General features: G+C 62.2%; 36 protein-coding genes and 7 pseudogenes (1 of these 43 cut by a window edge). 18 read left to right on the forward strand and 25 right to left on the reverse strand.

Annotated elements, in window-relative coordinates; genetic code table 11:
* On the reverse strand, nucleotides 1–961 hold the 5' portion of the coding sequence (locus ACJJVR_RS02080) for an NAD(P)-binding domain-containing protein (RefSeq protein WP_405401846.1). Its footprint begins 383 nt before the window's first position; 961 of the gene's 1,344 nt are visible here — the first part of the coding sequence; it begins with the start codon at nucleotides 959–961; its stop codon lies off the left edge, out of view.
* Nucleotides 962–1,132: 171 nt separating this feature from the next.
* Between ACJJVR_RS02080 and ACJJVR_RS02085 the strand changes: the two genes are divergently transcribed.
* Complete coding sequence (locus ACJJVR_RS02085; RefSeq protein WP_405401847.1) at nucleotides 1,133–2,407, forward strand: ABC transporter substrate-binding protein; 1,275 nt, start codon at nucleotides 1,133–1,135, stop codon at nucleotides 2,405–2,407.
* On the opposite strand, the gene ACJJVR_RS02090 is transcribed toward ACJJVR_RS02085, so the two are convergent.
* From ACJJVR_RS02090 to ACJJVR_RS02125, 8 genes are all read right to left on the reverse strand, one after another.
* Complete coding sequence (locus ACJJVR_RS02090) at nucleotides 2,391–3,074, reverse strand: FadR/GntR family transcriptional regulator (protein WP_405401910.1); 684 nt, start codon at nucleotides 3,072–3,074, stop codon at nucleotides 2,391–2,393. The two genes, ACJJVR_RS02085 and ACJJVR_RS02090, sit on opposite strands and share 17 nt — an antisense overlap.
* A gap of 178 nt (nucleotides 3,075–3,252) precedes the next feature.
* Complete coding sequence (locus tag ACJJVR_RS02095; protein ID WP_405401849.1) at nucleotides 3,253–4,650, reverse strand: ammonium transporter; 1,398 nt, start codon at nucleotides 4,648–4,650, stop codon at nucleotides 3,253–3,255.
* Between the two features lie 280 nt (nucleotides 4,651–4,930).
* Nucleotides 4,931–5,815, reverse strand: coding sequence for a formyltetrahydrofolate deformylase (gene purU, locus ACJJVR_RS02100; RefSeq protein WP_405401851.1), 885 nt, complete (start codon nucleotides 5,813–5,815; stop codon nucleotides 4,931–4,933).
* Between the two features lie 48 nt (nucleotides 5,816–5,863).
* The gene (gene folD, locus ACJJVR_RS02105) at nucleotides 5,864–6,775 is read right to left on the reverse strand and encodes a bifunctional methylenetetrahydrofolate dehydrogenase/methenyltetrahydrofolate cyclohydrolase FolD (protein WP_405401853.1); all 912 of its coding nucleotides are present in this window, start codon (nucleotides 6,773–6,775) and stop codon (nucleotides 5,864–5,866) included.
* Nucleotides 6,772–7,338: a sarcosine oxidase subunit gamma gene (locus ACJJVR_RS02110; protein WP_405401854.1), complete on the reverse strand. Its 567-nt coding sequence runs from the start codon at nucleotides 7,336–7,338 to the stop codon at nucleotides 6,772–6,774. The genes folD and ACJJVR_RS02110 overlap by 4 nt, the downstream gene beginning before the upstream one ends.
* Nucleotides 7,331–10,261, reverse strand: a complete 2,931-nt coding sequence (locus ACJJVR_RS02115) for a sarcosine oxidase subunit alpha family protein (protein WP_405401856.1) — start codon at nucleotides 10,259–10,261, stop codon at nucleotides 7,331–7,333. The genes ACJJVR_RS02110 and ACJJVR_RS02115 overlap by 8 nt, the downstream gene beginning before the upstream one ends.
* Entirely contained in the window at nucleotides 10,258–10,548 is a 291-nt protein-coding gene (locus tag ACJJVR_RS02120; protein WP_405401857.1) for a sarcosine oxidase subunit delta, read from the reverse strand. The genes ACJJVR_RS02115 and ACJJVR_RS02120 overlap by 4 nt, the downstream gene beginning before the upstream one ends.
* Before the next feature lie 9 nt (nucleotides 10,549–10,557).
* Entirely contained in the window at nucleotides 10,558–11,808 is a 1,251-nt protein-coding gene (locus ACJJVR_RS02125; protein ID WP_405401859.1) for a sarcosine oxidase subunit beta family protein, read from the reverse strand.
* 126 nt (nucleotides 11,809–11,934) lie between these two features.
* Between ACJJVR_RS02125 and ACJJVR_RS02130 the strand changes: the two genes are divergently transcribed.
* On the forward strand, nucleotides 11,935–12,900 hold the full coding sequence (locus ACJJVR_RS02130) for a GlxA family transcriptional regulator (RefSeq protein WP_405401861.1): 966 nt from the start codon (nucleotides 11,935–11,937) through the stop codon (nucleotides 12,898–12,900).
* A 10-nt stretch (nucleotides 12,901–12,910) separates the two neighbouring features.
* Here ACJJVR_RS02130 and glnT read toward each other — a convergent pair whose 3' ends face one another.
* The 5 genes from glnT to ACJJVR_RS02155 form a co-directional block, all read right to left on the reverse strand.
* A complete protein-coding gene (gene glnT, locus ACJJVR_RS02135) occupies nucleotides 12,911–14,215 on the reverse strand; it encodes a type III glutamate--ammonia ligase (protein WP_405401862.1) in 1,305 nt (434 codons plus the stop codon).
* Between the two features lie 69 nt (nucleotides 14,216–14,284).
* Complete coding sequence (locus ACJJVR_RS02140; RefSeq protein ID WP_405401864.1) at nucleotides 14,285–15,610, reverse strand: FMN-binding glutamate synthase family protein; 1,326 nt, start codon at nucleotides 15,608–15,610, stop codon at nucleotides 14,285–14,287.
* A gap of 10 nt (nucleotides 15,611–15,620) precedes the next feature.
* Nucleotides 15,621–16,304 carry a protein GlxC gene (locus tag ACJJVR_RS02145; protein WP_405401866.1) on the reverse strand — a complete coding sequence of 228 codons (684 nt, stop codon included), beginning with the start codon at nucleotides 16,302–16,304 and terminating at the stop codon, nucleotides 15,621–15,623.
* A 1-nt stretch (nucleotide 16,305) separates the two neighbouring features.
* Nucleotides 16,306–17,193, reverse strand: a complete 888-nt coding sequence (locus tag ACJJVR_RS02150; RefSeq protein WP_405401867.1) for a glutamine amidotransferase family protein — start codon at nucleotides 17,191–17,193, stop codon at nucleotides 16,306–16,308.
* A gap of 129 nt (nucleotides 17,194–17,322) precedes the next feature.
* On the reverse strand, nucleotides 17,323–17,970 hold the full coding sequence (locus ACJJVR_RS02155) for a helix-turn-helix domain-containing protein (protein ID WP_405401868.1): 648 nt from the start codon (nucleotides 17,968–17,970) through the stop codon (nucleotides 17,323–17,325).
* Between ACJJVR_RS02155 and ACJJVR_RS02160 the strand changes: the two genes are divergently transcribed.
* Nucleotides 17,851–18,210: a hypothetical protein gene (locus tag ACJJVR_RS02160; protein WP_405401911.1), complete on the forward strand. Its 360-nt coding sequence runs from the start codon at nucleotides 17,851–17,853 to the stop codon at nucleotides 18,208–18,210. The two genes, ACJJVR_RS02155 and ACJJVR_RS02160, sit on opposite strands and share 120 nt — an antisense overlap.
* 480 nt (nucleotides 18,211–18,690) lie before the next feature.
* Here ACJJVR_RS02160 and ACJJVR_RS02165 read toward each other — a convergent pair whose 3' ends face one another.
* Nucleotides 18,691–19,938: a hypothetical protein gene (locus ACJJVR_RS02165; RefSeq protein ID WP_405401870.1), complete on the reverse strand. Its 1,248-nt coding sequence runs from the start codon at nucleotides 19,936–19,938 to the stop codon at nucleotides 18,691–18,693.
* 72 nt (nucleotides 19,939–20,010) lie between these two features.
* Nucleotides 20,011–20,409, reverse strand: a complete 399-nt coding sequence (locus tag ACJJVR_RS02170; RefSeq protein ID WP_405401872.1) for a hypothetical protein — start codon at nucleotides 20,407–20,409, stop codon at nucleotides 20,011–20,013.
* Nucleotides 20,410–21,258: 849 nt separating this feature from the next.
* On the opposite strand from ACJJVR_RS02170, the gene ACJJVR_RS02175 reads away from it, so the two are divergent.
* From ACJJVR_RS02175 to ACJJVR_RS02185, 3 genes are all read left to right on the forward strand, one after another.
* Nucleotides 21,259–21,711 carry an EamA family transporter gene (locus ACJJVR_RS02175; RefSeq protein ID WP_405401874.1) on the forward strand — a complete coding sequence of 151 codons (453 nt, stop codon included), beginning with the start codon at nucleotides 21,259–21,261 and terminating at the stop codon, nucleotides 21,709–21,711.
* A 496-nt stretch (nucleotides 21,712–22,207) separates the two neighbouring features.
* A complete protein-coding gene (locus ACJJVR_RS02180; protein ID WP_405401875.1) occupies nucleotides 22,208–22,471 on the forward strand; it encodes a hypothetical protein in 264 nt (87 codons plus the stop codon).
* A gap of 1,477 nt (nucleotides 22,472–23,948) precedes the next feature.
* Nucleotides 23,949–24,161, forward strand: a complete 213-nt coding sequence (locus ACJJVR_RS02185) for a hypothetical protein (RefSeq protein ID WP_405401877.1) — start codon at nucleotides 23,949–23,951, stop codon at nucleotides 24,159–24,161.
* A gap of 443 nt (nucleotides 24,162–24,604) precedes the next feature.
* Here the strand turns inward: ACJJVR_RS02185 and ACJJVR_RS02190 are convergent.
* Nucleotides 24,605–24,871: pseudogene (locus ACJJVR_RS02190) on the reverse strand (transposase); the annotation flags it as partial.
* Nucleotides 24,872–25,213: 342 nt separating this feature from the next.
* Here ACJJVR_RS02190 and ACJJVR_RS02195 point away from each other — a divergent pair.
* Genes ACJJVR_RS02195 through ACJJVR_RS02210 form a run of 4 tightly spaced genes read left to right on the forward strand, consistent with a single transcriptional unit; the run spans nucleotide 25,214 to nucleotide 28,506 of the window.
* Nucleotides 25,214–26,215, forward strand: coding sequence for a glycosyltransferase (locus tag ACJJVR_RS02195; RefSeq protein WP_405401879.1), 1,002 nt, complete (start codon nucleotides 25,214–25,216; stop codon nucleotides 26,213–26,215).
* Nucleotides 26,212–27,279 carry an acyl-CoA dehydrogenase family protein gene (locus tag ACJJVR_RS02200; protein WP_405401881.1) on the forward strand — a complete coding sequence of 356 codons (1,068 nt, stop codon included), beginning with the start codon at nucleotides 26,212–26,214 and terminating at the stop codon, nucleotides 27,277–27,279. Before ACJJVR_RS02195 ends, ACJJVR_RS02200 begins: the two co-directional genes overlap by 4 nt.
* The gene (locus ACJJVR_RS02205; protein WP_405401883.1) at nucleotides 27,276–27,965 is read left to right on the forward strand and encodes a PIG-L deacetylase family protein; all 690 of its coding nucleotides are present in this window, start codon (nucleotides 27,276–27,278) and stop codon (nucleotides 27,963–27,965) included. Before ACJJVR_RS02200 ends, ACJJVR_RS02205 begins: the two co-directional genes overlap by 4 nt.
* A 7-nt stretch (nucleotides 27,966–27,972) precedes the next feature.
* The gene (locus tag ACJJVR_RS02210; protein ID WP_405401885.1) at nucleotides 27,973–28,506 is read left to right on the forward strand and encodes an SAM-dependent methyltransferase; all 534 of its coding nucleotides are present in this window, start codon (nucleotides 27,973–27,975) and stop codon (nucleotides 28,504–28,506) included.
* Nucleotides 28,507–28,683: 177 nt separating this feature from the next.
* Here ACJJVR_RS02210 and ACJJVR_RS02215 read toward each other — a convergent pair whose 3' ends face one another.
* Nucleotides 28,684–28,968 (reverse strand): HU family DNA-binding protein, encoded by a 285-nt coding sequence (locus ACJJVR_RS02215; protein ID WP_405401886.1) that lies wholly within the window; start codon nucleotides 28,966–28,968, stop codon nucleotides 28,684–28,686.
* 452 nt (nucleotides 28,969–29,420) lie between these two features.
* Nucleotides 29,421–29,894 (reverse strand): DNA starvation/stationary phase protection protein Dps, encoded by a 474-nt coding sequence (gene dps, locus ACJJVR_RS02220; RefSeq protein WP_405401887.1) that lies wholly within the window; start codon nucleotides 29,892–29,894, stop codon nucleotides 29,421–29,423.
* A 273-nt stretch (nucleotides 29,895–30,167) separates the two neighbouring features.
* Here dps and ACJJVR_RS02225 point away from each other — a divergent pair.
* From ACJJVR_RS02225 to ligD, 3 genes and pseudogenes are all read left to right on the forward strand, one after another.
* Nucleotides 30,168–31,087 (forward strand): annotated as a pseudogene (locus tag ACJJVR_RS02225) (hypothetical protein); the annotation flags it as partial.
* Nucleotides 31,088–31,498: 411 nt separating this feature from the next.
* Nucleotides 31,499–32,359, forward strand: coding sequence for a Ku protein (locus ACJJVR_RS02230; protein ID WP_405401889.1), 861 nt, complete (start codon nucleotides 31,499–31,501; stop codon nucleotides 32,357–32,359).
* The gene (gene ligD / locus ACJJVR_RS02235; protein WP_405401891.1) at nucleotides 32,359–34,788 is read left to right on the forward strand and encodes a DNA ligase D; all 2,430 of its coding nucleotides are present in this window, start codon (nucleotides 32,359–32,361) and stop codon (nucleotides 34,786–34,788) included. Before ACJJVR_RS02230 ends, ligD begins: the two co-directional genes overlap by 1 nt.
* Nucleotides 34,789–34,981: 193 nt before the next feature.
* Here the strand turns inward: ligD and ACJJVR_RS02240 are convergent, their stop codons facing one another.
* The 3 genes from ACJJVR_RS02240 to ACJJVR_RS02250 all read right to left on the reverse strand — a co-directional run bounded on the left by ACJJVR_RS02240 (nucleotide 34,982) and on the right by ACJJVR_RS02250 (nucleotide 39,211).
* Nucleotides 34,982–36,109: a YihY/virulence factor BrkB family protein gene (locus ACJJVR_RS02240; RefSeq protein ID WP_405401893.1), complete on the reverse strand. Its 1,128-nt coding sequence runs from the start codon at nucleotides 36,107–36,109 to the stop codon at nucleotides 34,982–34,984.
* A gap of 550 nt (nucleotides 36,110–36,659) precedes the next feature.
* Entirely contained in the window at nucleotides 36,660–37,769 is a 1,110-nt protein-coding gene (locus ACJJVR_RS02245) for an HPP family protein (RefSeq protein ID WP_405401895.1), read from the reverse strand.
* A gap of 206 nt (nucleotides 37,770–37,975) precedes the next feature.
* A complete protein-coding gene (locus ACJJVR_RS02250) occupies nucleotides 37,976–39,211 on the reverse strand; it encodes an MFS transporter (RefSeq protein ID WP_405401896.1) in 1,236 nt (411 codons plus the stop codon).
* A gap of 86 nt (nucleotides 39,212–39,297) precedes the next feature.
* Between ACJJVR_RS02250 and ACJJVR_RS02255 the strand changes: the two genes are divergently transcribed.
* Nucleotides 39,298–40,188 (forward strand): LysR substrate-binding domain-containing protein, encoded by an 891-nt coding sequence (locus ACJJVR_RS02255; RefSeq protein ID WP_405401898.1) that lies wholly within the window; start codon nucleotides 39,298–39,300, stop codon nucleotides 40,186–40,188.
* Between the two features lie 105 nt (nucleotides 40,189–40,293).
* Nucleotides 40,294–40,784, forward strand: a pseudogene (locus ACJJVR_RS02260) (transposase); the annotation flags it as partial.
* Between the two features lie 54 nt (nucleotides 40,785–40,838).
* Here the strand turns inward: ACJJVR_RS02260 and ACJJVR_RS02265 are convergent.
* Nucleotides 40,839–41,468, reverse strand: a pseudogene (locus ACJJVR_RS02265) (IS5 family transposase); the annotation flags it as partial.
* A 63-nt stretch (nucleotides 41,469–41,531) separates the two neighbouring features.
* Between ACJJVR_RS02265 and ACJJVR_RS02270 the strand changes: the two are divergent.
* Nucleotides 41,532–41,747: pseudogene (locus ACJJVR_RS02270) on the forward strand (transposase); the annotation flags it as partial.
* 65 nt (nucleotides 41,748–41,812) lie between these two features.
* Nucleotides 41,813–41,953 (forward strand): annotated as a pseudogene (locus tag ACJJVR_RS02275) (IS3 family transposase); the annotation flags it as partial.
* 162 nt (nucleotides 41,954–42,115) lie between these two features.
* On the opposite strand, the gene ACJJVR_RS02280 reads toward ACJJVR_RS02275, so the two are convergent.
* Both ACJJVR_RS02280 and ACJJVR_RS02285 read right to left on the reverse strand, forming a co-directional pair.
* Nucleotides 42,116–42,994, reverse strand: coding sequence for a DUF2382 domain-containing protein (locus tag ACJJVR_RS02280; RefSeq protein WP_405401900.1), 879 nt, complete (start codon nucleotides 42,992–42,994; stop codon nucleotides 42,116–42,118).
* Nucleotides 42,984–43,418 (reverse strand): YsnF/AvaK domain-containing protein, encoded by a 435-nt coding sequence (locus tag ACJJVR_RS02285; protein WP_405401902.1) that lies wholly within the window; start codon nucleotides 43,416–43,418, stop codon nucleotides 42,984–42,986. The genes ACJJVR_RS02280 and ACJJVR_RS02285 overlap by 11 nt, the downstream gene beginning before the upstream one ends.
* Before the next feature lie 230 nt (nucleotides 43,419–43,648).
* Between ACJJVR_RS02285 and ACJJVR_RS02290 the strand changes: the two are divergent.
* A pseudogene (locus ACJJVR_RS02290) lies at nucleotides 43,649–44,095 on the forward strand (IS5 family transposase); the annotation flags it as partial.

Genomic DNA, 44,095 nt, shown 5'->3' on the forward strand with positions numbered 1-44,095 from the left:
TGAACCACTGGTCCTGCATGCCCAGATAGAACAGGCGCGGATTGTGGACCCAGACCACGCCCTTGTACAGATCCGCCGCCGCCAGCCGGTTGGCGGTCTTGAGCCGCAACGTGTCGGGCAGAAACGGGAAATAGTGCTTGTAGCCGGTGCATAGGATGATGGCATCGACACGCTTGCTGGTGCCGTCCTGAAAATAGGCCGTGTCCTCGGAGACATGCAAGACCAGCGGCACCTCCTGCCAGTTGTCCGGCCAGTTGAACCCCATCGGTGCGGTGCGATAGCTGACCGTCACCGACTTGCAGCCGTATTTCCAGCATTGCGAACCGATATCCTCGGCGGAATACGAGGTGCCGACGATCAGCACGTCCTTGTCGGTGAATTCGCAGGCGTCACGAAAATCATGGGCATGGACGATGCGCCCGTTGAAACGCCCGAACCCCTCGAACTCTGGCACGTTCGGGGTCGAGAAATGGCCCGTGGCCACCACGACCCAGTCAAAGGTTTCTGAATAGACGCGGTCGGCGGCCAGATCGTGCACGGTGACCGTAAAAGTTTCCGTCACGTCGTCATATTCGACATTGCGCACCACGGTCGAGAACCGGATCCAGTCGCGCACGCCGGCCTTGTTCACCCGCCCCTCGATATAGTCGAACATCACCGCACGCGGCGGGAATGACGCGATCTGCTTGCCGAAATGTTCCTCAAAGGAATAGTCGGCAAATTCCAGACCCTCTTTGGGACCATTGGTCCACAGATAGCGATACATCGAGCCGTGCACAGGCTCGCCATGCTCATCGACCCCGGTGCGCCAGGTATAGTTCCACAAGCCGCCCCAGTTGGCCTGCTTTTCGAAACAGACCACCTCGGGAATCTCGGCCCCGTCATTGTGCGCCGATTGAAAGGCCCGAAGTTGTGCAAGACCCGAAGGCCCGGCACCCAGCACCGCGACTCGTTTGGTCATGAGTATCTCCCATTTTGGTACAGACCATTTTGGAATGTCTATCTGCCTTGGTATGAACCAGTTGGGGCATCGCCCAATCATTCGGTCAAGAAGTTTTTCGGAAATCCCGTGCCAATCGCTGTGCTTCGGGACTAGTCTCGCCAAAGACGCCACATTCGGGGGCAGATACGGATGACGAATGCCTCTCTGGCAACCAGACTGGCCGTGACGGGGGCCATACCGCGGCGCCGCATGACCGAGGCCGGGGCGCGCATCGGAATTCTGGCACCGCTGAGCGGACCGATGGCCGCGTGGGGTGGGCCGGGTCTGAACGGCTGCGCAATCTGGGCAGAGCGGATCAACGGCCAGGGCGGGCTGACCGTCGGCGCGACGCGCCAGCGGGTCACGCTGATCGCGCGCGATGCCGCCGCATCCCCGGCGGCAATCCGATCGGCGGCACGCGACCTGGTCGACCACGAGGGCGTGCGCATCCTGTTGACCCTGGGCGGCGACAGCCTTGCCCCCGCGCTGCCGTGGCTGATGGCGCGCAGCGCGTTGGTTTCGACCCTGCTGCCGTTCGATCTGTCACCCGATACGCCCAGCCTGATCGCCCCGGCCGAGGTGCATCCGCTGTTCGTCGTCACCGCTGTCAGCTGGCTGGCCACCGCGCGACCCGATCTGCGGCGCGTGGCCCTGTGCAGCCAGACCGACATGATGGGGCGGCCGTCACTGGCGACGTATCGCGCGGCCTTTGCAGCCGAGGGGATCGGGATCGTGCATCAGGTGCAATACGATCCCGCCGCACCCGACGCCCCGGCCATCGTTGCCGCGATGCTGGCCCATGATCCACAGATCCTGTGCTGGTGCAGTTCTGACCCGCCCATGGTCGAGGCCCTGACCGAAGCGGCGTTTCTTGCGGGCTTTGGCGGGCCGATCATCAGTTGCACAGGCGACCGCTATCGCCGGCTGGTGGCACGGACAACGGCGGCCTTCATGGAGAACTTCATCTTCAACTTTCCCGATTTCGACGATCCCGCACTGCGCGAACGCGCGTTCTTTTCCATCGGGCCATCGGACTTTTACGACAGCTTTCAGCGGCGCTTTCCGGGGCAATGGTCGGCGGTCAGTTGGGAATACGCATCGGTGCTGGATCTGTGGCAATCGGCGGTCGAGATCGCCCGCACGACCGAACCGGCGCATGTCCTGCAGGTCATGAAGCGCGGCGCGCAAATGATGCAGCTGTTCGGCCCGGCCCGGTGGGGCGGCGAGGCGCTGTTCGGTGTCGACAATGCGCTGATCGGCAGCTGGCCCGTGGTGCGGGTCATCGGCGGCAAGGCAAGGATCGTCACGTTTGGGTCGGTGCTGGATTGGCTGGACCGGCACGAGGCCCTGCTGGTTGCCGAAATGGCGGGCATGGGCCTGCTGTGGCATCAGCGCGGCGGGCGGGCGATCATCCCTCCTGCGTAAGCAGGCGTTGTTCGTCCAACAGCAGATGGCGGCACAAATCGATCGCGGCATCCATGTCACGACTTGCCAGGGCCTCGACCAGATCGGCGTAGACATGGCGCTGCGCGGTCATCCGGTCGGGGGTCATGTGGCGCTGCAGCATCGCGTGGCGGTGGCGGTCGCTGCGCGCGCGCACGATCAGGTCATAGCACGCAATCAGCAGCGGATTTCCGGTCCCGCGCGCCAGCGTCAGCATAAAGTCATCCTCGTTCCGCGCCAGCGCCGCGGGGTCGGTGTCCTGGTACATCCGGTTGCGGATCGCGGCCAGCTCATCGATCTGGGCAGGGGGCATGTGGATCACGGCCAACCGCACCATCTCTGGTTCGATGATGCCGCGCATGACCTGCAGGTGCAGCGGTCCGGTGGCGGCGATGATGGGGGCGACACGCTCGGCCGCCGCGCCCTGCACGAAACTGCCGGCGCCGGGGCGGCGGCGGATCAGGCCCCGCGCCTCGACAAGGTCCAGCGCGGCGCGCAGCGTGCCGCGCGCGACACCATAATCCACAGCCAGCATTCGTTCGGATGGCATGCGCGTTCCGGGCGGATAGTGGCCTGCGGCAATCCCGGAGACGATCCTGTCGGCGACACTCTGCACGGCAGGGCCACAAGGTGAAATGGCCGGCGGCACCGGCGTCAGTTGCGGCAATGTGGTCAAGGCGGTTCCTCGGGCAGGTCTTCCTCGCACCATAGCCAAGCAGCCGCCGATGCCAATCCCGTTGAACCAATTGTGCCAGTTGCCGGGCAACACCCGCGCCCTGGCACAGTTGCAAAGACCCGGGCGACTGCCGCCCGGGTCCGTCCGTGGATCAGTCCGTCGATTGCGCCGCAGCCGACAGATGCGCCATGCCCGGCGCCGGCACGGTGCCATGGCCGGCGGGTGCATGCGAGGCATAGGACGCGTCGTCAAGACGATAGGCCGCCTCGCCATGCTGGGCGATGTCCAGCCCCTGTTGCTCGGTCTCGGTATCCGTGCGCAGGGGCACGATGGCGGCAGCGACCTTCAGGGCAATGAACGTCGACACGACCGACCATGCGATGCTGAACGCCATGATCGCGACCTGTACGCCCATCTGGGACGTCATCGTGCGCCCTTCGGCATAACCCAGTCCGCCCAGTGCGGGGGCTGCAAAAATGACCGTCAGGATACCGCCGACCACGGCGGCGACGCCATGAACACCGAACACGTCAAAGCTGTCATCATAACCAAAGCGGCGCTTGACCCCCTCGACCGCGACGACGCAGACCGGTGCCGTCAGAAAGCCGATCGCGATGGCGCCGGCAGGTCCGACAAAGCCACATGCGGGCGTCACGGCAACCAGGCCGGCAATTGCACCCGACAGCACGCCAAAGGTGCTGGCGCGGCCACGATGACGCCATTCCGCCGCCATCCAGCCCAATGCCCCGGCCGCTCCGCCAAGCATGGTGTTCAGCATGACCAGCATGGAAAAGCCGTTCGCGGCCAACGCGCAGCCGCCGCAGAACGCCAGCCAGCCGACCCACAGCATGGCCCCGCCGGAATAGGTCATGGTCATGTTGTGCGGCGCCATCATCACGCTGCCATACCCGGTCCTGGGGCCCACAACGATGGCACAGACCAGGGCTGCGATCCCGGCGTTCAGGTGGACGACGTTGCCGCCCGCGAAATCCTGAACACCGACGTTGAACACCCAGCCCCCGCCCCAGGCCATATGAGCCATGGGCACGTAGTTGATCAGCAGCCAGACCGACATGAAGATAAGGACGGCCATGAAGTTCATCCGTTCCGCAAACGCCCCCACGATGATCGCGGGCGTGATGGCGGCGAACATCATCATGAACATGACGTACAGATATTCCGGGATGGTCCCGATCATGCTGTCGACGGTGATCCCTGACAGAAAGACGCGGCCCAGACCGCCGATGACCGGGTTCAGCACGGTATCGGTATCAAAGGTCAGGCTGTAGCCGACCGCGATCCACAGCACCGACATCAGCGCGATGATGGCAAAGACCTGCGTCAGCACCGACAGGGCGTTCTTGCTGCGCGCCATGCCCGCATAGAACAGGCCCAGCCCGGGCAGCATCATCAGCATGACGATCAGTGCGCAGGTGGCGACAAAGGCCGTGTCCCCGGCACTCAACGCCGGCTCGACCGGCTGCGCAAAGGCGTGAACGGGAACGACGGCGGCAAGACATGCGATAGGGAGTCTGGATATGAGCGACATTCTGGGCTCCGGCTTTTGCAAGGAAGTCCTATCGTCGCATGTATTCAAAGTGAGTAAAATTTCCCGTTAATAAATAGCCGATATTTTTCCGGCACGCCGTTGATCCGCCGCCGATACGGGCAGGACGCCCAAAAAAGTTCCACCGTGAAATCTGACTGCCGCAGATGACCCCATTCAGGCGCGATCGGTGTCACGACGTTGCGATAGCCGGGAACCGGAATGCAAAATGGGTGCCCAAAATACGTTCTGGGCACCCATCCGGTTTTCGGTGATTGGGCGGTCAGCCCATGCGTTCGCTGGAATAGGAGCCGGGCGACGCGGGAAACACCACTGTCTTGTTGCCATTGATGAAAACGCGGTGGTTGGCGTGGGCGTGGATCGCGCGGGCCAGCACCTGGCTTTCGACATCGCGGCCCAGGCTGACATAATCCTCGGGGCTTTGGGCGTGGGTCACGCGGATCGTATCCTGCTCGATGATCGGACCCTCGTCCAGATCGCTGGTCACATAATGAGAGGTCGCGCCGATCAGCTTGACGCCCCGTTCATAGGCCTGCTTGTAGGGGTTGGCGCCCTTGAAGCTGGGCAGGAAGCTGTGGTGGATGTTGATGATCCGACCCGACATCGCCTGGCACATCCGGTCCGACAGAACCTGCATGTAACGCGCCAGAATGACCAGCTCGGCCCCCGATTCCTCGACGATGCGCAACTGCTGCGCCTCTGCGTCGGGTTTGTTGTCCTTTCGCACGCTGATGCAATGAAACGGAATATCGTGGTTCACGACGACCTTCTGATACTCCATGTGGTTTGAAATCACCGCCACGATGTCGATGGGCAGTGCCCCGATCCGCCATCGATACAGCAGATCGTTCAGGCAATGGCCAAAACGGCTGACCATGATGACGACCTTCATCTTCTGTCCCTCGTCGTGGAACTGATAGGTCATCGACAGGGTGCTGGCGGTTTCGGGAAAGGCCTCGCGCAACGCGGCCAGCGTCTTGCCCTGTTCCGAGGCAAAGCTGATGCGCATGAAGAACTTGCCGGTCTGCGGATCGTCATACTGCGAACTGGCGGTAATGTTGCAGCCATGGCTGGCCAGAAATCCGGAAATGGCCGCAACGATGCCACGTGCCGATTCGCAGGCGACGGTCAGACAGAACTTGTTCATCGAAATCTCCAGTCATGGCGTATGCCGGTCGCGGCAATGGAAAAGGGTTCAGGCAGTCAGCCCCTCGGGCTCTGGCAGGCCGGCAGACCGGCAGCAGGCCGTCAGCGTATTGGCCAGAAGACAGGCGATGGTCATCGGCCCCACGCCGCCGGGAACCGGAGTGATCGCGCCGGCGACCGTCACCGCACTGTCGAAATCGACATCGCCCACCAACCGGCTGCGCCCGTTCTCGGTGATGCGGTTGATGCCGACATCGATCACGGTGGCGCCGGGCTTGATCCAGTCACCCGGGATCATCCGTGGCCGTCCGGTCGCGGCAATCAGAATATCGGCGCGGCGACACAGATCGGCCAGATCGCGCGTGCGGCTGTGTGCGATGGTGACGGTGCAGTTTTCGCGCAGCAGCAGCTGCGCCATCGGTTTGCCGACGATATTGCTGCGCCCGACCACGACGGCATTCAACCCCGACATGTCGCCCAGCTGCGCGCGCAGCATCATGATGCAGCCCAGAGGCGTGCACGCGACCATCGCCTTCTGGCCCGTGGCCAGACGGCCCACGTTCAGGATGTGGAACCCGTCCACGTCCTTGGCGGGGTCGATGGCGGTGATGACGGCGTCGCTGTCCAGATGGGACGGCAGCGGCAGTTGCACCAGAATCCCGTGGACCGCAGGATCGGCATTCAGGCGCGCGATCAGCGCCATGAGCGCCCCTTGCGTGGTGTCTGCCGAGAGCGTGTGTTCGAACGAGGCCATCCCCGCCTCGCGGGTTTGCAGGCCCTTGTTGCGAACATAGACCTGGCTGGCGGGATCCTGTCCCACCAACACGACGGCAAGGCCCGGCGTTATGCCTCGGGCGCCAAGCGCGCTGACATGCGCGGCGATCCGGGCGCGGACCTCGGCCGAAAACCCCTTGCCGTCAATCAGGGTCCCCGTTGGGGATGGTGCCGTGGAAAGGGTCATGTCGCTGCAGCCTCTTGTTGGGTCGCGGCCAGTTCCAGCGCGTGCCACAGCGCCGCCGCAAAACTGCGCATTCCGATCACCGCGACACAGTCGGGCGAACGGCGGATGACGAAAACGCTGGTGTGATGCAGCCCGGTCCGTGTGGCACAGCCCGGGGCAAAACCATGCAGGTTCAGATTGACCAGCTTTTCCAACAGCCGGATCAGCGGCGCCGGGCCCGCCTCGGAGGCGATCTCGACGACGCTGAAGGCATCGGTCTGTTCGGTGATCGTGCAGCCCGGCGCCTGATCTGCCAGCAGGGCGGCGAAATCCTCGGCCGCGCGGCCCGGCGCCTCGATCATCCATTGATCGGGGCCGGTCCAGAAGGCCGAGACGCCGGGCGCCTGTGCCCATTGCCCCGGCCCCGGCAGCGCCAGGCCGAACGGCGCGGGATACGCCGCACCACGTCGCAGCGCCAGCGAGGCCAGCGCGATTTCGGGCCGTTCGGTCAGGCGGATCGCGCCAAAGCGCCGGTCGGCAGCGGCATCACCGCCAAGAGCCGTGAGAGGGATCAGGTCAGTCACGCAGACGGCCTCCTTCTGGATCGACGAAATGGGCCGACACGACCCGCAGTCGGATCTGCTGTCCGGCCAGGGGATTGGCGGCGGTGACGACTTCGCCCATGCGCGCGCCACCGTCCATCAGGAACCCCAATCCGATCTGCGACCCGACATGCGGCGAATAGCAGGCGGACGAGATCCAGCCCTGATCGGTCTCGGTCGACTGCGCCGCCCCATCCGCGAACAGGTGCGATCCGGCGACGACCGGCGCATCGGCATCGACGGGTTGCAGGCCGACCAGAACCCGCCGTTCCGCCACCATCCCCTCGCGTCGTGACATGACGGCGCCGATGGCGTCTTTCTTGGTCGAAACCATGCGGCCCAGCCCCAGCATCTGCGCGGTCGTCTGGCCGTTCAGCTCATTTCCGGCGGCATGGCCCTTTTCGATGCGCAACACGCCAAGCGCCTCTGTCCCATACGGTATGGCACCCAGATCAGCCCCCGCCTCCAGCAGCCGCGCCATCACCGCATGGCCATAGCGGGCCGGGACCGCGACCTCATAGGCCAACTCTCCCGAGAACGAGATGCGGAACAGCCGCGCACGCAGCCCGTCGCACAGGGTCAGGGTCGCGCAGGCCATGAAGGGAAAGGCCGCGTTCGACAGATCGAACCCGTCCACGACCCGCTGCAACAGCCGGCGCGTCTGAGGACCTGCCACGGCGATCTGCGCCCAGGCATCGGTGGTCGAGATCAGCTGCACGTCCAGGTCCGGCCAAAGGCACTGGCGGGCGAATTCCATGTGACGATAGACCGGACCGGCCTGCGCGGTGGTGGTCGTGACGACGAAATGATCCGCGGCCAGACGGGCGCAGGTGCCATCGTCCCACGCGCCGCCATCCTCGCGCAGCATCAGGCCATAGCGGACCATGCCCACCCTGAGACTGGCCATTGGATTGGCATAGAGGCGGTCCAGGAACTCTGCCGCATCGGCGCCTTGCACATCCACCTTGCCTAGCGTGGTGACATCGCAGATGCCGACGGCGCTGCGTACCGTGCGCACCTCGCGATCGACGGTCGCGCGCCAGTGCGTCTCGCCGGGGCGGGGAAAATATTGCGCCCGCATCCATGCACCGACCTCGGTAAAGACCGCGCCCTGCGCCTTGGCCCAGTGATGGGTCGGCGTCAGGCGGCAGGGGCGGAAATGCGGGCCCGTATCGCCGCCGCCCAGAACCGACAGCGACACACCCGTATAGGGCGGGCGGGCGATGGTCGTCCCGGTCTGGGCGATCGTTTTTCCGGTCAGTTCGGCCATGACCGCCAGCGCGGTGACATTGGCCGTCTTGCCCTGATCGGTTGCCATGCCAAGCGTGGTCCAGCGTTTCAGATGCTCGACCGGGCGCATGTTTTCCTGATGCGCCAGGGTGATATCCTTGACGGTCACATCGTTCTGGAAATCGACCCAAGCCCGGCGTTTGCCCGGGACCTGCCAAAAGGGCGTCAGGTTCAGCGGTTGATCCTCGGCGCGCGGTAGGTCCGGCGTCAATGCGGTGATGCCCAGATCGCCAAGCGCCGCCACGGCCGCCACGGCCCCCGAAACCAGCGCCGCGCCGGTCGATCCCCGCCCGGCTGCGGCACCCGCGACGGTCAGGCCCACGGGCCCACCCTTGCCCGGCAGGAATGCCTGCAGATCGTCGTTCCAGACAGGACGCCCGCGGTGATGCGAGGCGATCTGGATATTGGGGTTCCACCCCCCCGCAACGCCAAGCGCACCACAGTTCAGCCACTCGACCCCGGCGCTGCTGCGGACCTGAACGGCGGACAGGCCAAGCCTGCCCTTGCTGCCCGCGACCTCCGCCCCGGCGATGACACGATATCCCTCGGCCCGCGCGTCCATGCGGGTGTCGATGACGGCTGCGATGTCGACGCCCTTGGCCAGCAGATCGCGGGCGGTGCGGTGGCCGTCATCATTGTTGGTAAAGATCGCGACCTGCCGTGCCGGACTGACCGCCCATCGGTTCGCATAGGCGCGCATCGCGCCCGACAGCATGATGCCGGGGCGGTCGTTGTCGGCAAAGGGGATATGCCGCTCGGTCGCGCCCCCCGCCAGGATGGTCCGCGCGGCGGTGATGCGCCACAGCGTCTGGCGAACCGCGCCTCCGGGCACGGGCAGATGGTCCGAGACACGCTCGACCCCGCCATAGACGCCGTGATCAAAGGCTCCGAATATCGTCGTGCGGCGCAGGATGCGCATGTTGGGCAGGCTGTCCAGCTCGGCCTCGATGCGTGTCAGCCATTCGATGGCTGGCGCATCATCCAGCGGATGCGTCTCTGCCAGCAGGCGCCCGCCAAGGCGGGCATCCTCATCGGCCAGCACCACCTGCGCCCCGGCCCGCGCCGCCGTCAGTGCCGCCGCCAGACCCGCCGCACCGCCCCCGATGACCAGCAGATCGCAGTGCAGGAAACCCTTGTCATAGGCATCCGGGTCGGGCTGCATCGAAAGCCGCCCCAGTCCAGCCGCGTGACGGATCGCGGGTTCATAGACCTTCTCCCAAAAGGCGCGGGGCCACATGAACGTCTTGTAATAGAACCCGGCAGCGAAAAAGGGCGACAGCAGGTCGTTCACCGCCAGCAGGTCCCGGCGCAGCGAGCCGACGCGGTTCTGGCTGTTGGCGGTCAGGCCGTCATACAATTCGGCCATGGTGGCACGGGTGTTGGGCTCTTTGCGGGGGCCGTCGCGCAATTCGACCAGGGCATTGGGTTCCTCTGATCCGGCAGCAAAGACGCCGCGTGGACGGTGATACTTGAAGCTGCGACCCATCAACCGCACATCATTGGCCAAGAGCGCCGAGGCCAGCGTATCACCGGGATGGCCGGTGTAATGGCGCCCGTCAAAGGTAAAGCCAAATGTGCGGCTGCGGTCGATCAGGCCGCCGGACAGGCGTGTCATGCCGCATCCTCCGGTCTGCGCATCGCCACATCCCGCGCCAGTTCGGCGCCCAGGATTTCATGCGTGACGGTGTCGCGTGTCACGACCAGCCACGATCGGTCGCCCTGTTCATGATACCACAATTCGCGGTGCACCCCGGCAGGGTTGTCGCGCAGATAGACGTAATCGGCAAAGGCCGCGGCGGCCCCGGCGGCCATGCCATCGGGACGGTCCATGAGCCGCGCATCACCCAGATAGGTGAACTCTTGCGCGTCACGCAGCCCGAGAAGGGGGTGTGGGATCAGCATGGCAGGTCCTCAATGCAGGTTCGGCGTGGCACCCACGCCCTTTTCATCAATCACAAGGCCGCGTGCGAACCGGTCCAGCCGATAGGCCCGCGCAGTGACATGGGGTGCATCACGGGCCATCAGATGCGCAAAGGCATAGCCGCTGGCAGGTGTCGCCTTGAACCCGCCATAGCACCAGCCCGCATTCAGATAGAGCCCCTCGATCGGGGTGCGGTCGATGATCGGGCTGCCATCCATCGACATGTCCATGACCCCGCCCCACGCGCGCAACAGACGCGCCCGGCCGATCATGGGCATCAGGGACATGCCGCCTTCGGCCACATCCTCGATCACCGGCAGATTGCCGCGCTGCGCATAGGAGTTATAGCCGTCGATATCCCCGCCAAAGACCAGGCCACCCTTGTCGGACTGGCTGACGTAAAAATGCCCCGCCCCATAGGTGATGACGCCGGGAATGACCGGTTTCAGCCCCTCCGAGACAAACGCCTGCAGCACGTGGCTTTCGATGGGCAATCGCATTCCCGCCATGGACATGACCCGGCTGGACGATCCCGCGACCGCCACGCCCACCTTGCGCGCGCCGATCAGGCCCCGGCTGGTCTCTACGCCCGTGACGCGCCCGGCTTCGATGCGAAAACCGGTCACCTCGCAATTCTGGATCAGGTCGACGCCGCGCCGGTCTGCGCCGCGCGCATAGCCCCATGCCACGCCATCGTGGCGCGCCGTACCGGCCCGGCGCTGCAACAGCCCGCCCTTGATCGGAAAGCGGGCATTGTCGATATTGAGATAGGGCGCCATCGCCCGGACTTCTTCGCGGTCCAGCAGCTGGGCATCCGCCCCGGCCAGCAGCATCGCATTCCCGCGCCGGCGATAGGCATCGCGCTGCGCATCGGTATGACACAGGTTCAGGATGCCGCGCTGGCTGACCATGGCGTTGAAGTTGAATTCCTGCTCCAGCCCCTCCCACAACTTCATCGAGAATTCATAGAACGGCTCGTTCCCCGGCAGCAGGTAGTTCGAACGGATGATCGTCGTGTTCCTGCCGATATTGCCCTGCCCAAGCCAACCTTTTTCCAGAACCGCGATGCGCGATCCCTCGAATGCCGAGGCCAGATAATAGGCGGTGGCCAGACCGTGGCCACCACCACCGACGATGATGTAATCATAGGCGGGCTGGGGATCGGGGTTGCGCCATAGCGGCTTCCACCCCTTATGCCCCGTCAGCGCCTCTTTCAGAACGCGAAAGCCTGAAAAATGCATGTCTTGGATCTCCGTGTCACAAGCATGTTGCCACAGGCATGCCGCCCGACCTTGTCCGTACAGGACATTCATTTGACTGTTTCGGACATTCATGACAATTCTGTCACGTGCAACCGCGGCAGGATCATGGACATCGCGACCGAACCCCTGCGCTATGGCTTCCTGCTGATGCCGGGCTATGCGCTGATGTCCACCGCCTCGGCGACCGAGCCGTTGCGCGCCGCCAACCTGCTCAGCGGGCGGGTGCTTTACGACATGCGGTTCCTGTCGGTCGGCGGCGGCTGGATGCGCAGTTCGGTCCAAGGCGCGTTCCTGACCCAGGATCTGTCCGAGGCGGGCGACGATCTGGACATCCTCTTTGTGGTGGCGGGCGGTGATCCGCTGGCGCAGCGCGATGGGCGGGTCCTGTCCGTCCTGCGCCGGCTGTCGCGGCAGGGCGTGGCGCTTGGCGGAATTTCCGGTGGTGCTGCCATTCTGGCGGCGGCAGGCCTGCTGTCCTCGCGGCGCTTCACGATCCACTGGCAGCATATCGACGCGATGCGCGAAACCTATCCCGATGCCCTGATAGAGCGGCGCCTGTTCGTCATCGACCGCGACCGCTTTACCTGTGCGGGCGGCATGGCGCCGTTGGACATGATGCATGCGCTGATCGCCGCGCGGCATGGGTCTGCCCTGGCGCGGTCGGTCAGTGAATGGTTCATCCATACCGGTATCCGCGAGGCGAACGACCCCCAACAGCTGGACCCGGCACGGAAATACGATCTGCACCATCCCGCCCTGATCGCCATGGTCGAGCTGATGCACAGCCATCTGGCCGACCCCCTGACGCTGGAGGATCTGGGCCAGCTGGCGGGCCTTGTTCCCCGCCAGCTGGAGCGGCTGTCGCGGGCCCAACTGGGCCACAGCGTCATGCAGTTCTATCGACATCTGCGGCTGGACAAGGCCAATGACCTGCTGAGCCAGTCAGGCCTGCCCCTGCCCGAAATCGCCCTGATCACCGGGTTTGCCAGCCCCAGCCATTTCAGCCGCGCCTTTCGCGCCCGCTTTGGGGTCAGCCCCTCGGAACGTCGGCAGGCGCGGCGCATGACGTGACCGGGCACCGTCAGATGTCCAGCGTGTTGTCCCGCTCCCACTGCGTCAGATGCGAACAGTAGCTGCCCCATTCCTTGGTCTTCAGCTTGACATAGGCGTTCGAGAACTCGGGACCCATGGCCCGTTTCAGCACCTCGTCGCCGTCAAAGACGCGGATGGCGTCCAGCAGGTTCAGGGGCAGCAGCGGCGCGCCCGTGACCGTGTGGCCTTCGGTATACATGTCGATGTCGTGCCGCGGGCCGGGATCGGCCTTGCTTTTCAGGCCGGACAGGCCGGCGGCGATGATGACGGCCTGCAGCAGATAGGGGTTCACCGCCCCGTCCGGCAGGCGCAGTTCGAACCGCCCCGGGCCCGGCACGCGGACCATGTGGGTCCGGTTGTTGCCCGTCCATGTCACGCTGTTGGGCGCCCAGGTCGCCCCCGAGGTCGAACGCGGCGCATTGATCCGCTTGTAGCTGTTGACCGACGGATTGGTGATCGCCGCCAGCGACGACGCGTGTTTCATGATGCCGCCCAGGAAATGACGCCCGCGTTCCGACAGGCCCAGTTCGGCCGTATCATCGGAAAACGCGTTGCGACCGCTCTCGCTTTCCCAGACCGAGATATGGGCGTGACAGCCGTTGCCGGTCATCCCCATGATGGGCTTGGGCATGAAGGTCGCGCGAAAGCCGTATTTCTCGGCGATGGTGCGGACCATGAACTTGAAAAAGCTGTGCTTGTCGGCGGTGGCCATCGCCTCATCGTATTTCCAGTTCATCTCGAACTGGCCGCAGGAATCCTCGTGGTCGTTCTGATAGGGCTCCCAGCCCAATTCCAGCATATAGTCGCACATCTCGGAGATCATGTCGTAACGGCGCATGATCGCCACCTGATCATAGCAGGGTTTGACCGCCGTATCAGCCGTGTCCGCCACCGCGGTGCCATCGGCGTTCAGCAAATGGAACTCGGCCTCGATCCCGGTCTTGACGACCAGCCCCATTTCCCTGGCCTCTCCGATCAGGCGACGCAGGACGTTGCGCGGTGCCTGCGCCAGATCGGCGCCCTCCATCACACAGTTCGAAGCGACCCACGCCACCTCTTTCTTCCACGGCAACTGGATGACAGAGGACGGGTCGGGCACGGCCAGCATGTCGGGATGCGCAGGCGTCAGGTCCAGCCAGGTGGCAAAGCCCGCGAAACCCGCGCCGTTTTCCTGCATGTCCGCGATGGCTTGTGCAGGCACCAGTTTGGTACGTTGACTGCCGAACAGGTCGGTATACGAAATCATGAAATATTTGACGCCGTTCTTACGGGCGAATTCGGCAAGGTCCGTCATCGGCTGGTTCCCTGTTACGTGATTGGGGGTCCGGGGCGGGAGGCATTGTCCCGCCCTTCTGGAGGGTCGTCAAAAGCCGGTCTGTCCCGGGATCCAGTTCGTGCCGGACAGGGGAACGCCGGCCATGGCGGCAGCCTCGATGGTCAGGGCGCACAGATCTTCGGGTTCCAGGTTGTGGACATGGCTCTTGCCACAGGCGCGGGCGATGGTCTGGCATTCCAGCGTCATCACCGACAGATAGTTGCGCAGCCGACGCCCGGCCAGAACCGGGTCCAGCCGGGCCATCAGTTCGGGGTCCTGGGTGGTGATGCCCGCCGGGTCGCGCCCTTCGTGCCAGTCGTCATAGGCGCCGGCAGTGGTGCCAAGCTGACGGTATTCGTCCTCCCACCGCGGATCATTGTCGCCAAGCGCGATCAGCGCCGCGGTGCCGATGGACACGGCATCCGCGCCAAGCGCCAGCGCCTTGGCGACATCGGCGCCATTGCGGATCCCGCCCGAGACGACCAGCTGCACCTTGCGGTGCATCCCCAGGTCCTGCAGCGCCTGCACGGCGGGACGGATGCAGGCCAGGGTGGGCTGGCCGACGTTCTCGATGAACACGTCCTGCGTCGCCGCGGTGCCGCCCTGCATGCCGTCCAGCACCACCACATCGGCCCCCGCCTTCACCGCCAGCGCGGTGTCGTAATAGGGGCGCGCGCCACCGATCTTGATATAGATCGGCTTTTCCCAGTTGGTGATCTCGCGCAGTTCCAGCAGCTTGATCTCCAGATCATCCGGGCCGGTCCAATCGGGGTGACGGCAGGCCGAGCGCTGGTCGATGCCCATGGGCAGGTTGCGCATCCGGGCCACGCGGTCGGTGATCTTCTGGCCCAACAGCATGCCGCCGCCACCGGGCTTGGCGCCCTGCCCCACCACCACCTCGATTGCATCGCAGCGGCGCAAATCGTCGGGGTTCATCCCATAGCGCGATGGCAGATACTGATAGACCAGCTTTTCGGAATGGCCCCGTTCCTCGTCGGTCATGCCGCCATCGCCGGTCGTGGTCGAGGTGCCGGCCATCGTCGCGCCCCGGCCCAAGGCCTCTTTCGCATTGGCCGAAAGCGCACCAAACGACATGCCCGCGATGGTGATCGGGATCTTCAGCTCGATCGGCTTTTTGGCAAAGCGCGTGCCCAGCACGACCGAAGTGTCGCATTTCTCACGATACCCCTCCAACGGATAGCGGCTGATCGAGGCGCCCAGAAACAACAGATCGTCGAAATGCGGCACCTTGCGTTTCGCACCACCGCCACGGATGTCATAGATCCCGGTGGCCGCCGCGCGGCGAATTTCGGAATTGACATCGTTCGAATAGGTCCAGCTGTGCCGGGGCATGGTCTGCGGGGTCTTGTCCATCACTTGCTCCTCAATATGCGTCGGCGTGATCGACGTTGAAATTGTACAGCCTGCGGGCCGAACCATAGCGGCGAAATTCTTCGGGCTTTGCCTGCGCCCCGGCGCGCGTCAGCAGGTCCGCCAGCAGCTCCAAGTGCTCGGGACGCATCTCTTTCTCGATGCAGTCGGCGCCAAGCGATTTGACATCGCCGCGCACGAACAGACGCGCCTCGTACAAACTGTCGCCAAGCGCGTCGCCCGCATTGCCCAGCACAACCAGATTGCCCGATTGCGCCATGAACGCTGACATGTGGCCGATATTGCCATGCACCACGATGTCGATCCCCTTCATCGAGATTCCGCAGCGCGAGCTGGCATTGCCCTTGATGACCAGCAGGCCACCCTGACCGGTGGCGCCCGCATATTGGCTGGCATCGCCCTCGACGATGACGGTACCCGACATCATGTTCTCTGCCACGCCCGGCCCGACCGATCCGGTGACCCGGATCGTCGCCTGTTTGTTCATGCCGCCGCAGTAATACCCGGTCGAACCCTTGACCGTCACATCCAGCGGCGCGTCGAGGCCCACGGCCAGCGCATGTGCGCCGCGGGTGTTCTCGATGACCCATTGGGTGGTGTTGGTTTCGCGCGACTGACCCTGCAGCGTGGCGTTCAATTGGCGCAATTCGGTCGAGGCCATGTCGATGATCTGCATCTCAACGCTCCCAGAAATAGACGGTGGCGGGTTCAGGCTCCCAGACCCGCGCATCTTCGATGCCGGGCAGGTTGGCCAGTGCGCGGTATTCCGAGCCAAAGGCCACATAGTCGTCGGTTTCGGCCATGACGGCGGGTTTGCAGGCGATGGGGTCGCGGACGACCCCGAACCCGTTCTTCGTACCCACGACAAAGGTGAAGAATCCGTCCAGATCCTTCAGCGTGCCTTCCAGCGCACGGCCCAGGTTGTCGCCCTCGGCCAGACGTGACGAGATATAGCAGGCGGCGACCTCGGTATCGTTCTGGGTCTGCGGGACAAAGCCCTTGCGGGCAAGCTCGCGACGGACCCCGTTATGGTTCGACAGCGAGCCGTTGTGGACCAGGCACTGGTCTGTGTCGGTGGAAAAGGGATGCGCGCCCAATGTCGTCACCGCGCTTTCCGTCGCCATCCGGGTATGGCCGATGCCGTGGCTGCCGGTCATCTGGCGGATACCGAAACGGGCGGCGACATCGGCGGGCAGGCCGACCTCCTTGAAGATCTCCATGGCAGTGCCGGCACCCATCACCCGGATGCCCTTTTCGGTCATGAAGGCGCGCACCTGGGTCTCGCTGCCCTCGGGCAGGTGCAGGACCGCGTGCGTATCGACCGCCCGCATCCGCACCTGCAGGCCCAGCAGCGCGGACAGCGTCTCCTCCAGCCCGGCAAAGCTCTCGTCGGGGGTGTCGGACTGGATCGTCATCTTCAGCGCGTCGGACTCATCGCCATAGATTGCGATGCCGGCACTGTCCGGCCCGCGATCGGTCATGGTGATCAGCATGTCTGTCAGAAGATCGCCAAGGCGCGGACGCAGGTCGTCCGTCTTCAGGAATAGGCCCACAATGCCACACATATCCATCTCCGTTCAGCTTGGCGGTTCCGCCATCTGCTGCCACGTAAATGCAATGTGTTTTGCCTTACAAGATATTTTTATTCTTATACAGAAATAAGCCCGGGGCGCTTAGTTTTTAGGCAATCTCCGTCATCCCGCCTGCGGATAGCAGATGATCGAAAGATAGCGCGATGGCAGTTCCAGAAGCTGTTCGGGACCATGCGGCGCGTCCGCGTCAAAGATCAGGCTATCACCCGGCTCCAGCTGATACAGCCGTTCGCCATGGCGATAGCCCAGCCTGCCTTCCAGCATATACAGCATCTCGATCCCCTCATGCTGGAAGGTCGGAAAGCGGTCGCTTTCGGCGCTGAGGACGATCAGGTAGGGTTCGACAACCACGCCCGAGCTGTTCGAACCGATATGACCCAGCAGGTGATACTGATGGCCCGCACGGGTGCCGGCGCGATCGACCTCGACCGCCATGCCCGATTTGACATGCATGGCACCGCGCGGCTCTTCGTAGCCCGAAAACAGCTGTACGATCGGCACCCGCAGCGCATCGGCCAATGTCTGCAGCGTGTTCAACGAGGGCGAGATCACGCCATTCTCGATCTTGGACAGCATGCCAACCGACAGTCCGGCCTGAACCGCCAACTCGGACCCGGTCATACGCTGGCGATGCCGCAACTCCCGGACCTGACGCCCGATCGCAGCCTCGAGGTTCTTCTCTCGGCCGAGGCGCAGGGCATGCGGGTCCTGATTGAGTGGAGCATCCGGCTTGGCCTTTGGTCGCGGCATCTTCATTTGTATCCGTTCGTCTGTGTGAATGCCGAGCCCTTCGACGCAAGCCCGACTGAAACCGGCCGGAATACCCTGCGCGACTGGCGCGCTGTTTCGGCATGCACGACCCTCACGCTTTTCCCCGGGATCTGCAAGATTGGCGGGCTGCTGTTGTCGTGTCCGGGCGCGTTCGCTGAACCGGAGGCGATCATTGTCGTCGAACCGGCCGCGGCCAGACGCGCAGGCCGCCACCTGTAGGCGCAGCGGAAACCGGACGACGGATACAGATCCCTAATTGTCGCAGGTCCCATTTCGCCTGAAAACATCCCACTGAAAGAGTCGGTCCATTCTCATGCGGCCCCTATGTGGCGCCCCCCCCCGGTCGCCTCCGCGCGACGCCTTCAGCGCCGCTTGCGTTCCTGAATCACGCAGAGCGACGGTCCGCCGGGTGACGGGGGTGCCGTCTGTCATGGCGGGCGTTTCGTCCGTACGGGCTTGCCCAGGGACCGCCGCAGAGCGCAATCAAATGCGAAACCATGCCGCGACCGTTCGGAATTTGGTGCGCCATGCGGGCGGTCTGGCCCCGCCAGCATGGCTGACATGTCCCGCAACGACCTGGCCTGTCCGGGACCGACCGCGCAGAGAGCATCCTATCCGACAGATGACGGGGACCATCGGCCCGCCGTCGACATCGCTGCAAAATGCGCCCGGCCTCGGACAGGCCAGGCGCAGGCGCCATCAGTGGACCACACCGCTGCCACCGGCGACGGTGATGGTGTAGGGTGTGCCCTCGACTTTGATCGTGCCCAGTTCGGACAGGTCCCCGGTCGAGATGCGGCGGATCACGCCGGCATTCGGGTCGGTGATCACGATCTGGTCCCCGGCCATCGCGATGCGCGGGCGCGGGTCGTTCCAGTGGCCATCCATCGAATAGGGTTCGGTGACGCGGGCCGACGCCTCGATATTGCCTGCAAGCATGTCGATGCGGTGCAGCGTTCCGTCCTCGGTCAGCACATAGGCATCGGAGGGCCTAACCGGGTCCAGCACAAAGTCCACCCGGCGGAAGGGCAACGCGATCCGTCGGAAATGCGGCTCATCGACCGGGTCGATCACGACCAGCCCATCGGGGCCGTGGTTGCCCAGAAACATCTGAATGGCGTTCGACCCCAGGATCGTGCCCGTGGTCACGTCCTGCGGCAGATCGGCGGGGTATTCCAGCATGTCGAATTGCGGTCCGTCCGAACCGTCCGTGACGGTCAGCGCACCCTCCTCGCAGCCCGCGACCAGATAGGCGCCGGAAAACGCCTCTCCGTGGATGCCGGTGCAGGTGGCCAGATCGCCCGTGGCCGCGCCCTGGTCGTCAAAGGCCTGCAGGCCAAGCCGCGGAACCGACGCATCGCCCGTCACCTCCTGGTCGGCCGCGACGGTGGACAGCCACGCATCGCCCATGGGCGCGACAAAGCCGTGATGGGCACGGGCCTGCGGGAACCGCTGTGGCGCGACCTCTCCGCGCGCCAGAGCCGCACCGTCGATGATCTCTCCATAGCCGCCGCGGTCATAGTTGATGGCGATCCGTCCGTCGTGTTCGACCAGATGAAAGGGGCGCGGGCCGGTCAGGACGGTGTCGATGGCCGTGGGGTCGGCCACGGCGATATCGGCGTGATCGCCGTGGTCGTCAAAGGAAATGCCGCTGTTCAGAAAATGTACGGCGTCGTCGTCCGACTGCACGGCGGCCACGACGGCCCCGCCCGCGACGGTGAACAGCTTGGACTGGCCAGTCGTCCGGAACGTCCAGCGATGGTCCGGATCGGACAGGTCGATCGCGGTGATGCGACCTTCGGCGTGATCGCCGACGAACAGACGATACAGCGTAATGTCGCCGTCATGCGCATGATCGTGGTCGTGGTCGTGGCTGTCCTGCGCCACGGCGGCGCTGGCCAGCATCAGGGCAAGGGCGCTGGCGCCGGCAAGGGTTCTGGTCATCATGGGTCTCCTTTGGTGTGGAATTGGATCAGCAGGCGGCAAACGCCACGCTGAAAGCGCCGCCATCGCGCCGCATCATCGGCAAGAAAGCGGGGGCGCGGATCGCGCGGCCCGGAACATCGCATCGCAAGAAAGCATGCCCGCCAGCGCCGTTCCGGCCTTGGCCCGGAACACGCGAAACACTGCCACGAATGGCATCCAGAACCGCTCTGCCACGATGAGCAGGGTCATCAATCGTACCGAAGACGATGTTACAGACAATTGGAAAATATAGACAAATACCGAAGCGGGCAGCAGACGGACTAATGCCCACCACCGCATGCGGCAGTTATTGCGCCCCGTTGTCGGCCGACCAGTTATGGATTTGAACGATACGGATTTTCCCGACCCGTCAGCCTTGATCATCATGATCCACAAGCCGCCGGAAATCGTCCGCATCGCGTGATGCTTTGCCGCGTCGTTGACGATGCCCACCGGCACAACCGTCGAGGGGACGCGAGCATGTGGGCGTGATGATTGTCGATACACAGCAAATCTCCGCGATTCGATGCGTAATAACATTACGTTTACGCGATGTGCAAGCGCACACCTCCGACCACGTCACAACACCAGGACAACGCTCTGCGAACCGGCACAAAACTGTTTGCCAGACGCGCGCGCTGTTGGCCGGCACCGACTCTGACCCGTGTCAGCGTCCCGGCCTGAACGACCAATACCAATGCTATGACGGCGGCCGGCACAGCCCAGAATGGTGGTGCCACAGGCAACACGACCAACATGCATCCACCCGGACGCAACCGCGCCATGCTCGCCCAACGATCGTCGGATGGACCAACGCCACCGGAGCTTGCAGCAAAAGGGCGGTCACAAAATGGAACGTCCCCCGCGTCAGGACCCTTGCGACCTGTCCCAGGGTGCCGGAGACCGTGCCGCAGAAGAACCTGCGCTTGGTCAGATGGAAGGCCTCCGGGAACGCATTGGGGTCGTGCAGATGGTCGGCGGTCATAAGTGTACCAATCGATCAGGAGGTGCACGGCGGCCAGACAATATTGCCGTCAGTACCGTGGCCGCACCTGTCGCAATGATTTGCCATCACGGCATCGCGGCGATTATCTCGAACGGTGGCTGTCACGGCATTCGTGGCTCTGCGTCGGAAGCGCCCGTCACGAAAGGATTTCATCCCTCTCGCTGTTGTCGCAGCAGGTGTCGTCATCGGCTTTCCGTTCCGGACGGCCCTTGCCTTGCAGCACATCATCTCTGCGCGCTCCATCGTGTTCATCGGGCTAATACGGCTGGCGACCGCCATCTTTGGCATCCTGCCCGGTGGGGAGCGGCCAGCGCCGGCATTCTGGGCCTTTTCCTTGCGGGGGCAGTCTGATCGTCGGCCTCTATGCCTGGTCGCAAAGCACGGACGACACGCTGATCGGTGACCTGACGATGCTGGCCGCGATCATCCTCTGCGGCCCTCGCTACGCGGATGGAGCGGTCCTGTCCCGTCGGCTCGGCGGCTGGCAGGTCATCTCTTGGGCACTGGCACTTGCCGTGCCCGCCATGGTCATCGTCGCAGCGATCACACGGCCCGGTGACTGGAGCCGCGCGACCGTTCCGGTCTGGATGGGTCTGGCTTATCTGACCGTCTTCAGCATGCTGATCTGTATCGTTTGCTGGTATCGCGGCCTTGCCCATGGGGGCATCGCTGCGGTCGGTCAGTTGCAGCTTCTTCAACCCTTTTCCGGGCTGATACTGGCAGGGGTACTTTTGTGTGAACCTGGTTGATGGTCGCGGCGACAAAAGTGATCGTGCACAACACATCATCGACCAATGGGAGAGGGCTCAGCTGATCATCACGACAGACAGGGACGAGCAGGCTGATTGCGCCAGCGCGGGCGCCCTCCGCCCTGTAGCTAACGCCCAGTCACTCCCATATCTGCACCAGGTAGACGTCGCCAATGCCCATCGTCGTAACGGATGTGCCGAAACGATCCAGCCTGCCTCGCGCGGTCCAGAATTGAAAATGGTTATGGCTGGATGGTTCGGATGACTGAATGCGACGATATTACCGCGTAGCGTTTCCATAAGAGGCCAAGTGCGGCACCCTCGAACAACATAGCGTTCGTGATGTCAGGTGGTGAGCTTGAACGACTGGCGTTGCGGCGCGACTGGCGGTGAGCGTCTATCGCATCGCCCCCTCTAGCCTCCAAGGATACGCTTTGCGGGACAAAGCTGACCGCACCCGCGGGACTGTGAATATCAGCGTCCTGACTGCTGAAAAATGCTTGGCCTCAACGTCGTGGCCAACCAGCGAATATTCGACCTGCATCGCGATGGGTCCCGGCACGCGTCGTTCCGCAGCGATGGTCAGGCTTTCATCGCCAGCCGTGCTGGCATGTCCGACAGTGACCTTGCCGGCCCGCACCAGATCATCAAGCGTCTGTCCGATCCCCTCGACCGGGGTGACGCCATCCCGGATATGTATTCAGGAGAGATCAATATACTCGGCGCCCAACCGCCGCAGCAGGCATCCAGCGCGCGGTAGATGTTCTCTTTGATCCTGCCCTGCGGGCATGGGGGCTCAGGCACCGTGTTGATCGTCTGTCAGATACCGACGCGAACTGTCGGAGCCAAATTTCGCTGCCAGCATGATCTCGTCGCGCGTGCCGGTTTCCATAAAATTGCCCCCGCGTCGCGGTAGGCATCAAAGATGGCGCAGGACCCTGCCTCATCGACGCCCCAGTTGTCTGAGCCAAATGTCCTCATGCCAGGACACAGAGGGCTGACGACCGACCGGATCGGCCGAGGGTATAGTAGCAGACAAGGGACATGCTGTTGCCAATGCTCCATCGTGAACGATACGAACCACGTCCGCTTCTTGCGGAACTCTTTCCATTGACCACGAGAATGTGCAGGAAAAGCCCATACTCGCGCTTTGGAACAACGGCGGCGATGGGGTCACTGCGTCAGCAGTTATGGGGCGTTCGGCAACAAGCAACAGCTTTTTCTGGAAGCGATGGGCCGCAATGAGGGTGATCACACTGCTTAAGAACGGGCGATCACCGACGCGTCGACCGCGCGTGACGCTGTGGCCGGGATGCTGCGGGTAGCGGCAATTCTGCGTACCGGCCAGACGACACCCAGCCATCCAAGAACCGACAGCAACGCCGGCTGAAAAGCGAGCAGTAACCGACCCCGTCTGCAACGGGCCATTCCCAGTCCGCCCTGCCGCACCCGCGACAGGATGACACAAAAACTCCGGCCGGGCCGAAACAGCCACGCCGACAAAGGTCAGACCCCACCGCAGGGTCAGCGCCCGCGACAGCCCCAAAGGCACCAATGCACCCCGCCCGGCCCATGACGACAATCGCCTGAACACCGCTGCAGACGGCAACGCCGCGACCAGTATCAGCACCGCAGATGCAGGCCAAACAAGGCGGGGGCCGATAGAGTGGGCGACACGGGATAAAGAACCATCATCGCAACACATGACACCCTGGGACATGGCGCATCCGGTTTCAGGGGTGCGCTCTGGGGGTGCAGCTGCCGCGTGACCTTCAGCAGGACGACCAGCGTCCCGGCCACAAAGATCGTCCGCCATGCTATCCAGACGGGTGCCGGACGCAGCAGGAAACGGGCAATCAACCAACCGCGAACAGAGGAGAGGGATGCTGTCATCGCGAACCGGTCAAAGGCAGCTGATCAGACCTGTGGCAAGGGCCGACGTACGACAGAAACACCGTGCCGCCGCTGAGAGACATGCGACGCCTGCCAAGCCAGTCGCCTTCACGTCCGGCCGACGAGGCAGTATCGCCAGGGAGGGGACATAACCTCCGGCCATTAGTTCTAGCGCCTGTATGTCCAGCGCGAGATCGGCCACCAATTGCGGGCACTACCATGGCAAGCATCGGCACATCGACGATGGTCAGCGCCATTCCCGGCCACAGTGCTGCAAAACACTGATCACCCTCCGGACAGGTGCATCGTGCATGATATCATTCTCATGCAACCCAGGATGTTGTATGATGGCACAAGCCAAGACTTTCATGTGGCAGGTAAAGTCGCCCCAGATGGGAACCCGGATGTGCAAGGTCACACGCCTTTCTCGCCTTTTGGATGTGCTGTTGCATATCGCGAGAGCAGACGCGCCGATGACCTTCCAACAGATCGTTGTGATGCTGGCATTAAACGCTGTCATGGCGAGGCAGAGCGCGGCGATGGCGGCGGATGGTTGATCACAAAGAGAACAGACGAAATCACCGTTCTGGACGTCTATCGCCAGCTGCACGCGCCATCCCTGTTTGCCTTTGGCGTCTCAAATCCCAGCCCCTAACGCCTTATGAAGCAGTCCGTGAACACAGCGATCACGGTTACGATCCAAAACGTGACAGGCGCCATCCGTGGCCAGTTCCGTGATCTGTCCCTGTCCCATATCGACGTTGATATTCAACGCCGGATGCAAAGCATCGGTCACCCTGCCAAGGCATGGATCGACAGAACGACGCGCGCCGGAAAACAGGGATACGGCATGAACCTGCACTGAACCATGTTCCGTTTAGACCCCATGATTGCGAAGTGAGCTGACTGGGTCAGCGGCCTCTCCCGCGGCATTCTCCGTTCGAGGGTTGCGCCAGATTGGCTGGCGCCGGGCCTCAAGAATGGGGAAGAGACCGCATGGAAGAGAGCCGAAGTCAGGCACGACCCAGTCCAGCCCTGTCAGCCGCAGCAGGCTCCTGACGAAGCCCCCTCGCCATTATCACTCGGACCGGTGGCGTTCCCATGGCTCGATCTGGCGAAGCGCCATTCCGATTAGCACTTTCATGGTCAGGCAGGTCTGGATGGCGGCGTCGCTGAACGTTTGCGACCTGCCCCTCTTGCCGGAGGGGTTGGCATCCCAGTTCATCTCGGGATCGAACCGGACGGTCAGTGACCCGCGACGCTTCAAAGCCTCATTGTAGGCAGCTCAGTTCGTGGTCCTATACGTCTGAGGTATCGGTTTGCTCATGCGGACCAGCGAGCACACTGGACTCACCGCATGAATCCCTCACCAGCTTTCTGCAACAGAGCCGTTAATATCTCGTAACTTTACTACGTTCACCGGTCTTTCCCTTCCAAGCAAGTTTTTATCCGTACCATCCCTTTTCGGCTTGCTGAACGGTCTTCGGGTGAACATTCGGTTCGGGCTATCAATAGTTACGGGAACACCGCTGCTATTACCGTCGTTCCTAGGTCAGCTAAGGAAAGAAGCGCGATGGACGGAATTGAAATCCCGATATCTGAAACCAAAATGACCAAGACCGTGAACCAGGTTACAATCGCCATTCCGGTGCGCGATGAGGGGACACGAATCGGACGTTTGCTCGCCGCACTGGCCGAGGCGGCTCAAGGCTGTGGGGCATCGGTCTCAGCGCTGGTACTGGCCAATGATTGCGTGGATGACAGTATAGCGGTCGCACAGAGCTTTTCGCATCCTGCGCTGCGGGTACGGATCCGCGAAATGCGTTTCCCTACCGGGCTGGCAAGTGCGGGAAAAGCGCGTCGCGTGGCCATGGATATGGCAGTGCAGCCGGGCGGGTTGTTGATGACCACTGATGCCGATGCAGTACCAAATCGGAACTGGATCGCTGCAGCGCTGGAGGCGGTCCGAGCGGGCGCTGATCTGGTCTGCGGTGCAATCACCGCCGAGGCGCCGCATGTGCTGGCGACCCGGTCCGGTGCGCGCATCACTAAAGCTGAGATTGCCCATGCTGCCCTGCAAAACGAAATCCGCCATGGGCTGGACCAGATTGCCGGGCGCCAGCCGATGGGCGGGGTCCGGCCGCACTACGTGGAGTCGGGCGCCTCAATGGCAATCCGGGCCGATAGCTATATATCTATCGGCGGTTTGCCAGCGCGGGACCATTCCGAGGATCGCGCGCTGGTCCATCTAGCCGAGATGAAGCAGTTGCGCATCTGCTATGCGTCCAGCATGACAGCCCGCGTGTCGGCTCGCTTGAATGGTCGTGCCGAGGGCGGGATGGCAGCCTGTCTACGCCACCGGATGCAGCATCAGAACCCACTAGCCGATCAGGCAATGCTGCCTCCCGAGTTGCTGCAACGGATGTGGGCTGAGGCGATGGCTACGGGCCATGCGCCCTATCCTTGCCGCTGCGATCCCCCGGGCCTCCGCTTGCGCGCCTCAGATCTGGAGGCGGCATACCCAGCTCTTTGCGCGCTGGTCGAGCAGACCGTCCGCCCAGACATTGCCCGCTTGGCGCAGAGCGGGCGCGTTGCGCTGGTGGCGCAATGACCCACCTTTCAAACCTAAACGCCGACGCGGCATCGTTGGATCTTGCTTGCCGCCTGTTGGATGATGCACCCTGGGACGGGGTCGATGGCCCATCCGGACCGTCGCTGGCCGCGGCTTTGCGAGCGAGCGGCCTGCTGGCGCAGTGCGCGACGCTGGCCCATCATCCATCCGATCCCCTCCATCTAATGGACGCATTGCGGCGCGTTGGGCAATCCAACCTATCTGCGGGCCGAATCTTTGAGGGCCATGTTAATGCCGTCAAGTTGCTGCGCTTGTACGAGGGTCCTATGAATGCAGTCCGTCAGGGGAAGTTGCATGGCATCTGGGGTGCGGACGGCCCAGACCCTGCGCGGCTGGAAGGGGGCATACTGCGCGGGCAGAAGCTGTTCGCCAGCGGCGCGGATGTACTTGACCGGATGATCGTCACTGTTCGATCGGTTGACGGGCTGCGCCTGCTATTGCTGTCGCGCGACCAGCTTTCCGAACGGCTGTTTCCGGACGAATGGCAGGTGTCGGGGATGAAGGCCACGGCATCGGGACGCTGTAATCTCGACGGCGTTGCGTTGGCCGACACAATCCCCCTTGGGCCGCCCGACGCGTACATGACCGAGCCGCATTTCCATGGCGGCGTTTGGCGCTATGCTGCTGTGCAGCTAGGCGCCATGCAGGCGTTGACTGCGCTAACGGCAGATCAGCTGGTCGCGCGTAACCAGCAGGCGGCCCCACTGCAGGCGATGCGGCTGCACAGAATGATCCTGTCCTGCGAGACCGCCCGCCTGTGGTTGACACAGGCTGCCGGCCGGGTGGAACATCCGGATGCCCGCCCGGCCGATGCAGAAGCCGCGATCCTCGCCCGCTTGCGCACTGCGGAAGAAGCCGTATCTCTACTCACGCAGATGGATCAGGCGCTTGGCGCGGCCTCTTATGCCACGGCACATCCCGCCGACCGCATCCGGCGGGATCTAAGTCTTTATATAAGGCAAGCTGGGCCGGACACGCTAGCCTTGGCCTCGGTGACACGTATCCTTTCCGATCCTGGACTGCGTGACAGGTGGATCGGATGAGCGGGTTTTTGGATCAGGTCACAGATGCCCCCTGTGTCACTGCCGCGGAACTGCTAAGCGGTCGCCAACTGGTCGTGCTGGCTCCGCATCCTGACGACGAGACCTTGGGTTGCGGTGCGCTGCTGTACGACGCCGCCGCAGCGGGAACCGAATGTCACATCATCTGCATTACAGACGGATCACGGTCACATCCAGGATCTAAGCTTTGGTCAGCTGCGCGACTGGCCAATGCGCGCCGGCAGGAGTTGTTCTCAGCCTGCGCCTTCCTGGCACCTTTGGCGCAAGTGACGTGGCTGGGATATCCCGATTGCGAGGCGCCTGACGATGACGATGCCGTAGAGCAACTGTCGGACTTGATCCCAAACCAAGCGCTGGTTCTGGCCAGCTGGGACGGCGATCCGCATATCGATCATCAACAGGTCGCACGGCTGGCTCGAAACCTGGCAAAGCAGCGTCACGACCTTGCACTGGCGTTCTATCCAATTTGGGGGCGCTTCACCGATCAGACGGTGCCTGCACGACAGATCGATGCGACGGATGCTGCGCGGGCGGCTAAGGCACAGGCGCTGGCTTGCCATCGAACACAGATGACAGGGGTAATCCATGACGACCCTCAAGGCTTCGTCATGACAAGGGCGCACCAAACCCATTTCCTCACCCATCCGGAGATCATCATTGCCCTGTAAGGACACGTTGGACCACCTGATGCAGCTCTATGCAGCGAATGATGATCCGTGGAACCATCGCACCAGCAAATATGAGGCAGCAAAATATGCCGCCAGCCTAAACGCCCTCGGTCCTGGACCTTTCCGCGAGGCGCTGGAAATCGGTTGCGGGAATGGCACGCTAGCTGTGCGGCTGGCCCCTCGCTGTACCCGCCTGACGGTGATGGAGTGCATCCCCGCGGCCGCCAAATCCGCCCGCCGGGCGCTTGCGTCGCAGCCACAGGTTAACGTGATTGAGGGGGTGGCACCGGGCGATCTGCCCGATCTGCGTCCCGATCTGGTCCTACTATCCGAGGTCTTGTACTTTCTGACCCCGAACGAGATTTCCGTTTTAGGCCAATGGCTGATCGAACGCACATCCGGCCCTGTCATCGCGGTCAATTGGACTGGCTCAACCGACGAGACTTTGGACGGTGCCGAAGCCGTAACGCTCTTGGCTGCGGTTCTAGGGACACCTGCCACAACTGATCATGGCCAATACCGCATCGACCGTTTCAATTGAATGTTCACTTCGACGAGGTCTGAGTGCTGCAATGGGCATGGACGTCGTCCGGGCAATCCAGATGCTGTCAGGCTGGTGACAGATCGGAGCGTGGTGGGCGCAAGGCCGCTATGATTTGGATCGGCCCTAAAACAAGCCGCAGCGCGAGCTTCCGGCGGCTTTCTTCCCTTATTGTCGTCAACCTTTTTGGTTAAGTTTGTCGTGTAACTTAGCAGGAGGCTTAAATCGGGGAAAACGCTTCTCAGGAATTGATATTGCAACGCCATTTCGAGGATCTTGTCCAATATGAGCATGGCGGGAGCCGACGAAAAAGACACCAAACCCCCTCATTTCAACTCTTTCGCCGCGCGCCAACGTACCTTCGATCGTTTTGAAGGTAATATTGACTGAAGCCTCTACCGCTTTTGGGGATAGATGAGGTCTCTCTGCAGCGATCTTATTAATCAGTTCAGAACGCACCATCAGATGTTCCTTTGGGTAAGATCCGACCGATCCAGAATTTAAGATCTCAGCCCTAGAAGAGATTTTTGTGTTCCCGCGTTATCCGCTAGTTCTGAAAGATGTAGAGATTCCCGCACAAGCGTGTCCAATGTCTTGCTGTACCGCCTCTAAGCCCCGGTTTTTCCGGATCGCGTTGGGAAGCCTTGCCAAAAAATCCTGACATTAATGCCAAACATTTCCGACCTAGACTGGAACTCCACTGCGGGACGCCCAAGGGATCGCTGCCCGCAGAGTAGTCCATGCCTCAACCTGCCGCTACCCGGTCAGGGTGGATTTCAATTGGTTACACGGTCGCGCCCATCTGTTGGCCGAGCTGTCTCGCTCGGTGCGGTTAGTGATTCCCGTGTGGCGCGGTCCTCAACGTTCCGCAGCAGATCGCAGCGTAAGAAGTGCCCCGCCCGCCCCGGATGCCGTCATACCAGATGGCTCTCCATGAACCAGAGGTCCTTGTCCGCCGTGCGCGAGGCTGCGGTGAAAATGTCGGCCGTGTTCGCGTCACCGGCTTCTTCCGTGGAGTCGATGGCAGTGCGCAGCTTCTCGCCATGGTCGCGCATCCGGGCGCAGATCTCTCGGATATGGTCCTCAGATTTGGTTTTGTCGGTGGGGTAGGCCGCTAACGTGCTCTCCTTGGCGACGATCTCGGCCGTCCCAAGCGCGACTCCGTCCAGCACTTGGACCCGCTCGGCCATGACGTCCAGGTGTCCCAGAAGGTTTTCATGCACCGTATCCAGAAGCTCGTGCACGGCGATAAAATTCATTCCTTTCAGGTTCCAATGCGCCTGCTTGATCGCCATTCCCAAGGCAAGGCCATCGGCAAGGCGTGCGTTGAGTTCGGACACGGCAGTCTTGCGGGCGTTGTCGGTCAGACCCTTCACGTTAACGGGCATCCTCATCTCCTGTTTGGGTTCGACAAGACAACACAGGGACATAGACACGGTTCCTTCGATGAAAACCGGCGCCTCCCGCCCGGGGGGCAGTCCATCGGTTCTGTCGCATACTTGTAGGTGTTTGATCCCACGGTTTGATGGTGCGATCCTTTCTCAGGTTTGGCAGGAGCATTATGAGCCAGGTTCGCCATTGAAGCGCCACGAGCACGCACGCTGTCAGAGCTGCAATAATGAGGACGGGCCCGCCATTGGTCCGAGGGGCGGCCCGAATGATCGCAAGCTTCGCTCGCGAAGTTGAGCAGAGAGCTGGGGATCAACCAGAAAACGGTGGCGAAGTGGCGCAAGCGCCAGACGGTCGAGGACCTCAAGACGGGGCCAAAGGAACCACGCTCGACGATCCTGACCGAGGCGGAGGAGGCGACCGTTGTCGCTTTGCGGCAGCAAACGCAGCTGCCGCTGGACGATTGCCTCCATGCCCTGCAGCCATCCATCCTGCACCTGACACGCCCGGCGCTGCATCGGTGCCTGCAGCACCACGGTATCTCTCGACTGCCTGACGTGGGAGGCGACAAGCCGAAGCGGCAGAAGCTGAACGCAACCCCATCGGCCCTTGCCCTTGAACCAATGGCGGACGCAGCTCGATCCATATCGATATTGCCGAAGTGCAGACTGCTGAGGGCAAACTGTTTCTGTTCGTCGGCATCGACCGAACACGCAAGTTTTTCGTGACCCGGTTGGTCGACAAGGCGGACAGAAAGACGGCATGGGAGTTCCTGCAGCACATGCTGGAAGCATTCGCCAACATGCGGCTCATCCTGTCAGGTCCACGCCATTCTCACCGATCGAGCCAACGGGCGCCATCGGTTCAAGCCCGATGGCGCGTGGCATTCAGTTCGGCCCAAGCAGCCGCAAAATCGCAACACCCTCCATTCCCGGCTCATGCGCTTCGACATGATCTGCGAGGGCGAGACCGTGTCAGCCATTGGTCCGAGGACATGGTCGAGCGGTATCGAGCACCGCCTCACAAAGCCAAAGCACCCCTGGAGTTGCGAGGATTAGGAAACAGTCTGGGGACTGTTTCCCCGAGCGACGGCCAGGTCGAGCGGATGAACCGCACCATCAAGGACGCGACCGTCGAACGTTTCCATCACGATGACCACGCCCAGCTCCGCACCCACCTTGCGGGCTTCATGGCAGCCTACAACGTCGCCCGCCGGCTCAAGACCCTCGAAGGGCTCACGCCCTACGAATACATCAGCAGGATCTGGACATCCGAGCAAGACAGATCCGTCCTGAATCCGAGCAACCAGATGCCGGGACTGAACACCTAAAGCTTCAATCAAATTGTAATGCCCCTATTTTTTCGGATTAAGGTCGGATTCATGGGCGACGGTAAATGCCAGGCCTGTAAGTACGGCACACGCCTTAGGCGCCAATATGGCAAGATTCATTTGGCCATTGATCCAGCCACCGGCGTTATCCGAAAACGGAATTCACCTTGAGCCACATGATCGAACCCGGAATGATGGCGGCATCGGCACTCTGTTCCAGCGGGCACATGAACTGATCAGCGCTTGCCGAGTTGCTTAAAAAAGGAGGCTGTCATGGCGTCACGTGCCGTCTGGAAGGGTCAGCTGCGCCTGTCCCTTGTTGCCATTCCCGTCGAACTTCATGCGGCCACCAAGTCCGGGGCGCGGGTGTCGTTCCGGCAGATCCACGGGCCTTCTGGGAAACCGGTCAAGTATGAAAAGACCGTAGCGGGAATGGGGCCGATCAAGGCCGAAGACATCCTGAAGGGTTATGATGTCGGGGACGGCGATTACCTGCTGCTGGACCCCGACGAGATCGACGCGATCAAGCTGGACACCAAGAAGACGTTGGAGCTGGTCCAGTTCGTCGATCAGTCGGAGATCCCGCCGCTGTATTACAACAAGCCCTACTATGTCGTTCCGACCGATGATCTGGCCGAGGATGCCTATCGTGTCGTCCGCGACGCCCTGCGGGCCGAGAAGAAGACCGCGCTTGGGCAGCTGACGATGCGGGGGCGGGAATATTTGTGCGCGATCCGCCCCTGCGGCGACGGCCTGCTGCTGGAGACGCTGCGCTACGAAGATGAGATCCGCGAGGCCGACCCGTTGTTCGCATCGATCGAGGACGCCCCCAGTGACAAGGATTTGCTGGAAGTCGCGACCCAGCTGATCCAGCGCAAATCGTCGCCATTCAACGCCGAGGCCTTCAGGGATCACTATGACAAGGCACTGCGCGATCTGATCAAGGCCAAGCGCAAGAACCGCAAGACCCCGCGCGCCAAGGCGGGGGACGACGATGGCGGCCGACCCTCGGGCACCAATGTGGTCGATCTGATGTCAGCGCTGAAGGACAGCCTGAAGAAGGATGGCGGCAACGCCAAGGCGCCGGCCAAAAATCCCGCCCGCAAGCCCCGGGCCAAGCCGAAGTCTGCTTGATGGCGGGTCTGGGCCCCTATCTGGACAAGCGCGATTTCGGAGCCACGCCCGAGCCGTCGACCGATGGCACGCCGTCGCGCCTCGGGTTGCGCTATTCGATGCAGAACCATGATGCGACCCGGTTGCATTGGGATCTGCGGCTGGAATGGGACGGCGTGCTGCTGTCCTGGGCGGTGACGCGAGGGCCGTCCCTTGATCCTGCGGAAAAGCGGCTGGCGGTGCGGACCGAGGATCATCCACTGTCCTACCTGACCTTCGAGGGCCAGATCCCAAAGGGGCATTACGGTGCGGGCACGGTAATGCTGTGGGATCTGGGCTGGTGGCAGCCTTTGGAGCCCGCCGCCCGGGGTCTGTCCAAGGGCCATCTGAAGTTCCGCCTGCACGGCCAGCGAATGACAGGTGACTGGAACCTGATCCGCATGAAGGGCAAGGCGGCAGAGGCCAAGCGCGAGAACTGGCTGCTGGTCAAGATCGACGATGACGCCGCCCACCAACGCGATCCGGTCGTCCGCTACAAGACCAGCGTATCGTCGGGGCGCAGCTTTGCGGCGATCAAGGCGGACAAGCCTGCCGTCTTGAAGGAGCATTCCGGCACCCTGCCGCGCCATCATTCGGTGCAACTGGCGACGCTGACCGACGATCTGGCCGATGCCGCGACCCACTGGCACGAGTTGAAGCTGGACGGATATCGGGCGCAGGTAGCGCTTGGCGCAGGCGGGCCGCGCATCTTCACCCGTTCCGGTCATGACTGGACCCACCGCTTCGCGGACCTGCTGTCCGGCTTGCGCGGGGTGCCCTGCAAATCGGCCTTGCTGGATGGCGAGATCGTCGCCGGCGCGGGGTTACAGGGTTTTGGCACCTTGCAGGACGTCATCAAGGCGGGTGGACCGTTCCGGTATGTGGCGTTCGACCTGCTGCATCTGGATGGACAGGATCTGACCGCCTTGCCGCTGACCAAGCGCCGCGAGGCCCTGGAGCGCCTGCTTCGCCCCTTGCCACCGATGGGCGCGCTGACCCTGTCGCCGATCATTCACGGCGCGGCAGACGAGGCCTTGGCGATGATCTGCGGCGCGGGCGGCGAGGGCGTGATCGCTAAGCGAACCGACGCCCCCTATCGCGGTGGGCGCAGCCGCGACTGGCTGAAAATCAAATGCCGCCGGCAGGGCGAATTCCAGATTGTCGGCTGGCAGAAAAGCACCAGCCGGGGGCGGCCGTTCGCCTCTCTGGCCGTGGCCGAACAGCGCGAGGACGGGCTGGTCTACGTAGGCAAGGTCGGAACGGGCTTCGATGATGACACCATGGCTGACTTGGCCCGTCGCATGGCCTCCTTGGCACGCAAGACGCCGCCAGTGGATGCCCCCCGCCGCGAGGTGGCGGGCGTCACATGGATCGAACCCACGCTGGTCGCCAAGGTCGACTATGCCGAGGCGACCGCGCAAGGCCGGTTGCGCCATGCGGTCTTTCTGGGACTGCGATCCGAAACCCCCGGCCCACGGCACGCCCCCCCGCCATCCGCCGAGCAGGATCGTCCGACCGTCGCAGGGATTTCGATCAGCAGCGGCGACCGGGTGATCTTTGACAAGCCCCGCCTGACCAAGGCCGGATTGGCGGACTACTATCTGGCCGCAGCTCCGCTGATGCTGTCCGACCTCGCGAACCGACCCCTGTCCCTGCTGCGCCTGCCCCAAGGCATGACGGGAGAACGGTTCTTTCAAAAGCACCCGGGCAAGGGCTTTCCCGACGCGCTGAAAGTTCAGGACATCGAGGATGCCGAAGGCGTCACCACCCCCTACGCCTATGTCACCGATGCGGCGGGGATCATCGGTGCGGTTCAGATGGGCAGCGTCGAGTTTCACACTTGGGGCGCGCGCCGCGACCGGTTGGACCGGCCCGACCGGCTGGTCTTTGATCTGGATCCCGACGAGGGGCTGAGCTTTGCCGCGACCCGCGGGGCCGCGCTGGACCTGCGCGACCGGCTGGCCGCTCTAGGGTTGGCCTCGTGGGCCATGCTGTCGGGGGGCAAGGGCATCCACATCATCGTGCCGCTGCGCAGACAGGCCAGTTGGGATACGATCAAGCTGTTCAGCCGCGGCGTGGCGATGCTGGCCGCCGGATCCCAGCCTGACCAGTTCACCGCCGAGATGTCCAAGGCGAAACGCAAGGGTCGCATCTTCATCGACTGGCTGCGCAACGAACGCGGAGCCACGGCCATCGCCCCCTTCTCGGTCCGCGCACGCCCCGGTGCCCCGGTTGCCAGCCCGATCAGTTGGGATGAGCTGCCACGCATCCGCAAGGCTTCAGCCTTCTCAACCAGACAGGCGATCGACCGGGGTTGGGCCGATGTCCTCCCACCCCCACCGCAGGGTCTGACGGCCCCGGTGATCGAGGCATTGGATCGCGCCCTGCACAACATGTCCTCGTTGCGGTAACTCGCCTGGTCCATCGAACGCCGCGGCGCGCAACGTTGTGGTGTCAATCGTTTGACGTCCCGAGTCATTAACATCTGGTTCCCGAAGCGTCCCCACCTTCATATAGAGTTGCTTCACATTGAAGAAGCAGGTGACATGAGGATAAGCCGCTTCGGACTTGGCAGACCCGGCATTCAGCCGACGGAAAGCCATCTCAGTTGCGGGCACTTATCTTCCGAAGCTTCCACAAGCTGGCCCCGAGAAGGATGATTGCCATGATGGCGTCCGACTTGGGCGACGGCGCAACCTCCGCATCGCTCCTTGCTACGGAAACCCCGATCCCGTCGGCGGTCCGCGTTTCTTCGCTTTCATGTATCGACTTACCGGGCGGCGGGGTGTCGGCCTTTACAGCGTTGCGCTGGCCCATCGGTTCTGGGGAACCCGTGGTCGTATCCTCCGAGGTCTGCTGTTCGATCTCGGCATTCAGTTCCGCGCCGGCCAGCACGATGAACGCCGAGAGCCACATCCAGGTCAGCAGCATGATGACCCCACCCAACGTCCCGTAGGTCTCGGTGTAGTCGTCGAAGTTCTGGACATAGAGTGAAAATGCCGCCGTGCCCAGGATCCATAGGATCGTGGCGGCCACGGCGCCGACGCTGACCCATCGCCACTTGGGATCGGCGCGCGACGGGCCGAACCGATATATCGCGGCAAGCCCGATCATGGTCAGCACCGCCATCACCGGCCATTTCAGCCATTCGGCAGCGGTTCCCAGTGCCGGCGACAGCGGCAGGAATGCGATGACAGAGGGCAGCACGATCAGCAGCGCGATCCCCACCGCCAGACCCAGGATGGAGCATACCGTTAACAGCAGCGCGCTCAGGTACAGCTTGATGAACCCACGGGTCTCCTCTTCGTCATAGGCAATGTTCAGCCCTTCCATCAAGGTCATGACACCCTTCATGGCACCATAGATCGCGATGGCCACACCAAACACGGCGACAAGGCCCGTCGCGGTTTCGTCTCCGCTGATGACTTTCAGAACCTGTTCCTGAAGCACCGCCCCGGCGCTTTCCGGGATTAGGCCCATGACCGTGTCCAACTGGCTGACAATATCGGCGGGATCCAGAACCAGACCCGCGATGGAAATCAGCGCGGCAAGGGCTGGGAACACCGACAGCAGCGCGTAGAACGCAATGCCCGCCGAGACGACAGAGATATGGTCGCTGGCGATCTCGTTCTTGACGCGGAGAAGGATCTGCTTCCATTCCGCCATGGAAAATCGTGTCGGAGAGGCTGTCCCCTTCTGATCTATCGACAGGGTCGTCTTGGTATGAGGCACATGGTTCTCCAGCGCTGAAATGGGTAGGATCGGCCGTTGCGCAAGCTCACGAACCCGTCATCCGTGCCGACATAAGACGATCACCGCTATCAAGGTTCCTAAAGCAATTGACGTCCTGCCCGACCGGTGCCCTGTCGAACCGCCGTGTTGCCGCTGGTGGTCGGACCAAACCGTGCAACATATGTGCGTCTAGCCTGTTGCCAAGCTGCTGCCGCAACTGGTCGATGCCAAGGCCGGGGCATAGGTGACGCGATATCACCCGGCGGCATACCGGCCTGCTATCGCGTTGTCTTTGAATCCGGCCCACGGCGCGTTCGGCAGCGTTTGTTGCCCTTAAACGTGGCATTCAGACGCCAGCTCGTCGGAGTTTTTCCCTGTTTCGTGGTACGACCCGGTCTACTTCAGCAAGAAGGCGGGGTTCCTTTCAAAAGCACGAAGCCACCTTACGAGTACATCTGCAAGATCAGGACTTCCGAGCCAGACAGATTCATCTTAAATCCGATCCACCAGATGCCGGGACCGAACACCTAGAAGTTTGCGAGGGTTTTTATTAACGATCCGGGGCCGCAAGGCTGAATCTCGACAGCGCGGCGATCAGATCGGTTCGGGTTACGATGCCAACGATACGATCTGCTGAAATGACAGGTACGGCATCGCATTTCCCGTCCGCCATTTGAGGTAACAGCGCAGCGATTGGACTGTCGGCCGACGCGGTGGGGCCATCTGTTTCCATGATCTGACTTGCCCGTGACAGAGCGCGGCTACTCTGTGCACAAGCGCCATGAATACGTTGCAGCCATTCAGGATGGCGAAACCGCGCGCCGCCGAGCAAATGACGCTGGTAGATCACACCGAGGAAATGTTCCCCGGCCTCGACCACGGGTAATGCAGTGAACTCATGCCGGAGAAACAAGGCTACTATATCGCGCAAGGAGGTGTTTGGGCCAACCGTGATCAAATCACGCGACATGATATCCGAAATTTTGGTGCTGCCGGTTCGCTGTCCTGCAGCCGTAACTTCTGCTGCGGCAATGAGGCGAGCCAGGTCTTCGACACCCAGGTTCAGAGACTGTCGATAGCGTGTCAGGATCCTCACCAGATCATCTTCAGACAGGCCAAGGCGTTCGCTTGCGACATGATCAGACGTGCCCTGTGGGTTGATCTGTTCGAACTGGCGAAACGGATAATGGCGCCCGGTGGCCCGCCCATAGAGGACACCCACAACGACAAGGATCGCGGTTCCAAGAGCAACCGGGCTCAAGGCGAACCACAGTCCGCTCTCCTGGGCCAGATCAGGGCTCATGGCCACGGTCATCGCGACGGCGCCGCCGGGCGGATGAAGGGCGCGCAACGTGATCATGATCGCGATGGCGGCACCCACCGCCCCGGGGATCCGCAGGACAGGGTCGGAAAGTGCAGCACAGACGACGATGGCGACAAGGGCAGAAGCCGTGTTTCCGACCACAGCAGACCATGGCTGCGCAAGCGGACTGCTGGGCACTGCAAAGATCAACACGGCGCTGGCCCCGAATGGCGCGATCAGAAAGAGCCCCAGATGGACATCTGCAGACGCAGCCAGGACGAATGCGCCCGCCACGACCAAGCCGATCAATGCCCCCAACCCGGCGCGCAACGCCTCCTTTAGGTTGCCTACAGGCATCGCGGGACCCAGGGATCGAACTACGCGCCGGATCATATCAGTTTGCCCTGTTTTCGGTCATGTCGGTGCGCAGTGCTTACGCCTCGAGCAGTCCTGCTGGCAAGTTGAACACCTGCTGCTCTGCGCGCGACCATGGATCCCCGGCAACGATCAGCCAATAGGCGCTGACCTCGGACTCCCCGTCACGTCAAACGACCATGAAGGCTTCACTCGATGTCCGGCAAAAGCGCGGTCAGAAATCCAAGAAACAGCAGTAGCGACAGCGCGTTGAACACCTGCTGCATGCCGACCAGATCGGCGATCCCCCCAAGGGCTGCTGCGCCAAGCGCCCCGACCCCAAACGCAAAACCGAAGACGAAGCCGGACACCATGCCGACCTTCTGCGGCATCAGCTCTTGGGCGTAGACCACGATAGCTGAGAATGCCGACGACAGGATCAGGCCGACGAGGATGCTGAGGACGATCACCCCCCAGAGGTTCGCATGGGGCAGCAGCAGTGAGAACGGCAGCGCCCCGACGATTGACACCCAGATCACCCTCCTCCGGCCGATCCGGTCCCCGATGGGACCACCGAAGAATGTGCCGACGGCCACGGCGCCCAGAAAGACGAACAGGAAGGTCTGGGCCTGGCGGATCTCCATCCCGAACCGTTCGATCAGGAAGAAAGTATAGTAGCTTTTAAAGGTCTCGATGTAGACGAACTTGCTCAGCAACAGGGCGCCGATGACGGCGAATGCCAGGATCAGACGCTGACGTGACAGTTGCGGGCCCTCGGTCCGCGGGGTTCCGGCCGACTTCAGCATCCTCTGGTGATTGACGAACCAGCCCGCGATCCGGATCAGGATCACGAACCCCATCACGGCAAGCAGGCCGAACCACACCGTACTGATTTGCCCCAAGGGCAGAACGAACAGTGCCGCGGCAAGGGGACCGAGGGCGGTCCCGGTGTTGCCGCCGACCTGAAAGCTGGATTGCGCGAAGCCGAACCTGCCGCCCGAGGCCATGCGGCAAACACGCGAGGCCTCAGGGTGAAACAGTGCCGAACCGATGCCAAGCACCGCAGCAGCCGCGAGCAGGAGTGTAAATGAGTTGGCCAGCGCCAACATCACGACGCCCACCGCCACCACCGCCATGGACACTGCCAGCATGTAGGGTTTGGGCCTGAGATCGCCGTACAGACCCATGATCGGCTGCAGAAAGCAGGCTGTGATCTGCTGCGCCAGCGTCAGCAGTCCCAACTGAAAATAGCTGAGCGCGTACTCTGTCTTCAGCACCGGATAGAGCGCTGGCAGCAGGAACTGGATCAGATCATTGATCAGATGTGTGCCGCTGACGGCCAGGATCACCGAATAGGAGGTCGGCATCAGAAGTGGACGGTGGGCAGTCATGGCGGTCCCGATCTGCAGGAAAATGGAAGAGGTATCGATCCGCCCAACGGTCAAGGCATCCCGACCCTTATGACCGATGTCGTGGAGCCTTACGCGCGAGATAAAACACCGCTATCCAGTAGAAAATCTGCAGGATCAAAATGTCGATCTCTCCCCGAACGCTGCCGTCACTGAATGCCCTCCGCGCCTTCGAGGTCTCCGGGCGCCATCTGAACTTCCGTGCGGCTTCCGAGGAGTTGGGCGTCACGCAGGGTGCGGTCGCGCAGCAAGTCCGGCTTCTGGAGGATCATCTTGGCCTTCCGCTGTTTCACAGGCTGCCCCGTGGCGTCGCGCTGACGGGACAGGGTAAGGAGTACCTTGCTGACGTGTCGCGCGCCTTCGCACTGCTAAGTGCCGCCACCGACCGGCTGCAGTATCGTGCCGATGCGGTCACCATCAGCGTCACACCGACCTTTGCGACCCGGATGCTGATCCCGCAGTTGTCGGCTTTGCAGGCGGCGCTTCCATCGGTGGAACTTCGCACCGTGGCGACGACCAGTGTCTCGGATTTTGACCGCGATCAGGTCGATCTTGCCGTCCGGGAGGCCCGCCCCCCGTTCCCGTCGACATTGGAGGCACGCTTTCTGTTCCCGCAAGAGCTCGTCCTTGTGGCAAGCCCGCACCTGCCGGGCGTGACCTCATCATGGACAGCACCTGATCAGATCCCCGACTTTCCGCTGCTGCATGACAGCTACGACTACTGGTCCAGATACTTCGGGACCCATGCCAAAGTGCCAGGTGCGGTGTTCAACCAGACGTCCCTGGCGCTGGACGCGGCGCTGGCAGGACAGGGGATTGCGATCGCATGCCGGGCCTTTGTCCAAGCGGATCTGGATGCGGGGCGCCTTTTGAACCTCGGCAACGCCGGGTTCGATGCCGAGACGGGTTTTTACCTGCTGCGGAAACGGTCAGCCCCATCCGGAAGTGCCGTCGATGCCGTCTGGTCCTGGTGCATCGACAGGTACGGCAGCGGTCAATGCAGAGATGGCTGACACTTCATCTTTCTGAAGAAAAATTTTCTTTGAGACAGTGACCTGCCCCCCGGAACGTCCCTCAGTTTAATGTAGAGTTTGCTTCACCACGAAGGAGCAGACGACATGAGGAAAAGTCGCTTCACCGAGGCGCAGATCATTGGGTTGATCAAGGAGCAAGAAGCCGGAATGGCGACGGCGGAGGTCTGTCGCCGTCACGGTCTCAGCCCGGCCACGTTCTACAAGCTCAAGGCCAAGTATGGGGGCATGAACGTGTCCGATGCCCAGAGGCTGAGGGCGCTGGAGGACGAGAATGGCAAGCTGAAGCGGCTCCTGGCGGACGCCATGCTCGACAATGTCGTGCTGAAGGATCTCTTGGGAAAGCCGTGACGACACCGAACGCGCGGCGGGACGCAGTGCTAAAGGCGATGCGGGATCATGCCATCTCGCAACGCCGGGCCTGCGTCTTGGTCGGTGTCGATCCGAAGACGGTGCGTCGCGAGCGGCCACCCGACAACCCGGAGATCCGCACAGCGATGCAAGAAATCGCGGCGCTGCGCCGCCGGTTCGGCTATCGGCGCATCGGGCTGCTGCTGGAGCGCAGGGGCATGCTGATGGGCATTGTTGCAGAACTCGGCGTTGAAGCGGGATTTCCCATTACCCCGTCAGCCTCATGCCACGCGTTCGGTCTCGGCTGTGCCGAGCGCGTTGAAGCGGTTAATGAGCGCCACACGGATGTGGATTTCAGCCGTTTGCCTGTCCGGGTCTCGTGAGGCGATCCGTTCGCCAAAGGACTTCAGGCAGTGCATCTTCACTTCGATCCGACTTCGGGCGTGATAGCCGGACCAGTGCTTCCAGTTGGCTCGCCCAAAGCGTTTGCTCGCCCGAAGGATGTCGTTGCGGGCACGGGCGGCAGGACAGTTCTCCTTCCAGAGGCGTCCGTTCTTGCGGATAGGGATGATGGCCGTGCCGCCGCGATCGACGATTGCGGTGTGGCACCGGCGGGTGTCAAAGGCGCCGTCGCCAGTCACGGTGCCGACCTGTTCATCGGCCGGGATCTGGTCCAGAAGTTCAGGAAGAACCGGGCTGTCGCCCTCGCGGCTTGGGGTGAATTCCACCGCCCGGATGTCGCCGGTGGCCATGTCCATGGCCAGATTGACCTTGTGGTATTGTCGCCTGCGGTGTGTGCCGTGCTTGCGCGCCAGCCATTCACCGTCGCCCAGTAACTTGATCCCGGTGCTGTCGACTAGCAGGTTCAGAGGGCCCGGTGCGCGCCGGCTGGATATCTGGACAGCGAGGGTTGGACCTGTCGCGGTTTGATGCCGCTCCTTTGATAGCATTTACTGCAACAAAGGAGACTGACTATGGGACATGGAAGAACGGACGAATTCCGCAAAGGTGCGGTGCGCATTGCGCTAACCAGTGGGCTGACGCGCATATAGGTGGCTGACGATCTGGGTGTCAGGATGTCGACGTCGAACAAATGGATCACGTCACACTGAGACACTGATGTGGAATCGAAAGAGGATCTGAGCCTTGCCCAAGAGAATAATCGACTTCGGCGCGAGGACCGTGTTCTTTAGGAGGAGCGGGAAATCTAAAAAAAGGCCACGGTTGGTTCAGCCGGTCAGCGCAACATCTTCGGCTTGAGACGTTCTTCAAGACCATCAAGGCCGAGTTGATCTGACGGCGGTCGTGGGAAACCAGGCGGCAGGCTGAGATGGCCATCTTCGAATACATCGACGGGTTCTATAATCCACCTCGATGCCATTCAGCATTGGGCTAGAAAAGCCCCGTCGCCTTCGAACGGACGGTGGCTCAAACGAGCACTTAGAGCGGCACAATACGCGACGGGTCTAAAGGCCCCGGCACATAAAATGTGCCGGGTTAAATCTCACCTGATTGAGTGGTACATTAGGACTGCTCGAAAATACGCGGTTGTACCCTATTAGGTTCGGGGTGGGACCGTGGCGTCGCGACGCATCGTCCCGTCCCGATCATCCTCCACTTCGACTTCCGTATGGCGGACGGTGTCAGAGATGGTTTCGGTATGGGTGCCACTAACCTTTTTCAGTCCGATCTCCTCGACGACACGGGCTTCCTTGGCGACGACGGCCTCTTCGGCATATTCCTCTGCTTCGATGGTGCGATCTTGGAATGCGGCATCAGTATCTGTTGCGGCCCGGTTAACGGGACGACGTTCAAGCTCGACACGCTCATCACGCAATTCGACAGTTTCGTTTACAGGCTCCTCAACCGTGTAGGCACGCACCCGCACGCGCCCATGGCTGGTGTCGCGCTTGCCGATGCTGAGCTGCTCCTCGACCACCGGTATGCTTTCTTGGCTGTCAGCACGCGGCGCGTTCGACGCAAGACTGGCAGTAGTGCCCGACGTGATGTCGCTTGATCCGTACGGATTGGCCTCATAGCCACTCCAGCCTTCCGAACGCCAGCTGGCTTCGCGCTCATTCAAATCGACAGTGCCTTCGTCGTCCAGAATATCCAATGCCATATCGTAATGGGCCGTGGAGATGCCGGATACAGTCACTAAATATCCACCGCGCGACAGGCCCTCGGCATAAGCATGTCGGTCTTCTTCGGGAAAGAAGAAGTCGCTTAGGCTATCCCAGAAGGTCTTGTCCCCTTCAGGTGAACGTTGGGCCGTTGCCCCACCCGCCGATCCTTCGACCATGCGAATGTTATTCTCGGAGATCCCACTGGCGCGTAGGCGCTCTACGGCACGTAGAGCCTCCGCTCGATCGTCGAACAGGGCCGAGACAGATTTCCGTGCGCCACCGATCATTTCATTTCCGTTGTCATAGGTCATTTGGAACTTCCTTTTTGGATTCGTGCATGTCTTGAGAGTTGCTGTCCTGAACCTCAACGTGATCGATCTGTGCGCGCTGCCTGCGCACCGATACGGGAACATCGTGGGTCTCCCGATATACGGTCTGGCGAATATGGATTTCCTCGCGAAGAAACAGCTGGCGGGTCATCACCATTCGCTCCTCAATCACCGGTATAATCGTCACGTCGCCTTCCACCCGAATATCCGGGGTGGCGTCGATAACGCGCTCAACAGGGATGCGTACCACATCCACATCGACGGATTGCAGTTCTACCGGGACGATCTCATTGGCGGTCTCGGTAATGGTCTGCACGTAAACACGCCCAGTCACCGTTTTCTTTCTGCCGAGTATTACATTTTCTTCGACAAGAGGAATAACCATTCTATCGTCTTCATTCGCCATCTGGCACTCCCATAGGTCCAATAAACCAGCGGAGTTGAAAGTAGTTCCAACGATATTTTAATCTCTAGATGCGAGAAATTTCTATCCTAAAAAGTTGAAACGGTGCAAGATGGTAGGGAAGTTTTACGCAGGTAATGTGCGATGTACTCACCCAGTGCTGCATTTAGGCTCCAGACCCATTGATTTTACGCCCTTTGCGTGATTCAGGCCGCCGCAAGGAGACCTGATCGATGAGCAACTTGTTCTGGCTGACCGAAGCGCAGATGGCGCGCCTTCGCACGTTCTTTCCTAAGAGCCATGGCCGCCCACGCGTGGACGATCTGCGGGTTCTGAGCGGCATTATCTTCATCAATCGCAATGGCTTACGGTGGTGCGACGCACCGAGGGAATATGGACCGGCCAAGACGCTTTATAATCGCTGGAAGCGTTGGAGCGATAACGGGGTCTTTGCTCGGATCATGGTCGGCCTGGCCGCAAAGGACACCGATTCCAAGACGATCATGACCTGCGCGACGTATCTGAAGGCGCACCGCACGGCGTGTAGCCTGCGTGCGAAAAAGGGGGGCGCGGTCGCCAGATCGGTCGAACGAAAGGCGGCATGAACACCAAGCTGCACGCCGTCACCGATGCGAAAGGCAGACCTATCTGGTTCTTCATGTCGGCAGGGCAGGTCAGTG

It is taken from the genome of Paracoccus sp. Ld10 (genome assembly GCF_045064235.1).
GTDB lineage: Bacteria > Pseudomonadota > Alphaproteobacteria > Rhodobacterales > Rhodobacteraceae > Paracoccus.

Coding starts and splice junctions, on each gene's coding strand:
- ACJJVR_RS02280 (WP_405401900.1), bottom strand. CDS start 42,994: ATGACCTATGACAACGGAAATGAAATGATCGGTGGCGCACGGAAATCT.
- ACJJVR_RS02150 (WP_405401867.1), bottom strand. CDS start 17,193: ATGTGTGGCATTGTGGGCCTATTCCTGAAGACGGACGACCTGCGTCCG.
- ACJJVR_RS02245 (WP_405401895.1), bottom strand. CDS start 37,769: ATGCCTGTAGGCAACCTAAAGGAGGCGTTGCGCGCCGGGTTGGGGGCA.
- ACJJVR_RS02140 (WP_405401864.1), bottom strand. CDS start 15,610: ATGGACAAGACCCCGCAGACCATGCCCCGGCACAGCTGGACCTATTCG.
- ACJJVR_RS02130 (WP_405401861.1), top strand. CDS start 11,935: ATGGACATCGCGACCGAACCCCTGCGCTATGGCTTCCTGCTGATGCCG.
- folD (WP_405401853.1), bottom strand. CDS start 6,775: ATGACCCTTTCCACGGCACCATCCCCAACGGGGACCCTGATTGACGGC.
- ACJJVR_RS02180 (WP_405401875.1), top strand. CDS start 22,208: ATGCTTGGCCTCAACGTCGTGGCCAACCAGCGAATATTCGACCTGCAT.
- ACJJVR_RS02095 (WP_405401849.1), bottom strand. CDS start 4,650: ATGTCGCTCATATCCAGACTCCCTATCGCATGTCTTGCCGCCGTCGTT.
- ACJJVR_RS02195 (WP_405401879.1), top strand. CDS start 25,214: ATGACCAAGACCGTGAACCAGGTTACAATCGCCATTCCGGTGCGCGAT.
- ligD (WP_405401891.1), top strand. CDS start 32,359: ATGGCGGGTCTGGGCCCCTATCTGGACAAGCGCGATTTCGGAGCCACG.
- ACJJVR_RS02205 (WP_405401883.1), top strand. CDS start 27,276: ATGAGCGGGTTTTTGGATCAGGTCACAGATGCCCCCTGTGTCACTGCC.
- ACJJVR_RS02230 (WP_405401889.1), top strand. CDS start 31,499: ATGGCGTCACGTGCCGTCTGGAAGGGTCAGCTGCGCCTGTCCCTTGTT.
- ACJJVR_RS02255 (WP_405401898.1), top strand. CDS start 39,298: ATGTCGATCTCTCCCCGAACGCTGCCGTCACTGAATGCCCTCCGCGCC.
- dps (WP_405401887.1), bottom strand. CDS start 29,894: ATGCCCGTTAACGTGAAGGGTCTGACCGACAACGCCCGCAAGACTGCC.
- ACJJVR_RS02085 (WP_405401847.1), top strand. CDS start 1,133: ATGACGAATGCCTCTCTGGCAACCAGACTGGCCGTGACGGGGGCCATA.
- ACJJVR_RS02160 (WP_405401911.1), top strand. CDS start 17,851: ATGCCGCAACTCCCGGACCTGACGCCCGATCGCAGCCTCGAGGTTCTT.
- ACJJVR_RS02165 (WP_405401870.1), bottom strand. CDS start 19,938: ATGATGACCAGAACCCTTGCCGGCGCCAGCGCCCTTGCCCTGATGCTG.
- ACJJVR_RS02185 (WP_405401877.1), top strand. CDS start 23,949: ATGATGGCACAAGCCAAGACTTTCATGTGGCAGGTAAAGTCGCCCCAG.
- ACJJVR_RS02200 (WP_405401881.1), top strand. CDS start 26,212: ATGACCCACCTTTCAAACCTAAACGCCGACGCGGCATCGTTGGATCTT.
- ACJJVR_RS02215 (WP_405401886.1), bottom strand. CDS start 28,968: ATGGTGCGTTCTGAACTGATTAATAAGATCGCTGCAGAGAGACCTCAT.
- ACJJVR_RS02145 (WP_405401866.1), bottom strand. CDS start 16,304: ATGCAGATCATCGACATGGCCTCGACCGAATTGCGCCAATTGAACGCC.
- purU (WP_405401851.1), bottom strand. CDS start 5,815: ATGAACAAGTTCTGTCTGACCGTCGCCTGCGAATCGGCACGTGGCATC.
- ACJJVR_RS02155 (WP_405401868.1), bottom strand. CDS start 17,970: ATGCCGCGACCAAAGGCCAAGCCGGATGCTCCACTCAATCAGGACCCG.
- ACJJVR_RS02115 (WP_405401856.1), bottom strand. CDS start 10,261: ATGACACGCCTGTCCGGCGGCCTGATCGACCGCAGCCGCACATTTGGC.
- ACJJVR_RS02285 (WP_405401902.1), bottom strand. CDS start 43,418: ATGGCGAATGAAGACGATAGAATGGTTATTCCTCTTGTCGAAGAAAAT.
- ACJJVR_RS02125 (WP_405401859.1), bottom strand. CDS start 11,808: ATGCATTTTTCAGGCTTTCGCGTTCTGAAAGAGGCGCTGACGGGGCAT.
- ACJJVR_RS02120 (WP_405401857.1), bottom strand. CDS start 10,548: ATGCTGATCCCACACCCCCTTCTCGGGCTGCGTGACGCGCAAGAGTTC.
- glnT (WP_405401862.1), bottom strand. CDS start 14,215: ATGACGGACCTTGCCGAATTCGCCCGTAAGAACGGCGTCAAATATTTC.